This window comes from Pseudoalteromonas sp. APC 3250 (assembly GCF_030407915.1).
Lineage (GTDB): Bacteria > Pseudomonadota > Gammaproteobacteria > Enterobacterales > Alteromonadaceae > Pseudoalteromonas > Pseudoalteromonas tetraodonis.
Window position 1 is genome coordinate 57,672 of sequence record NZ_JASDCM010000013.1, and the last position, 55,654, is coordinate 113,325.

A 55,654-nucleotide genomic window follows, 5' to 3' on the forward strand; every position below is an offset into this window, starting at 1 on the left:
GTACGCGACTATCGATTTGTGCTTGCAGGTTACTATTAATGGTTTGCACCTCTTGGGTACGCGCTTCAATACGGTTTTCTAAGTCCATATTGATTTCTTCGAGCGCATTTTGCGTACTAATATGATTGGTAATATCAGAAAAGCTTGTTACAAACCCCCCATCAGGCAATGGGTTGCCTATCATTTCGTAAACTTGGCCATTACGACGATGGCGAATAAAGTGATGTGAACTGCCATTTTTTAAATGCTGAACACGCTTATCAACATGGCGCTCGATTTCACCGGGGCCGCATTCACCGCGCTCTGCGTTATAACGGATTATTTCTTCAATTGGCTGGCCAACTTGTAAAAAACCTTCAGGGTAATTAAACATTTCGCTGTAGCGCTTATTCCAAGCAACGAGGTTGAGATCTTTATCTACCACAGAGAGTCCGTGGCTTAAGTTTTCTAGTGAAGTAAATAATAAGTTTTGATTAAACTGCAGTGCCTGTGTGGTTTCATCAAAAAAGTTTACTACTTCTTCAAACGCCATGCGTTTCCCAGATGATACTGTATGAATAAGTGCTTGCGCAGAGGAAGCACCCAATACACCAGTTAGTGCGCGTTCGCAGTAGGCAATAAAATCAGCGCGAGGGTGTGCGTTGTTGTCGTTTAAATCATGATGAAGTGCGTAATGCGATAAAATTTGTTGGCTACGCTGAATGCCTAAAAAGGTTTGCAGTAAAATTTTAAAGTCGTATACCGTGGCTTTTACGTTTTTATTTAAGCGACGAGATAAAATGGCCTGATCTTTGGGATTAACAAATGCTGCCGCTTGAATTTTATCAATTAAGCGCTCTTCAGCTCCCAAGGAAAAGCTAATATAACAGCCAATATTAGCAAACAACGCAATTAAGGTGCCTCTAGTTATAAGCGTTTGCTGTAGCTCACTGTCTAGTGGGTTAGGGGCTTCTAAAATAGGTAGCATCAAAAATAGCACCCAACAAATGACTCCTGCGAGTAGCCCGGCATAAACACCATAAGCATGGCCTTTTCGCCAATATAACCCACCCACAATAGCAGGCAATAATTGCGACACCAATGAGAAAGCCACTAACCCCATACTGGCCAGCGCACTGCCACTACCAAACCATTGCTGATAGAAGTAGGCTAAAATAAGCACCCCAGCAATGGTAAAGCGGCGCACCAATAAAATGCGGGATTTATAGCTGCTGGTGATTAAATTACGTTTAAATTTACGACGCAACATTAAGGGTAGCACCACGTCGTTGGAGATCATGGTGCTTAGCGTAAGCGTTGCAACAACAATCATGGCTGTGGCAGCAGAAAGCCCACCTATAAACACAAAGGTGGTTAAAAAAGCGTTATCGTGCAGCATAGGCAGTGCCAGTACAAAGCTGTCAGGTGATAAACTACGACCAATTTCTGGATGAATAGCAGCGGTGGCTATAGGTAAAATCATTGCAGCGGTCAATAACAAGTACAATGGAAAAGCCCAGCGAGCAGTAAATAAATGGCGCTTATCTTGGTTATCAACCACGGTGACATGAAATTGCCGTGGCAAACAAATAATAGCGGCCGCCGCCATCAGCGACTGACCTACAAAGTTAAAGCTAAAAAAGTCAAACTGCGCCCAATGCAGCCAAATTGACTCGGCGACTTGGCCAGAACTTTCTGCGGGTAAATTAAATAAGCTATATATTGCAAGCCCTGCTACAGCAGCCAGAGCAAACAGCTTTATTAGCGACTCAAACGCAACAGCGAGCATTAAACCTGAACGGTATTCGGTTACATCAACTTTGCGCGTACCAAAAAATATAGCAAATAGCGCCATCATTAACGTGGCCGATAGCGCTAAAATATCCCCTGATATCTGATTGCTGTTTTGTAGGAGTAAAAAGCTAGAGCTGAGTGCTTTTAATTGCAATGCAATGTACGGAATGGTGGCCAATAAGGCGATTATTGTCACCATAATGGCGGTGGTTTGACGCTTACCATAGCGGGCTGAAATAAAGTCGGCAATAGTGGTGATATTTTGTTTTTTACTCACCAGTACCAGTTTACGTAAAAAGCCTTGACCGAAAAAAAACAATAAAGCGGGGCCTAACAATATAGGTAAAAAACTCCAGCTGCTGGTCGCTGCTGTGCCTACTGAGCCGTAGTAAGTCCATGAAGTGCAATAAATACCTAGTGCAAATGAATACACAAACGGGTGATGACTAATACGCTTGGCAAGTGGCGTGGTTTTATCCCCCCAATTAGCCAGCCAAAACAGCACGCCTATGTAGCCAAAGGCAACAATGAGTAGTACAGCCGTCATGTTTATTTAACCTTGTAGAATATTTTTATAATTTGCCATAACTATACCCAAACTATTTCAAGATGCGAGCGTCAGTTGGCGTTTGAGGTAGTTTGGGTTTTTACAATACTTGGTTGCGGGTTAAATAGGGGGGTATACATTTTATTTATATTATCTATAAATAAAATAAAGCATTGATTTTTAATGATTTATTTTAAATTGGTTATTTAGTTAGACTAATGTCTTATTCCCACGCTTGACTCAAAAATTGGCGTAAACACCTCGCAAATAAATTAATTAACTTACTGAAATTAAAGTAGTTCACTTGTTGTTTACTAATTAAGCGCCTACAGTTTACGAAAACGTTAACATGTTGTTACGACTATTGTCGCAATTCAATATTTGAGTAGCGTTGCTAAATTGATTAACGAATATAAAAAACCACCCATCGTAATCTTGCGATGTTTAAAGGGGAAAATAAAAATGGCTTTTAAAAATGAAGAACAAGCAAAAGCTTATTGGGCAGAAAACATTTCATTACTGTTTAAGTTATTAGCGGTATGGTTTGTGGTCTCTTTTGGCTTTGGCATATTACTTGTAGATGTACTAAATGAAGTACGTTTTTTTGGGTTTAAACTTGGCTTCTGGTTCGCCCAGCAAGGCGCGATTTATACCTTTGTAGCTTTGATTTTTGTGTACGTTTTCAAAATGAATACGTTAGATAAAAAATATGGCGTAGACGAATAGGAGCTAAGCAATGGATGTTCAAATACTCACTTTTATAATCGTCGGTTTAAGCTTTGCGCTTTATATCGGCATTGCAATCTGGGCTCGTGCAGGGTCAACAAATGAATTCTATGTTGCCGGTGGTGGTGTACCTCCACTAGCCAATGGTATGGCAACTGCTGCGGATTGGATGAGTGCTGCGTCATTTATTTCAATGGCTGGTATTATTTCGTTTGCTGGCTATGACGGTAGTGTTTACTTAATGGGGTGGACGGGTGGTTATGTACTACTGGCCATGTGTTTAGCGCCTTATTTACGTAAATTCGGTAAGTTTACTGTGCCAGACTTTATCGGGGATCGTTACTACTCACGTACTGCGCGTTTAGTGGCTATTTTATGTGCCATCTTTATTTGTTTTACTTACATTGCGGGTCAAATGCGTGGTGTGGGTGTGGTGTTCTCGCGTTTCTTAGAAGTTGAAATTGAAACCGGCGTTTACATCGGCATGATAATTGTTTTCTTTTATGCTGTACTTGGTGGCATGAAAGGCATTACTTACACGCAAGTTGCGCAGTACTGTGTACTGGTATTTGCTTATTTAGTACCGGCTATTTTCATCTCGATGATGGCAACCGGTCACTTTTTTCCACAAACAGGGTTTGGTGCCACGCTAAGTGATGGTTCAGGCATGTATGTATTGGATAAATTAGATGGTTTAAGTACTGAGTTGGGCTTTGGGCAATACACTGAAGGCTCGAAGAGCATGATTGATGTATTTGCAATCACAGGTGCTCTTATGGTGGGTACTGCTGGTTTACCACATGTAATTGTTCGTTTTTTCACTGTACCTCGCGTAAAGGACACACGTATTTCAGCGGCGTGGACACTGGTATTTATTGCTATTGTTTACACAACAGCACCCGCAGTAGCTTCGTTTGCCCGTGTAAACATGATTGACACCATTAATGGTAAAGACGGTAGCGGCACAGCGTATGCAGATGCGCCTGCATGGATCAAAAACTGGGAACGTACGGGCCTAATCACCTTTAATGATAAAAATGGTGACGGCAAAATGTTTTACACATCAGGTAAAATCACTGACCCTAATAGCGCGAACGAAGTAAACGTTGACCGCGATATTATGGTACTAGCGAACCCTGAAATTGCCGACTTACCAGCATGGGTTATTGCACTCGTTGCTGCTGGTGGTATTGCCGCGGCACTATCGACTACAGCGGGCTTACTATTGGTTATTTCAACCTCAGTATCGCACGATTTACTTAAACGGACACTCAAACCGGATATAACCGACAAGCAAGAATTACTTGCAGCGAGGTTGGCAGCGATGATTGCTATTGTAATATCCGCTTACTTTGGGATTAACCCGCCAGGATTTGTGGCCTCGGTTGTTGCCTTTGCCTTCGGCTTAGCGGCGGCGAGCTTCTTCCCTGCAATTATTATGGGTATTTTCTCTAAATCAATGAATAAACATGGTGCAATTGCAGGCATGGTAACGGGTATCACCTTTACTGCTGCATACATCATCTACTTCAAGTTTGTGAGTCCAGAGCTTAATAGCCCAGAAAATTGGTTCTTAGGTATTTCACCTGAAGGGATTGGTTTAGTAGGCATGATCATTAACTTTGCAGTAGCTGCAGGTGTTATGAAAATGACTCAACCGACACCAGTTGAAATTCAAGAAATGGTTGAAGGTATTCGTAATCCTAAAGGGTCTAGTGAAGCGCATGCTCACTAATCCATATATCTAATGATATAACGCATCAAAGCCCGACTTAAGTCGGGCTTTTTATTTGTTTAAATAATGACTACATTAAATAACTATATTTCAGGTTAAGTCGCTTTTTTATTGAGGATGATTTATGAGTAGTGAGCAACAGGAAGTCGCGCAGTTTATTAACAAGCAAGCACCATTTTCAATGTTACAGGACAGCGCCTGCAGTTATTTTGTTAACCATCTCGATAGTATTTATTTGACCCGAGAAAACCAAACGCAATGGCTTAACAGTGAACAGCCTAAATTATTTTTAATTCGTTCCGGGTTATACGATTTAGTCGATGCCAAAGGCGATACGGTAACGCGTTTAACTCAAGGTGATTACTTTGGTTATCCCTCGTTACTGACGGGAGATTCAATACAAAACAGTTTAGAAGTACAAAAAGAGGGCATTGTCTATATGCTCGACCAAACGGATTTTGATTACTTACGTCGAGAATATAAAGCATTCGAGCAATACTTTGTTCGTGCTCATGCTAATCGATTGCTGTCATCACATTATAAAAGCAATAACGACAGCTGGTCTGAGCGTAAAATATCAGAGATCATGACTCGCAAAGCGATTACGCTGCCTCCCGATGCCAGCATCCGTCATAGTGCTAAAAAAATGCAAGAGCATGGGATTTCATCAATGATGATCACCGAAAATTCGCATCTTGTTGGGGTAGTTACAGATCGGGATTTACGTAACCGAGTGCTTGCTGATGAAGTGGATCCCGCGCAAGCTATCAATAGTATTATGACCAATAAGCCTAAGTTTATATTTGAAAATAACCGCGTATTTTCAGCGCTGCACTTAATGCTTAAGCATAATATTCATCATTTACCTGTGCTTGACGAAAACCACAAACCGCTAGGAATGATCACCAGTACAGACTTACTACGCCAACAAAAAAGCGACCCAGTGCAGCTAATTGGTCGTATTTACAAGGCCCATAATGTGGCTGATTTAAAACGTTACGCGAAAGAAATTCCTGAGTTATTAAAAGGGTTTTCAAATAATATTGATGATATTTCGCTGATCGGAAAGTTACTCAGTGGTTTAACCGATGCGTTGACCTCGCGGCTAATTTTTTTATTTCAACAACACCATGGCGCCGCGCCAACCAGTTTTAGTTTTATTTGTTTTGGCTCTCAAGCGCGCGAAGAGCAAACACTGCATTCAGATCAAGATAATGGCTTGTTATTACCTGATGGTCTAAACGATGAACAGCACGCATATTTTAAACAGATGGGCGAATTTGTTTGTGAAAACTTAGTTGAGTGCGGCATTCGTCGTTGTCCTGGTAACATAATGGCCAGCAGTGATGCGTGTCGAATGAGTGTTAGTGATTGGCGGGCGAAGTTTTTAAAGTGGATCACCAGCCCCACACCCCAGGCAATGCTCAACTGTAAAATATTTTTTGATCTGCGTTTTATTGAAGGATCCACCACACTTTATAGCCAGTTTTGTGAAGAGTTAACTCATATTTCTCGCAACGATCTTTTTTATGCGGCAATGGCCAGCGATGTGAATACCAACAGCGCGCCGATTGGTTTATTTAATAACTTTAAAACTGAAAAAACCGATCAGCATCACAAATACATCGATCTTAAAAAGCGCGGGGTGGTGATCATTAACGATCTGGCAAGGCTGTATGCATTAAAAGTAGGCATCCGCCGTGCTAACACCCAAGAGCGATTAGACGCCTTATTAAAGTATTCATTGCTAAGCAAAGAAGATATTTATAATTTAAAAGATTGTTGGCGATTTTTAACTCAACTTCGGCTGCGCACGCAAATAAATGAAGAAGGGTTACCTAGTAATTGCATTAACCCAGACAAACTCAATTCGTTAGAACGTCATCAGCTTAAAGAAGCGTTTTACCTAGTAAAACAAGCGCAGCAAGGCGCGGCGTTTAAATTTGCGCGTGGGAGTTTGTAACAATAATGGTTAAGCTGCTTATTACGCGATACTTAAAGCGTCGTCATTTGCTTGCGCAAAGTACTTTAAAGCAACGTTATTTAGTGATTGATTTGGAATTAACAGGGCTTGATCCTAAACAACATGAAATTGTCTCGGTTGCTTGGGTACTGATTGAGAATCAATGTATCAAAAACAGTCAATCGCAGCATATCGTTAATAAAGAGGTTAAAAGTCTAGAGCAAAGCCCTGTTTTTCACGGCATTAGTACTGACTCGGTGGCACAAGGGCAAAGCCTACAGAGTATTTTAATGTCTTTAAGTGCTCACTTTAGTGACTGCATTTTAGTATTTCATAATGCCATGCTCGATTGGGGTTTTTTAAAGTTAGCACTAAAAAATGCAGGGATCACCCAGCGCCCCAAGTTGATTATCGATACCTTACAAATAGAAAAAAAGCGTCTGCTAAAACATAGCTCAGATATAAAATTAGACGATTTAACTCTTAATGAATGTCGTAAACGCTACGACTTACCAAGCTATCATTGTCATCACGCCCTTACCGATGCACAAGCTACTGCTGAGTTGTTATTAGCCCAATGCCATCAAATAAGCGCCGGTAAGGAGCTCAAAGTAGGCGAGTTGACGTAGGTTGGGCAGAGCGAAGCGAAACCCAACCTAACTATAAAGAATGCATAAATACTTGGTTAATGAGGCAGTTTACTTTTGTTTTTATTTGTATAATTATGGGAACGTGTGATTTATTATGAATTCAAGGAACGAATATGAAACTTATCATCGCTATTTTTATTACTTTATTCCCTCTTATTACTTTTGCTAATTCAAGCGTGCCAGCTAATCGTCACATTGCAGTGCAGGGGTCAGCTGAGGTATTTGTTGAGCCTGATATGGCTCAAATTATATTTGAAGTAAAAAGCACTGAAGATACATTCCTTGAGGCTAAACGTGAGCTTGATGGCCGGATTAGCTTGTTACTTGAACAATCAGACAAATACGGTTTTGGCCAAGACGATGTTTATATATCTGGTTTAAAAAGCAAGGTATACACTATGATTGGTACAGAATCTGGGACTGTTTCAGGCGATAAGTATTTAGCCCTGAAAACAGTTAAAGTCACATTAAAAGATATTAAAAAAGTCGATGAATTTATTAATTTTGCTCAAAGCTTAAAAATAGACAATATCGAAAAAATTAATGGTTTATCCTCTAAAGTTAATCAGTTAGAGGCAGAGGCAACACAATTAGCAATCGATAACGCAAAAGCGAAGGGAAATAAGCTCGCTCAAGCTTTTGGCGCTGAACTTGGCAACGTTTACAGTATCAGTGCAAATTCCGGCAGCTCAGATTACGATTATGACGCGGGCGGTGTTAAGCACATTATTTTATCTAGCCACAGAAATAGTATGGTTGCTAGTAATAACGAGAATCCATTTATGCAGCAGCAATATTTAGGCGCAACAATAAGCGTTAAAGCATCAATAAAGGTGGTGTTTGATTTAAAACTAAAATAGCAAACAGTGCAAATACCCACTAGCAGGGCTAAAAGTAAAAGTGCAGTGTGTGTTGATTATGACGTTAATTTAAAGTTTCTAATGCTTGGCTCTTATAATCACAGGCAAGGTCGATTACAATACCGCCATCTAAAAGGCGACGCTGCCTTTCTCTGTACGTAACTAGAGTGGATTTTATATTTCATGGCAATCAAACTTGCAATTAATGGTTTTGGTCGTATTGGTCGAAATATTGTCCGTGCACTATACGAATCAGGCTTAAGCGACGAGATCAAAATTGTTGCAATTAACGAACTAGCCGACCCTGAAGCTATTGCCCATTTATTAAAATACGACACCTCTCATGGTCGTTTTGCTTTTCCAGTTAAACTAGGTGAAGACACTATCAGCGTTGCTGATGACACCATTGCGTTATTTTGTGAACAAAATCCAGTTGAATTACCGTGGCAAACGTTAGATGTTGACGTGGTGCTTGAATGTACGGGGGTTTACCACTCACGTGAGCATGCACAGTTACATTTGACTGCGGGTGCAAAAAAGGTGCTGTTTTCACATCCTGCGGATAATGATGTTGATGCCACTATTGTTTACGGTATTAATGACGATGAGCTTAAAAGCGAGCATACTATTGTCTCTAATGGCTCGTGTACCACCAACTGCGTTGTTCCTGTTATTAAAGTACTCGATGATGCCTTTGGCATTGAATCAGGTGCTATTACGACCATTCATGCGTCAATGAACGATCAGCAAGTGATTGATGCGTATCATCATGATTTACGCCGTACGCGTGCCGCCAGCCAGTCTATTATTCCTGTAGATACAAAATTAGCCCGTGGTATAGACCGTATTTTACCTAAATTTAAAGGTCGCTTTGAGGCCATTGCGGTCCGTGTACCGACCATTAATGTGACGGCGATGGATTTAAGTGTCACGGTTAATGCAGATGTAGATTTAAGTGCGGTTAATAATGCCCTTAAAGCACAAGCTAAAGACCGCCTTGAAGGTATTTTAAGTTACACCGAAGAGCCGTTGGTATCGGTTGATTTTAACCATGACCCACATTCTTGTATCATAGATGGCACACAGACACGTGTTAGTCATAAACGACTGATAAAGTTATTAGTTTGGTGTGATAACGAGTGGGGGTTTGCGAATCGCATGCTCGATACCGCGCGTGCTATGATGGCATTTAAGTAATATTTAAAACGTATTTTTCAGGTTCAGTATCGTTAACTAAGGAGATGTTCATGTCGGTCATTAAAATGGCAGATTTAGATTTAAACGGCAAACGCGTATTAATTCGTGAAGATTTAAATGTACCCGTTAAAGCAGGAAAAGTGACGTCAGATGCACGTATTCGTGCTGCGTTACCTACTATCAAACTAGCGTTAGAGAAAGGCGCGAAAGTGATGGTTATGTCACACCTTGGCCGTCCTACGGAAGGGCAATACGAAGAAGAGTTTTCATTGGCTCCGGTTGTCGATTACTTAAATGATGCACTTGAGCAAACAGTTCGCCTAGAAAAAGATTACCTAAACGGCGTTGATGTTGCAGATAACGAAGTCGTTGTTTTTGAAAACGTGCGTTTTAATAAAGGCGAGAAAAAAGACGACGAAACCTTATCAAAGCAACTCGCTGCATTATGTGACGTGTACGTAATGGATGCTTTTGGTACTGCGCATCGCGCACAAGCATCAACGCATGGTGTAGGTTTATTTGCTGATGTAGCGTGTGCCGGTCCATTATTATCGGCTGAACTTGAAGCGCTAGGCAAAGCACTTGATAACCCAGCACGCCCGCTCGTGGCGATTGTGGGTGGCTCTAAAGTGTCAACTAAGTTAACTGTACTTGATTCGTTATCTAAAATTGTTGACCAGCTTGTTACGGGTGGCGGTATTGCTAATACCTTTATTGCAGCTGCAGGTTACCCTGTAGGTAAGTCACTTTTTGAGGCTGACTTAATGGACGAAGCTAATCGCTTATGTGCAGCAGCAAAAGCTAACAATGGTGAAATTCCAGTACCGACTGATGTCGTCGTGGGTAATGAATTCTCAGAATCAGCTGTAGCAACACTTAAAGATGTAAGCGAAGTTACCAGCGACGATATGATTTTTGATATTGGCCCTGATACAGCAAACAAACTTGCAAAAATTATTGCTAATGCGGGCACCGTTGTATGGAATGGCCCAGTCGGTGTTTTTGAATTTGATCAGTTCGGTAATGGTACACGTGCTATTGCCCAAGCAATTGCTGATTCAAAAGCGTTTTCAATTGCAGGCGGTGGTGACACTTTAGCAGCAATTGACAAGTACGGCATTAGTGACAAAGTTTCGTATATTTCTACCGGTGGTGGTGCTTTCTTAGAGTTTTTAGAAGGTAAAAAACTGCCAGCAGTAGTGATGTTAGAATCACGTGCTAAGTAATACGTAAAGTATTAGCTAGCCGTTAGGCAGATGTGGAGTGTCCGCATCTGCTACACTTAACTGATAAATACCTCTCACTTTTATTTATTAGTTATTTAATTCGAATTTTAGGCATTGAGCTTTAAGGTTCGAGGTGCAGTTATTGCACCAAACTAACAAATCCGTTCAAACTAGATAGTTTAATGACTATCGATAAATTGGAGAATACCCAATGGCTTTAATCAGTATGCGACAACTTCTGGATCATGCCGCTGAGCATGGTTACGGTGTACCCGCGTTTAATGTAAATAACCAAGAGCAAATGCGCGCAATTATGGAAGCGGCTGATAAAACAAACAGCCCTGTTATTGTGCAAGGTTCTGCGGGCGCACGTGCGTATGCCGGTGCACCTTTTATTCGTCATATGATTTTAGCGGCAGTTGAAGAATGGCCACATATCCCCGTGGTTATGCATCAGGATCACGGTACATCACCGGGTGTATGTCAGCGTTCAATTCAGTTAGGTTTTTCATCAGTAATGATGGATGGCTCGTTAATGAGCGATGGTAAAACTCCGTCAAGCTACGATTACAACGTTGATGTAACACGTAAAACAGTTGAAATGGCACACGCATGTGGTGTTTCAGTTGAGGGTGAGCTAGGTGTATTAGGTTCACTTGAAACCGGTGAAGCGGGTGAAGAAGACGGCGTTGGCGCTGAGGGTAAACTTACCACAGAGCAAATGCTAACGAATCCAGAAGAAGCAGCTGATTTTGTAAATAAAACCCATGTTGATGCGCTGGCTATTGCCTGTGGTACATCACACGGTGCCTACAAATTTACGCGTCCACCAACCGACGACATTTTAGCAATTGATCGTATTAAAGAAATTCATGCGCGTATTCCAAACACGCACTTAGTAATGCATGGCTCGTCTTCTGTACCACAAGAGTGGTTAGAAGTGATTAACCAATACGGTGGCGAAATTCCTGAAACATACGGTGTGCCAGTTGAGCAAATTGTTGAAGGTATTAAATACGGTGTGCGTAAGGTAAACATTGATACTGACTTACGTTTAGCGTCTACCGGTGCAATCCGTCGTCATTTAGCAATGAACCCGTCTAACTTCGACCCACGTAAGTTTTTAGCCGCTGCAACACAAGCGATGACTGATATTTGTATCGCCCGTTACGAAGCGTTTGGTACTGCGGGTCAAGCAAGTAAAATTAAGCCAATTTCATTGGATGAAATGCACCTTAAATACTTAAGCGGTGAGTTAAACCCAAAAATAAAATAATGAGCCAATAACGGCGATACTCTCGCACTCATTATAAAAAGCCAGTTGCTTACGCACTGGCTTTTTTGATCTGTAAGAGATCAGTATTTTACTTACCGATAAATCTGGGATCACTCGATTACTAACTAACCTTATCTGGGATCATTACTTTACTAAGTGAAGGGCTTAAAGTGACGCATTTTGTACTTTTAAGTGTCGAACATCATAATTAATGGATAAAAATCACACAGTAAATCATTGGTTTAGCTTTGTTAGTGGGTAAAATAGTGATCCGAAAAGGGATCTGCTTGATAAAACTCTGATCCTTGTATTTAAGATCTTAATAAACCTGATCTAAATAGGTGCCGACTTTTATTATTAAGCCTAAAAATAGCTGCTAGTTAGTAATTTGATGATCCCAAGTTAATATCATAAATAATGCCTTTAATAACGACTCACTTTACTGCAAACCACTTTTTTATTTACTGCTCAAGATGATAAAAATATGACATATTCAATTTTTTGTTACTATTTTGTGTTTTTTTTAGTCTCATTTTAATTTAGACGTTACACTTTAATAAAAATGTCATACTTAGTCATAATAATGAAACCTACTCAATAGCCTAAGAGATAAATTGGAATGTCACGTAAAGTATTAGTCGTTGATGACGAAGCACCTATCAGGGAAATGTTGGTTTTTGTTTTAGAACAAAATGGCTTTCAAGCCATTGAGGCAGAAGATTATGATTCTGCAATAGCCGCAATGGTTGAACCTTATCCAGATATGGTGTTACTCGATTGGATGCTACCTGGTGGTAGTGGAATTCAAATTGCTAAAAAATTCAAACAAAATGAACACACACGCCAAATCCCTATCATTATGCTGACTGCTCGCGGTGAAGAAGAAGACAAAATACGCGGTTTAGAAGTGGGCGCTGATGATTACGTTACTAAGCCGTTTTCACCTAAAGAGTTAATGGCGCGTATTAAAGCGGTTATTCGCCGAGTAGCACCTACCTCTTTAGAAGAAGCAATTGAAGTGCATGGCCTGCGCTTGGACCCTATTTCGCATCGTGTTACCTCAGGGGGCAGTGAGCTTGATATGGGGCCAACCGAATTTAGACTGTTACACTTTTTTATGACCCATCCAGAGCGTGTTTACAGCCGTGAGCAACTGCTTGATCATGTATGGGGAACGAATGTGTATGTTGAAGACAGAACCGTAGATGTTCATATTCGTCGCTTGCGTAAAGCGATTGCTACGCTTGGACATGACCGCTTAGTACAAACGGTACGCGGAGCTGGTTATCGCTTTTCGAGTAAACTATAGTGTGCTTACAATTAAGCTTACTTAGTTAAGTAGCAATCTATTAACCTAGTTCAGTCAACTTGTCTGCTAGCGTTTATAAGGTAAAGAGCGTGTATGTATCGAGTTATTAACAAGCAGGCGCTAACAAAGCGGCTGTTTGTCTATTTTATACCTTTACTTTTAATTGGGGTGCTTATTGGTGCCCCATTTTTGATGTTGTTTTTGGGCGCTTTTTCGCTACTTATGTGGCATTACCATCAACTTTATCGGTTAAGTGATTGGCTGCATAACCAGCGCAGTTTTAACCCACCAGAAGGTGAAGGGTCGTGGGAGCAAGTATTTGAAGGCATCTATCAGCTGCAACATCGTAATCGTAAAAAGCGTAACGAACTGGCAGAGCTGATACGCCGTTTTCGTGACGGTGCTGAGGCGGTGCCTGATGCTGTTGTTGTATTGCAAAACGATTTATCAATTGTGTGGTGTAATCAACTTGCACTCAAAGTGTTAGGGTTACAATGGCCGGTTGATCATGGTCAGCGTTTAGATAACCTCATTCGCGATCCTAAATTTGCTAAATATATGCGCCGTAAAGAGTTTAGTGATGCACTGGAGCTTGAAAGTGGCCACAGTGTTGAGCAAGTTCTTGAATTTAGGGTGATGCCTTATGCTAACACTCAGTTATTGGTGGTAGTACGCGATGTCACCCGTTTAAAGCAGCTTGAGCAGATGCGTAAAGACTTTGTTGCTAATGTGTCTCATGAGCTCAGAACCCCTTTAACGGTTGTTACCGGCTACCTTGAAATGCTCGACAGTGATTCGCTCCCTCCGCCTGCAATGTGGAATAAAGCACAAACTACCATGCTAGAGCAATGTAAACGCATGGATAGTTTAGTGAATCAGTTACTTTCTTTATCACGTATTGAAGGCGCAAAACGCCACAGTAATGATAAGGCAGTAAAGGTACCGCAATTGCTAAAACTGATTGAAACTGAGGCACAGTCTATAAATCAAGATAAAGGCCATCAACTTATTTTTAATATTGATGCGTCACTTGATATTACCGGTGCTGAGGATGAGCTCAGAAGTGCGTTTTCAAACTTAGTATTTAATGCCATTCATTATACTAAGCCAGGTGGTAAAATTGAGGTGTGTTGGCAGCGCAACAATGAACAGGCATGTTTTAGTGTTACCGATAATGGTGATGGTATTGCACCAGAGCATATAAATCGCTTAACTGAGCGTTTTTATCGGGTCGATAAAGCCAGAAGCCGCACCACAGGTGGCTCAGGATTAGGCTTAGCAATTACTAAACATGTACTTACTCGCCATGGTAGCCAATTAAAAATTAACAGTGAACTGGGTAAAGGCTCCTGTTTTTCTTTTGCGTTTTCAAGCGATAGGCTGATCTCTATTTCGCCATTAGTGACGAGTAATACTGCTAGTCATAAAAGTGTCATTTAAGAGTCACACCATTGTCATGTACTCACTTTAGAGTGAACCGCAGTTAGGAAATGGGACGAACAAACTGGAGAACCCCAAAATGAAATTTAAAAACTTAGTTGCCGCAATGGGTGTGGCTGTTACAACATTTGTATCTGCGCAAGCAGTAGCATTAGAAGACGGTATGCCTGAGTATCAAAAAATTAGCGGTGTATCAGGTAACTTTTCATCGGTAGGGTCTGATACGTTAGCCAACATGATGACCTTTTGGGCTGAAGAATATAAGCGTATTTACCCAAATGTAAATATTCAAATTCAAGCAGCAGGTTCGTCTACTGCGCCACCAGCATTAACAGAAGGTACGGCAAATTTAGGTCCAATGAGCCGTGCTATGAAGTCGAAAGAAATTGAAGCATTTGAAAAGCGCTATGGCTATAAGCCAACACAAGTACGTGTAGCAATTGATGCATTGGCGGTATTTGTTCATAAAGATAACCCAATTGAAGGGCTGCGTATTGACCAAATCGATGCTATTTTCTCATCAACACGTAAATGTGGCGCACCAGAGCAAGTAAACCGCTGGAGTGATGTTGGTCTAGAAGGTGATTGGGCTGCAAAAGACGTGCAATTATATGGACGTAACTCAGTATCAGGGACTTACGGTTACTTTAAAAAGAAAGCCTTATGTAAAGGCGATTTTCGTAATAACGTGAACGAGCAACCGGGTTCAGCTTCTGTTGTACAGTCAATTTCAGCATCACTAAATGCCATTGGTTATTCTGGCATTGGTTATAAAACATCGGGTGTGCGTACTGTTCCGTTATCTAAAAAAGGTACTAACTTTGTTGATGCCACGCTTGAAAACGTAGCTCAAGGTAAATACCCACTTTCACGTTTCTTATATGTTTATGTAAATAAACACCCAAATAAGCCACTTGGCCCAGTTGAAGCTGAGTTTTTAAAGATGGTACTTTCGCAAGAAGGTCAAAAAATTGTAGAAAAAGATGGTTATGTGCCACTTTCTGCAAAGCTAGTTGAAGTTGAGTTGAAAAAGTTAGGCTTAAAATAAACCGCTAATAATTAAAAAACCGCTCAAATGAGCGGTTTTTTTTGGTTTACAATTTATGCCGATTGATATTAGTCAGCTTTACTTAAGTTTTCAGCTTGTACTTTGCATTGATTATACGCTTCGATGCATTTAGATGAGCAAACCTGTGACTTTAGGCTGTCGGTGGTTGTTTGTTGTTCACAGCTGGTTTCGCATTGATAACTTTGCTGAGCGCATTGGTTAAGTGCTGGATTACCTGCTTGGCTTTGGCACCCTGCCAATGCTGCAAAAGAAAAAGCCACTAGAGTGGTTTTAATAAAAGTTTTCATACTTATCCTTAAAGTGAGGCTACACCAGTATTAAACTTCAACCTGTATATTGTCGATTAATCTAACACTTCCTAAAAAGGCGGCAGCTAAAATAACAAATCGTGTATCTTCGAGTGTAGCAGCTTTTAATGTATCTCGTTGAGCTATCGAAAAATAATCTGGTTTTAGCCCTGCGCTTTCTAAAGTCGCTTTAGCATCAGCTTCAAGAGTAGCAAACGCTTTATTTCCGCTTTTAAGTTGCTGCGCACAGTGATTTAAAGTGTTGAATAAAATCGTAGCGGTTTGCTTTTCATCACTTGATAAATACCCATTGCGTGAGCTCATGGCAAGGCCGCTAACTTCACGCATCGTTGGCACACCAATAATTTCTACTGGTATCGACAAATCACGGGCCATTGTTTTAACAACTTGCAGCTGCTGAAAGTCTTTTTCACCAAAGCAGGCGTAATCAGGTTGCACTAAGTTAAATAGTTTAGTGACAACTGTTGCTACACCTTTAAAATGACCAGGACGTGAGCCGCCACAATAGCCCATCGAAATACCTGGTACATCAACAAAACTTTGCACCCCTAAGCCATTTGGGTAAATAGCCTCTACACTGGGGATAAACAAAATATCCGTTTCAAGATCGGCTAAACCTTGTTTATCGGCATCTAAGGTACGCGGATACTTGTCTAGATCTTCGTTAGCACCAAATTGCATCGGGTTAACAAAAATACTAACAACGACTTTGTCGGCCAGTGTTTTTGCTTTTTCTACCAACGAAAAGTGACCGCGGTGCAGGTTACCCATAGTAGGTACTAGTGCAACACTTAAACCCGCTTGGCGCCAAGCTCTTATTTGACTGCGTAATGATTTAATTTCAGTGATTGACTGCATTATTTAAACTCGTGTTCAGCGCTTGGAAAAACGCCGCTTTTAACATCGTTACAATACTTTTTAACAGCGGCAGGCATGTTGCCTGTTTCGAGTAAAAAGTTTTTTGAAAATTTAGGAATGTAGCCTGCAGAAATACCGACTAAATCGTGCATAACCAAAATTTGGCCATCGGTTACATTGCCCGCACCAATCCCTATAGTCGGAATGCTTAATGAGTCAGTAATACGTTTTGCTAAGGCACTTGGAATACACTCAAGCACGAGTAGTTGAGCACCCGCTGCCTCTAATGCTTTTGCATCGGCAATAATTTTTTGCGCTTGTGCTTCTTCACGGCCTTGAATTTTAAAACCACCAAATACGTGCACAGATTGCGGCGTAAGCCCTAAATGCCCACACACCGGAATACCTTGCTGAGTAAGTGATTTAATGCTGTCATGCAGCCATTCGCCACCTTCAAGCTTGACCATATTAGCACCTGCGCGCATGAGCTCTGCGGCATTTTTACACGCATCATTTGGATTTGCGTAGGTCATAAACGGTAGGTCAGCAATAACAAATAGGTCACGGCTTCCAGCGCGAACACAGCGAGTATGGTACGCAATTTCTTGGTTTGTCACAGCGAGTGTGTCATCGCCACCTTGTAATACCATACCCAAAGAATCACCGACTAAAACAACTTCAACGCCATTCTCATGAAATAACTTAGCAAAACTGGCATCATAAGCTGTTAACGCAGTGATTTTATTACTTTCAGCCTTCATTTTATTCAAAGTTGAAACGGTTATTTTAGACATAATATTCTCGCAGACATAAGCCTTAGTTAATTACAGCGGTAATTGTTGTAAGTCGTTAAGCGGTAGGCTATTTGCTATCTGTTTGATAGATGCGCCGCTTGGTAAAATAAGTTCGGGTGCAATTTCTTGCAGCGGGTAAACAACAAATTCTCTCTCGTTTAACCCGTAATGAGGCACCGTTAAACGTTTAGTATTTATAACCTGCTCACCAAATAATAAAATATCAATATCCAGTGTGCGTGCGCCCCAGCGCTCAGCCTTTCTGACTCGACCATGCTCCAGCTCTATGGCTTGCGTTAAATCAAGTAACTGCTCTGGCTGTAGCGAGGTATTGATACAGGCAACCGCGTTCACATAATCGGGTTGATCTTGTGGCCCCATAGGCTTGCTCGCATAATAATGTGAGCAAGCGATAAACTCACTGTTAGGCAAGTTTTTAAGTGCAACAACAGCATCATCAAGTTGTTTTTTAGGTGTATTAAGGTTGGCACCTAAGCCTAAATAGACACGTTGCATTATTTACTCAGCTGGTTTTTTAGTGGTGCGCCGACGAGGACGCTTACGTGGTTTTGGTCCACCTTGATGACCTAGCTCTCGCACCATTTCTTTTTGGCCATTAATATCTTGACTCAAGTACTGTGTCCACCACTGTGCAAGCTCTGCATGCTCAGTTTCACCGGCATCAACACGCAGTAGTAAAAAGTCATAAGCGGCTTTAAAACGAGGCTGTTGTGTTAAGCGATAGGCACGTTGGCCTGCACGTTTGTCTAAACGTTGTTGAATATGCCAAATATCACGGGCGCCTAACGTAAAGCGTTTTGGTACTGCAATATGCTGAGCGTTCTCACTAAGTACTTTATTAATTGCTTGGGCAAAGGCATCGTATTCAGAGAGTTGTTCTTGACGTCGAATTTTTTCAGTACGTTCAACCAATGGAAACCACAGTAACGCTGCAAATACAAACGCAGGGGTGACTTTTTTCTCTGCATTAATGCGAATGTCAGTGTTTGCAAACATTTGCTTGATGAAGGTTTCTTCAAGCCCGCCTGGGTTTTTATCTAAAATGCGGTCAAGTTCTGGGAACAACGATTTAAATAACCCGTATTTGCGCAGCATTAAAAAGTTTTGTTGTGCTTTGCCGTTTAAAAACAGCTTGAGTATTTCTTCAAACAAACGTGCCGGTGGAATGTTATCAAGCAAGCTAGCTAAAGCGGTTATTGGCTTTTCGCTTGCAGGTGCTATTTGCATATCGAGTTTAGTAGCAAAGCGCACTGCACGAAGCATACGCACGGGGTCTTCACGATAGCGTGTTTCAGGATCGCCAATTAACTCAATTTGTTTTGCCTTTATGGCCGCTAAACCATTGGCGTAATCATAAATACAAAAATCATTGATTGAGTAATATAAGGCATTGATTGAAAAATCACGACGCTCGGCATCTTCTTCAATGCTGCCAAATACGTTGTCGCGAAGTAGTTGCCCATGTTCGCTTGATTGGCTAATTTGATTTTTGTCTTCTTGTGCTTCGTGATGGCCGCGCATGGTGGCCACTTCAATAATCTCACGACCAAAAACAATGTGCGCTAAACGAAAGCGGCGGCCAATTAAACGGCAGTTACGAAACAGTTTTTTAACTTGCTCAGGGGTTGCATTGGTTACAACATCAAAATCTTTGGGTTGTTGACCTAACAATACATCGCGAATGCAACCACCAACTAAGTAGGCATCATAGCCACCATCTTTTAGGCGATAGAGTACTTTGATTGCATTTGGGCTAAATTGTTTGCGAGAAATACCATGCTCACCTCGAGGGATCACCAACGGTTCACTGCTGATTGCGACATCTTCGGCACTGGCATTCGGGCCGATAATTTGTCGACAAAATTGAAAAAGCTTGGAAATAATAGTCTGTCTCCTAGAGAAGCGGTTGATTGACTCGCCATTGCAATCAAAATGACAACAAGTACCTTCTCATAGAGCTGTACTTACTGTTTTATGTAATTAGCATATATTTAGGCGGCTATCATATACCAGCAAGGTGGAAAAATTAAGTTGCAGTGCTGAAATTAAGCCATTTTTAACGATTTTATTTGAATTTGTTATACCCAATCCGCGAAAGAGCGTTAAATCTGTATTTCACGCGTAGTGGGAACGCGGCTTAAGTTAAAATGTGCCACGCCCCAAGCAAGTAATTGCTCTGTGGTTAAATCCATAAGTTGGTCGTGGGTTGGCAAACCTAAAAAGTTAAATACCGCTATCAAAGTCGGTTTGGGATTTTGTTTGCAAATAGCGGGGGCGTAATTTTGTTTAGAGAGTTTAAATCCGGGTTTTGCTACCGCTAAAGGTAAATGAGCAAATTCTGGAATAGGGTTATTAAGTTGCTTAAACAGACTTATTTGACGGGCGGTAGGTTCAAGTAGATCAGCGCCTCGTACAATTCGATTGATCCCTTGCTCAATGTCATCAATAACCACCACCAGTTGATAGGCAAATAAACCGTCGCTACGTTTTATAATGTAATCTTCATGGGCCAGAGCAGGGTCAACGTCAATACGCCCCTGAATAAGGTCGTTATAAGTCACGGTTGCATGGCATTGAGTTAAGCGAAGGGCATGACCCTGTTCACTGAGTTGGCTATGTTTACATTGCCCTTGATAAATTCCACCTAGCGCTTTTATTTGCTTACGAGAGCATTGGCAGGCATAAATAAGGTGTTGTTTTGACAGTGAGTTTACTGCATCTTGATAAATAGTAAGACGCTGTGTTTGATACACAACGTTTTCATCCCAATTAAGGCAGTAGGCGTCTAAGGTATTTAGGATATCGGTGGCTGCGCCTTTAACAACGCGAGTGGTGTCTATATCCTCAATGCGTACTAACCATTTCCCTTGGTTAACTTTTGCATCTAGGTAGCTACCTACAGCCGCCACAAGTGAGCCAAAATGTAACGGCCCCGAAGGAGACGGTGCAAATCGGCCGCGATAGTCAGATACTTGCGCGGTAACGGCTGTAGAAGACATGGCTATAACTTAATTAGCCGCGTCCAGCTTGTTTTTCTTTAATTTCGGCAAGTGTTTTACAGTCTACGCATAAATCAGCAGTAGGACGTGCTTCTAAACGACGAATGCCAATTTCAATGCCACAAGACTCACAAAAACCAAACTCGTCTTCTTTAATTAAGTTGATTGTTTTTTCAATTTTCTTAATTAATTTGCGTTCGCGGTCACGAGTACGAAGCTCTAATGAGAACTCTTCTTCTTGTGCTGCGCGGTCAACGGGATCAGGAAAGTTAGCTGCTTCGTCTTGCATATGTGACTTAGTACGATCAACTTCGTTCCGTAAATCATTACGCCAAGTTTCTAAAATTGTTTTAAAATGAGCACGTTGTGCTTCATTCATGTACTCTTCACCCGGTTTTTCTTGGTATGGTTCTAAACCGGCTTGAGCCAATAAACCATGTCTTTTTTGGTCTGGCATAACTCTCTCCTAAATCCTTAATTTAATGCCTCAGCATTAGCCGGCGGTATAAATAACAGAAACTCATACCCTAGGCAAATTTATTTTTAAATAATCGAATTAGCTTCAACCATGTTTACCCATATAAAAGTAGCAAAAGCAGCGTTTATACTTTTTTATTACAGTATCGGTTTATAAACTGGCGTTGTTATGTGGGCAAAAATAATAAAAACAACTTATCTTTTACTTTTCGGTTAAGTATTTTTTAGGCGTAATACAATACCAGCGTTTAAAAGCACGCTGAAAAGCGCTTTGTTCAGAAAAGCCCAGCGCAGTGGCAATGTTTAACGAACTGAGTCCTTGTTTTAGTAATATAAGGGCTTGTTGTTTGCATATTTCGTCAATAATTTTGCTGTAGCTGGTATGTTGTTGTTTTAAGTAACGCTGTAGGCTGCGAGTTGATAGCGCTAATGCCTGAGCAGCTTGCTGAACACTTAAACGCTCTGGCAGGTGTTGTGTTATTAGCGCTTTGAGCTGACTAATATACTGAGCTTCGTGGTTGTAGTTAATAGCCTGTGCGGCTAATAAAGTTTCTAGCTCGTTATTAGCGCCTTTTAGTGGGCAGTGTAGTAATTGGCTATCAAAGATCATGCTATTTGTTGTGCTATTAAACTCAATAGGACAGTTAAATACACTTTGATACCGTTTAACTTCATTGATGGGCGGTTGTGGGCGCATTAATTTTATTTGGCTGAGCATCAACGGGGCTTGCCATTCACAACATTGTTGAGCAAAAGCAAGCCAGCTACTAAAAAGCTCATCTGCTATGAAGTGTGTGACTGGTGTTTTGGGGTGCCATTCTAGGCTGCTGTGTTGTGGGTGATGATGTAGGCTAATAGTGCCAATGTTTCTAACTAAGGTATGCAGCTTTAAAGCATGTTGTAATGCGCTTAATAAAGAGTCACTCACTAAAGCAATATGCCCAAGTAATCCCCAGTTTTGCGCATTAAGCGCTTGACCAAACTCTAATCCTACTGTGTTCCTATTTAAGTGTTTTGCGCCAATGGCCATGAGCTGTTCGTAATCAGCAAGCGGGTATTTATAGCGACTGTTATTAAGTTGCTGCCCTCCTTGAGTAATATTATTAAGTAAGTGTTCTTTATTCAGACCTTGAGAAGCTAAGTAACTAGTTAAAGAACGAATAATTTGGCTACTTACAAAATACATAAAATATCCTTTTCTAGACGGTTAAAGTTTAAGCTGCCCTAACTGGCGCGCAAAGTCAATTTTGTGCGTTTGAGGTCAAGATTTTAATAAGTATTTACGGCATGGTTGTAAAGTTAAACAATAATAATGACAAGGAACACCACAATGAAGCCCCATTTACTCTCACTTTGTATCGCCAGTAGCCTACTTTTAATTGGTTGTAGCGAAGACAATGACAATAACGTTGCACCACCAATTGTCGTGGTGCCTGATCCCGTTCCAGAGACGAACGCGCCAATAATTGCATTTGATGACGATAATAAACTTGATGCGAATATCCGTTGGACTACCTTCGGTGTGCCGCATATCACTGCTGATAACTTAGAGAGCTTAGCGTTTGGTAGTGGTTATGCTTATGCTAAAGATCATGCGTGTCTATTGATGGATCAAATTATTAAAGTGCGCGGTGAACGCTCGAAATACTATGGTCCAGATAAAGTACCAGGCAGTGGCGACTCAACGCATTTAATTTCTGACTTTGGTTATAAAGCCTTGGGTGTGAATGAATATGCTCAAGCCAATTATGATCAATTAGAAGAGAACAGCCGAGCGCACTTTGAAGGGTTTGTGCAAGGCTTTAATAAATACGTTACTGATACGGGGGTTGATAATTTAGCGCCGGAGTGTGCCTCTGCACCTTGGGTTACCAGTTTAACAGCACAAGATATGTTGGCGTACTCTATGGCTACAGTGCAGCTAGCCAGCTCGGCTAACTTTTTAGAGCTCGCTTTTTTAGCAAACCCGGGTGATGCGAATGAGTATCTGCCAATGCCTACGTCAGAGCAGCCAAGTGCTGTGTCTTCAATGGTAGGCAATATTAATCAGCGAGCAAAGCAATTTAAGCTAGAGAAAAAATTTGATCACTTAGGGTCAAATGGTTGGGGGCTTGGTAAAGATATGATGGCCAATGGTAAAGGTGGTCTATTAGCAAATCCTCATTTTCCTCACGAGGGCAATTTACGCTTTTGGCAATCACACCTAACCATTCCCAACGCTATGAATGTAATGGGGGGCAGTTTGCAAGGGATGCCAGGAGTGATCAATATTGGTTTTAATGAGCACATAGCTTGGACCCATACTTTTTCTACAGCACGTCATTTTTTAATTTATCAGCTAGCACTAAATGAAAATGATCGCATGGGTTACAGCGTTGAAGGTGATAATTATGAAATTACTTCAAAAACAATTAACGTTGAGGTAACTGTGGCACCAGGGACCACAATTACACTTAGCAAACCGTTTTACTATAGCCACCATGGTTTAATGATTGAAACACCTGCCGCAAATGGTTTAGGGTGGAACGACAGCCAAGCATTTACCATCAAAGATGCCAATGAGTTTAATATGGATGTGGTTGCTCAGTGGTCAGCTATTAATCAAGCAACCAGCTTAGAAGAGATGAAGGCCTCGTTTGCTAAATACGATGGCGTTTCATTTAATAACACCATGGCCAGCGATAAAGAAGGTAATGTCTTTTTTGTTGATGACAGCACCGTTTTGAAACTGGGTGATACCGCAAATATGGCAATTCGTTTGCAACCTGAATTGGTTGCACTTAGAGAGTCGACGGGCTTTGATTTAGTACCTGGTAACTTAAAGTTATTTGAGCCGCAAGGCGTTGTGCCTTTTGAACAAGCTCCCCAACTAAGTCGCACTGACTACGTACAAAACTCAAATGACAGCTATTGGGTTACTAATCTTGAACAACCTCTTGTGGGCTTTGCTGCGCAATATGGCGATGTTCATCAGCCATTATCATTGCGTACCCGTATGGGTTTGAAGCTCATAAAAGAGGGAGGCGGTGAAGACAGTAAGTTTGATTTGGCTGAACTTGAAAATGCGCTAGTAGGCAATCGTATCTATTTAGGTGAATTAGTATTTGATGATTTAGTTGCCCAGTGTAAAGCGCGTGGCGCAACACCGGTTACCCTAACTAATGGAACAAGTATTGACCTAACAGCTGCCTGCGCCGTGTTAGAGGGCTGGAATGGCGCTATGAACCTTGATACACAAGGCGCTGCGTTAATCAGAGAGTTTGCTCACTTATTTAATGGTGATGAATACTTATATGATAATTTTGATGTGACCAACCCTGCAAATACGCCAAATACCTTACTTGCCGATGGCTCTGCGTTAACGGCTTTAGCGCATGCAGTGCTTAATTTACAAAGCAATGGCGTGGCATTAAACAGTACTTTAGGTGAGCTGCAATTTGTTGAAAAAACGCTAGCAGGCGGCATTGCTTCAGGCGAGAAACTTCCTTGGAGTGGGCCAATGAGTGTGGAAGGAGGCTTTAATGTGTATCGTTTTGATCGCAGTAGCAGTCGTTCATTTTCTACGGTGATCCCATATATCGATCATCAAACATTGGATGATGCGATAACAGGTAAACCGTTAGCGTCAAATTTAACAGCCAGTGGTTACCCTGTTAATTACGGATCGAGCTGGATGTTTGTGATGAACTTTACCGATGATGGTCCTGTGGCAAAAGGATTACTGACTATGTCGCAGAGTTCAGATTCAAGCTCAGAACATTTTGATGATCAATCGCGTTTTTACTCAAATACGCCAGTATTAAGACCCATCTTATTTAAAGATGCAGATATTAATCTAAATTTAATTAATGAAATGGATTTATCAATGAGTAAAGAGTAAGCACACTTTGAGCGCCAGTACGAATGCTGGCGCTCTATTTACCTAGTCAATAAACGGCACTTTTTCAATTAAAGTAACTTCACTCGCTGAAATGTGTGCTTTATAAGCTAATACTTCTACGCCTTGCTCAATGGCCTCGCTAAGCAATTCTGCATAGGTTGGGTCAATATGCACCGCAGCACTGACTTGTGTGATGCCTTGGTGCAGCACTGCAAATAGTAATACCGCTCGATGCCCTTGTTTTACCATGTCGATTAATTCACGAATATGCTTTTGCCCACGAACAGTTTGGGCGTCAGGGAAGTAGCCTTGACCACTTTGTGGACGATCTTCGCTCAGCAGCGTGACTGATTTAACTTCAACATAGCAATTGGCTTTGCTGCTGTGGGTAAGTAAAAAGTCGATGCGGCTGTTTTCACTGCCATACTTCACTTCACTTTGTATGTGTTGATAGCCTGTAAGCTCATCAATAACCTCATTATTAAGTGCTTCTTCGACCACTTTATTGGCGATAGCGGTATTTACACAAATAAGCTGTGATACATTATTTTGCGTCAGCTCTAATGACTGCGGGTACTTTCGCTTGGTATTACTGCTGGTGGAATAAAAGGCAGTAAAACCGACATCGGCACAGCCCGTCATCTTACCCGTATTAGCACAGTGAGCGGTAAAAGTAGTGCCATCACTGAGCTCTAAATCAGCTAAAAAGCGTTTGTAACGCTTTAATAAAGTGGCAGATTGTAATGGCGGGGTGTACTTCATTTATGACTTCCTTATGTAACCTGAGCACTGGATAATAAGTTTATTTCAAGTAGTTGTTTTAGCGCTAACTGCGTTGAGTTCATTTTTTCTAGAGATAATAAACTTAAATATTTTTATAGCTCAATATGTTAGCAAACTTATTAACCCGAGTTTAGGGTAAGTAAAATTGAGGTTTACAGGCCGGTTGAGGTTATTCACCTCAAGCAGTTGGGAACTTAAGCGCTCTATAGTAAACTCAACCGCACATTTAAGTGCAAGGATATTCTAACATGAGTGAAAAATTTGTTGTTCAATTAAGCGAGCAGTTGGCACCAGGGCATTGGGGCGAAAGTGCGTCATTATCTTTTAACGAACACGGCGCAACGGTTCATTTATCTGAGCAAGAAACATTAAAAAATGTGCAAAAAGCGGGTCGTACAATTGCAAATCAAGGCATTAAAAATGTTGTTCTTGAAGGTGATGTATGGTGCACAGAGAGCCAATGGGCTTTTTACCAAGGCTTTGTATCACCAAAAGTACTAAACGGTGTTGAGTTTGTTGATAACGCACAATCTGATCTTAAAGAACTCGCTGATTTAAAAGCATCGGCAACGTGGGCGCGCGAAATGATCAATGGTACCGCCGATGACATTTACCCAGAAAGCTTAGCTGAAAAAGCCGCTGAATTTATTCAATCACTTGCACCAGAGCATGTTAGCTATCAAATCATAAAAGGCGATGCGCTATTAGAACAGCAGTGGATTGGTATTCATGCCGTTGGTCGTGGTAGTGAGCGTCCGCCAGTATTACTTGAGCTTGATTACAACCCAACTGGCGATGAGAACGCACCGGTAAGCGCAGCACTTGTTGGTAAAGGTATTACGTTTGACTCAGGTGGTTACTCAATTAAACCAAGCGAAGGTATGTTGGGTATGAAGTGCGACATGGGTGGTGCAGCAACGGTAACCGCAGGTTTGGCACTGGCAATTAGCCGTGGCGTAGAAAAGCGTATTAAGTTGTTTTTATGTTGTGCAGAGAACTTAATTTCGGGTAATGCATACAAACTAGGTGACATTCTTACTTACAAAAATGGCATAACCGTTGAAATTGTAAATACCGATGCTGAAGGGCGTTTAGTATTGGCTGATGGCTTAATGGCCGCAGGCGAGACAGGCGCTCCACTTATTATTGATGCGGCAACCCTTACTGGTGCCGCCCTTGTTGCAGTTGGTCAAGAGTACAACGCATTGTTTGCCCTTGATAAAGAGCTAGTGCGTGAAGTGGAAGACTTTGCGTCACAAGAAATGGAAGCCGCATGGCCATTACCACTTGAAAAGTGGCATCAACAAAACTGCCCATCGCCGTATGCGGATACAGCAAATAGCCGCGCCCAAAAAGGCGGTGGTTTCGGTGGTGCATCTAACGCCGCTGGTTTCTTATCTCGCTTTGTGCCAAACGATGGCAAAGGCTGGGTACACATCGATTTAGCCGCTGCATTTAATATGGGTGGTAGCACAACTCAATGGGCTTCAGGTGCAACTACACAAGGTATGCGCACCGTAGCACGTACACTACTTGAAAAGGCATAATCTACTGAGATTACGCATTAGTTAAAAAATAGGTACCTTAGGGTGCCTATTTTTTTATCCGCCAAACAAGCAATTTTGTTTTATTTACGGTAAAATCCTTCGCCATTACGTGTTTGGGCATCTATTTTTATTTAAACCTCGCTCAAATATTATACATACCACTGGGATCCTTACTATGTCAGAAAAGTGCTATATCACGGCTCAACAATTACTTGAAGATTCATTCCGCGTAGCGGCACAAGTGTATAAAGATGGCTTTCGTCCAGATTTTATTATTGGTATATGGCGCGGTGGTGCTCCAATTGGGATTGCGGTTCAGGAATATTATGATTACAAAGGCATAGAAACGGATCATATTGCGGTTCGTACCTCGTCTTATTACGGTATTGGTAAGCAATCAAAAGAAATCAAAGTACATGGTTTACACTACATAGTTGAAAACGCAAATGCAGGTGACTCTTTACTGATTGTTGACGATGTTTTTGACTCAGGTCGTAGTATTGTAGCGTTAAAAGAGAAGCTCTCTGAGCTAATGCGTTTAAACTTACCACGTGATATTCGTATTGCCTGCCCATACTACAAGCCAAAAAATTCAAAAGTTGATACAGTGCCTGATTACTACATTCATGAATCTGAAGAATGGTTAGTATTCCCGCATGAATTATCAGGTTTAACGCCGGATGAAATTATTGAAGGTAAATCTGATTTAGCTAAAATCCACGATATTTTACTTGAAAAGTAAACGTGATTTTGCTCAATAAAAAGGCCTTAATGGCCTTTTTTATTGTCTTTAAAGCTGTGCAAAGCTATCTACATAGTCACTTAATTTAGGAATATCGACAGCTTGTAGTCCTTGTGTGCTTCTTTGCACTAAGTTTTTCTCTACTAACTCACTCACTACACGCCTGTATGCACGCTCAGTGGTTGCAAAGCGCTCAGCTTCTGCATTTACCGTAGGGTAAGCACGTAATAAAGTGGGATTGTTATTCTCTGCACGTAATAAGCAGTCTTTGGCAATATTGTAGCTCAACGGCAGTAACAGCTTATCTAAATTAATTTTTTGATTTTCTTGAAACTTAGCCGCAATCGTTTGCGCCGTATATAAGCTTAGCTCGGGTTTATCGAGCAATAATGCGCGCCAATGTTTTAATTCAATCAAGTTATACGTGACATCACTAAAGCAGGTTACCGTGTAAATGCAGGGGTTATTATTAAGTGCTTCAATTTCGCCAATTAGGGTATTGTTACAGTCGAGTTGGCCAAGTAGCAGGCGCCTGCCATTACCTACATCGTAACTAAACGATACAGTTCCACTTCGCACTAATACCAACTTAGTTAACGGCTGGTCTTGCTGTATTAATATTTCTTTTTTTGATTGCTGAAAACTACTGCCGGCAAACGTCAGCAGTTGATCAACAAGGTAACTGGAAAAATGGTATTGAAACATCGATCATGCTCTTCGGACAATTGTCCTATTTATTACACCTTAATGACGATAGCATTAAGATTAAGAATTTATGCTAACTTGCCCACGCCGTTAAGATAATTAATAGCGTTAAATGACCTTCATTCTTCCGTGTAATGATTAAAAATTGTGGTATTAACCAGTATATTTTAAGGTTTTATTGGTAAGTTAGCTTTTTTATTTTAACTACTGCGTAGCGTAGCTTAATAATGTACTAAAATTTAACGCGTAATACTAACCTAAAGCCTAGGAGAGAACAATTGAGTTGGGAATATTTAGGTTATTTAGCATCCGTCTTATTAGTCATATCATTAACCATGACTGATGTAACCAAACTACGTTGGTTTAATTTATTGGGCTGTATTGCGTTTACTTTTTACGGTGCGGCTATAGGCTCAGTGCCGGTGGCTTTTACCAACGGCTTGTTGGCTTTGGTCAATATTTATCACATTATTAAGCTATATCGTCAGTCAAAAGTTGATACAAAAAAGGGTTAACGCAAGTTAACCCTTTTTGTTTTTAATTACTCAGCTTTTGCGGCATCTTTTTCGTAGCGTAACGTACCCGCAATCCACGTTTGCAGCACCTGAGTTTTGTATAGCTGCTCAATGGGGACTTTAAAGTAGTCTTGATCAACCAGTATAAAGTCAGCCCATTTACCTTGTTCTAAACTCCCTAGCTTAAACTCTTGATGCGCTGCATACGCGCCGCCAAGGGTAAACGCACGTAATGCATCTTCTCTGCTTAACACTTCACTGGCGCGCCAACCATTTTCAGGCAATTGATTATGATCCATACGTGTAATGGCAGAATATAAGCCATCAAACGGGTTCGCCAGCTCGACAGGGTAATCAGAACCCGCTGCAATAGTCGACCCCTGCTCTAAGAATGTTTGCCAAGCGTATGCGCCTTGGAGTTGTTTATCGGTTAAACGCTGCTCTGCCATATGCATGTCAGATGTAGCATGCACAGGTTGCATTGATGGAATTATTTTCAGGGTTTTAAAGCGCGGTATATCCTCCGGCGAGACGATTTGTGCATGCTCCATGCGATTACGCAGTAGTATACCACCGGTTTGCTTAAATACATTTTGATAGGCATCGAGCACAATTTTATTTGCTCTATCGCCAATGGCGTGGGTATTTGCACTAAACCCGCTTTTAAAAGTGAGTGTAAATAATTGTTCTAGCTTTTGTTGGGTTTCAAGCATTAGGCCAAAGTGGTTTGCTCTGTCTGCGTATTCTTCAATAAGCGCGGCACCGCGTGACCCTAAGGCACCGTCAGCGTAAATTTTTACACTGCGAATAGATAAAAAATCTTGAGCATCTTGATACCGACCCGCTTTAAGCATCATGTTTAAATCTGGGCTTGCTGCACTTAACATCGCTACAATTCTAAGCGGTAATGTACCTAACTCAGCGCGCTGTTTATAAACTTGCCACGTGGTTTTATCAATACCTGCATCGTGGGTTGAGGTAATGCCTAAGCTTAATAAATGTTTACCTGCGGCATCTAATGCATTGCTAACCGATTGCGCAGATGTTGCAGGCATATGTTGAGTAACCAAGGTTTCTGCTTTATCTATAAAAATACCGGTTGGTTTGCCAAACTCGTCTTTTATAATTTCTCCACCTGCTGGGGCTGGTGTGTCAGCATTAATATTGGCAAGTTCTAGTGCTTTTGAATTAACCCAAATAGCATGGCTATCTACTCGCGATAAAATAACAGGACGGTCGCTGACGACTTTGTCTAAATCAGCAGCGGTAGGGAAACGCGTGTCGGACCATAGCTCTTGGTTCCAGCCCCGACCAATAATCCAACCTTCTTTGCCTTTGGCAAATTCGTTGAGCTTAGCGGTTATTTCATCTACCGATTTTGCGCCGCGCACATCCAGCTGTGACAAGTTTTCACCCAGGCCAATTACGTGTCCGTGGGCATCAATGAGCCCTGGTAATAAGGTTTTTCCATTGGCGTCAATTAGGGTTGCGCCCGGGAAGCTATTTTTTAAGCTGTCAGGACCTGTTTTTACAACTTTGCCATCTTTTATGACTAAGGTTGTAAATGTATTTACTTCGCCGTGGCGCATTTTTCCTTTGTATAAAGGGGTGTAGCCATTGGCATTATATATTACTTTCGTTTGTGCAATTGCCACACTAGATAAGGCGCAGAGGCTTGCTAGTAATACCGGTTTAATTAATTTATTGAGTCGCATAAGAGGTATGTTGTTATTATTTGTACTATCACAGTAGCAAACTCAAATTTAGAATACCAATAGCATAATTTATTAATAGTCGAATAAGCCCAGCTTTTAGCTAGAGCAAGCAAATTCAGGGTAGGATAGGTTGCGTGTTAACAGGAAAGAATTTGTTTAATCTTCTCAAATAAAGCCTAATTAACTAGGCTTTATTTGAGGGAGCTATTTATTTACTGGCGTACAAACTATATTCGCTTAATGACAATTGTGCGTCTTTATCACGGTCGTAACTGCCAAAGCGTGACCATAAAGCAGGATCACTGGCAGTTTCCGAACGAGTTAAAAAGCCATCTTGATTACGGTCAAGTTTTTCAAATTCTGAGGCAATATAGCTATTTGTCGCAAAGCTCATGCAGCTAACAACAGTAAGCGTTAGTAAAATAATATGGCGGATAGGTTTCATCTAAATACTCAGTACAAATTGGTGGTTAGATAGTTTTTAAACTCAGTTAAAGAAATTCTGTTGTCTTGATTTTCATCCCAATTTGAAAATGAGTTTAATAGCTGAGGCTGAGCAGCAAGCTCGCTATGGGTTAAATACCCGTCGTTGTTGGTGTCTAGATGTTCAAAGCGTTGCTTTACATCAAGTGCAAATGCACTATGGCTAACAAATAGTAAAGCACCAATAAGGAGAAGCTGTATTTTCATGGTTGGCGTTCCAAGGCATATTTTAATTGCTGGCAGTAATGAAATAAAGCACTTGCCATAATTTAAATCCCAACATTAAATCCGTTTACACACTCCCTCAGGGATTATGGCAAGTGCTTTTAAATCTATACTAATAGATTAAACTTGAATCTAAACTTAAGGTTTAAAGTTTTGGAATTCTTTTTTAGAAATCATCTCGTTATTATCTTTGTCTAAATCGGCAAACTGCTTAAGTAATTGTTTATCTTGCTTTGCCTCAACAAGCGATATTTGGTCATCCATATTTTTATCTAAATGCATAAAACGTACATTTAATGGCGATGCCAGTGCGGTGGCACTAATAGCTAAAAATAGGAGCGAAAAAGCACCAATTAGTTGTTTCATGAATGTACTCCTTTATTTTATAAACAGTTTAAATTCGTTTAGAGATATGAGCCCGTTTTCATCGGTGTCTATCTGTGCAAAGTTCTCATGTAATAAAGCATCTTCACCTGCTTCAGCTTCACTTAATGTGCCATTACTGTCTTTATCCAGGCTGTAAAATGCTGTGTTCACATCAAGCGCAAATAAATGGCTACTTGTGAAACATAACGCTATTAAGGCAGTAGATTTTAAATAACCTTTAGTCATTCCTTGGCCTTTAAAAATTAATATTTATAAGCGTATTACAATTATAGTGCCATCTTTAATTTTTATTAAAAATCAATGGTTTAATTTTTTAACTTGTTTTTAATGAGTAATATTTACCGACGGTTGTGTGTTTTATGCAACATTTTCTTAGTTAGAATTTTTTACTATTTTTAAATCAAGTGTTTAACTTGTCGCAATTGTGCGACATTGCAACGATTTTGCTCTCAAAAATGTATTTGGTTCAGCGAGTGTATAAGTTGAGCGCTTAATAATAGAGCGCTTAAAAGTAGTAAAGGATTAGTGTATGCCTGCAATCATGGCTGAAAAATATAAAGCATTGATAAATTGGCGCCCCAATTTAATTGGCCAATTTGTAATGAGCATGCTGTTGTCGCTGTTGCCCTTATCTATAGTGGTTATTGTGTTTTTAAATGTATTAAATAAGCAATTAGCGGTCACTCAGCAAATTGTGAGTAATAATTACCAAGTAACTAAGTCGTTTAATCTGCTTAAGCAAGAGCTTAATAGTTTAGAAAGAGCAACTAGGCAAAACTGGGTATTAAAGAGCGACTCACTCGATAAGCTAATCGTAGATAAATGGCAATCATCATTGCAAAACATCAATGAGCTAAAACAGCTTTCAAATAACCAAGCAAATACACACCAATGGCAACGGCTAACGGATACTTTGCAAACGGCGCATACTCAACTTGTGGTTGAAGCGCGTCAACAAGCTGAGTTATTTGTGCCAATCAGCGAAATATTAGCGGAGCTAACATTGTGGTTGCGTGAGGAAAATGAAGCCAAAATCACTCAAAACCAAATTAAGCTCACAAATTTACAAGCTTCCTTTATAAACTGGTTGATTGCACTTACGCCTTTAACGCTGCTTGTTGGCGGCGGTTTTTTGTGGCGCATAAGCGGGCGCTTAAAAAGCTTAACCTCAGTGATTGATAAATTAGGCCAAGGAGATTGGCAGCAAAAAATATCGGTGCAGGGATCAGCTGAACTCATAGAGTTAGGTAATAAGTTGCAGTGGGTGCAAGCGCAGCTGCATATGTTAGAACAACAAAAAGATACATTTTTACGCCACGTTACTCACGAATTAAAAACCCCTTTGGCTTCTATGGTTGAGGGCACTGAATTACTAGCCGATGAAATCGTTGGCCCCATCAATAACGAGCAAAAAGCGGTACTTGGGCTGATCAGTCAATCGATGGTGAGGCTACGTACTATGATAGACAGTTTATTGAGTTATAACGCCATTCGCACCAGTAAAGACAACGTCAGTGAAGTGGAATTTAATCAGCTAATAAAAAAGGTAAATAACCACTTTGAGCACCGCTTAAATGCGCGAGAACAATCGCTTATTTGGCACAATAGTTTACCTAATATTTCTCTTAGTTTGCCACGGGAGTTAATTGAAATGATTTTAATTCAGTTAATTTCCAATGGCTTAAAGTTTTCTCAGCCAAGCCAAGTCGTTACTATTAGCTTGAGTCTAGAAAGTAACGGCCTAAATATACAGGTAGCAGATGAGGGCTGTGGCATTAAAGAGCATGAAAGAGAACATGTTTTTGGGGCGTTTTATCAAGGTAAACATACCAAAGAGATTAGCTTACAAGGCAGTGGTTTAGGCCTTACTATAGTCAAAGAGTCAGTTGAACAGTTACATGGACAACTAAAAATTGAGCATAATGAGCCGCAAGGCTGTCGATTTAACATTGTCATTCCCTATAAAAATAAAGGAGTTAAATAATATGTCTGCGCGTTTAATGGCTATTGTATGGCTAACCAGCAGTCTTGTTTTTTTATCTGGGTGTGAAATAACAAACACTCAAACACAGGGTGAATCAGCATTAAATGTACCCTCTCAGCCAGATAGCAAAACGAATCAGCCAAATCCCAAACCTCGGCCAAAATCAGAGCCAATATATCCCTCTGCAGCGCTAGTTATTGCTTGGCATGCCAATCAGTGCGGTGGTTTTAAATTAGCGCCTAGCAATGAAGCCTACTTAGGGGAGCAAGCACTGAAAGCGTTTTTTAGTAAAGCATGTTTAAAGCTTAGTAGTGACCCCAATACTGTGATGAGTCAATTACTTAAGCTGGATCAGGCATACTATTGGCCCGATGATATAAAGCACTATTTATGGCTGCAAAAACAGCAGGTATTAATGCAAATAGATGCAAAAAAACAACAGCAAGCATTGAACGTCAAAATGCAAAAAACCTTGTCGTCATTAGCCGCAATTGAACAGCAACTTTTATTACGTGAAGAAACCAAGGAGCAGTAACTATGTCAGTCACACTTCCATCAAGTGCTAAAGTGTTACTCGTTGATGATGATGCCAGCTTGCTGCAATTGCTGGCGATTCGAATTCAATCAAAGGGTTATGAAGTAACGATCTGTGATAGTGGTATGAACGCATTACAACTACTTAAAAACCAAGTGTTTGATGCGGTGATCACCGATTTAAGAATGGATGAAATGGACGGCATGGCGCTTCACCGACAGTTGCAAAACCGCTACCCTGCGTTGCCTGTTATTATGATGACGGCTCATGGATCTATCCCTGAAGCGGTAGAGGCCACCAAGCAAGGTATTTTTGCCTTTATCACAAAACCCGTTGATAAAGATGAGCTGTTTGACAGCCTAGCTAAAGCCATTGAGATACATGGGGTTAATAATGATGAAGTCGCCCCGCAAAGTAATATTGTCACCCGCAGTGGCGCTATGCTGCATTTGCTGGAGCAGGTGAAACTATTAGGGCCTACACAAGTTAACGTGCTTATTTCTGGTGCCAGCGGTACCGGTAAAGAGTTGCTTGCGCAGGCGATTCATCAGCATAGCCATGTTAGTGATGGTCCATTTGTGGCAATAAACTGTGGGGCCGTGCCTGGTGAGCTATTAGAATCAGAGCTATTTGGTCACAAAAAAGGGGCATTTACAGGAGCTGTAAAAGATCATCAAGGCCTATTTCAGCAAGCGCAAGGCGGTACCTTATTTTTAGACGAAATTGGTGATATGCCGCTTAATTTACAAGTTAAGTTGTTGCGTGTGCTACAAGAAAAAACCATTCGCCCAGTGGGCTTTCAAGAAGAAATTCCTATTAATGTGCGAATTGTTTCTGCAACCCACAAAAACCTGCCTGAAGCGATTAGTAATCAACAGTTTAGAGAAGATTTATACTACCGGTTAAACGTCGTAAACTTAAAGTTGCCCCCGCTGTGTGAACGCCGTGAAGATATTAGCTTATTAGCCAACTTTTTTAGTGCCAACATCGCAAAGCGTATGGAGCAAAAAGAAAAGCGCTTTGCAAACGATGCCATGCATGCCCTAGTAAGGTATGATTGGCCAGGTAATATACGTCAATTACAAAATGTAGTGGAGCAGGTGGTTGCGTTGACTCCTAGTGAGGTTATATCTGAACATTTAGTGCTTAGTGCGCTAAACAGTAATGAAAGTAACGTTGAGCCATTATCACTTAATGAAGCTAAAAAAGAATTTGAACGAGACTATGTAATTAATACCCTGAAAATGGCAGGGGGCAATGTGGCAGAAGGCGCCAAACTTGCCAAGCGTAATCGTTCTGATTTTTATAAGTTGATTAAAAAGCATGAGATTGACGTAGATAGTTTAATTTAATTTGGTTTTTAAAAGGAAGTGAGCATGCAGTTATTCATGGTGTATTTAGGTGGACGCATTCAAGGTTGTCACATAGAAATGCACGACGTACGTTTTGTGGTAGGCCAAAATATTGAGCAAACCTATACCAAACTAAAAAGCCAATGGGTGGGTGATAAAAACAGTGTACACATGGATAGCTACATGGCGGTTAATCATATTGATGGTTATAAAATCGAGGTGGTTGATAGTTATGTAGAGCAAAATAAGCAACTTTATTTTGTTAACTTAGGTGCTTACAGAAGCGACTCAATGGCAGAGCAACACGACTTTGCTTTGTATGTTGCCAGTAGTAGTGAAGAAGCAAAACAACGCGCTAAAAATGACTTATTAGCAGGGCTGAGTCATCTTCATAAAGATGATTTATATGATGTTGATGACTGCTTTGCGATTGATTTACTCGATAGTCAGCTTAATATTAAGCTAACCCCAAGCGGCCAAGCACAACCAATTAAACCGGACTGGTTTGGTTATCATGTATTATAGTTGCTAAGCATTTGTTTGGATATTGTGTGAAAAAGTATGCGTTTATACTTTTGCTAGTTGGCCTAAGTGGCTGTAAGTCACTGTCGGGTTTACCGCCCGTTGTTGATTTAAATAAACTGGTAAAGCAAGTAAAAAACGACCCGACCAATGTGGTTGCAATTCACAAGCAAGCTCAAAAAACACAGCGCTCTATTAAAGCGCAGGTTGGTAACGTAAAGCAGCTTTTAGCCGCATTAGAAAGCGTTGTTGGGCGCAAGTGGGGTAAGCAAAATACGCAACAGCCTAGTGCAAAAAAATACGTCAAATACAGTAATGATTACCAAGCTCGTGCCATTATTGATTTTGAGCAAGGCACTGTAAAAGTAGAAACCATCGCGTTAAAAAATACAATAAGCTTGTTACAGCAGGCCATTGTTATGACCCTACTGACCTCCAGCGACCCCGATAAAACCGATATTTTTACCAGCGAAGCCCCCATATTAGAAGGCGAACCGTTTTTATATCAACAAGTACTCGACCAAGATAAGTTACCAATAAAATACTCTTGGCGGGCGAATCGGTTTGCGCGTTATTTAGTAAATAATAACTTACAAAAAAGGCGTCAGTATGGACATGTTATTTCGTCAGTTAGTTTTGATTTAGTCGAGCAAAATGCTCATTTGAGAAAGCAAAAGTACAGTGATTATGTGCTGGCGGCTGCAAATAAATATCAAATATCGGCAGCACTTATTTATGCCATTATTGAAACCGAAAGTAGCTTTAATCCACATGCGGTGAGCTCATCAAACGCATATGGATTAATGCAAGTGATCCCCGCAACTGCCGGGCGGGATGTGTATCAAAAAATTAAAAAAGTACCCGGGCAGCCAACCAAAGCAGTGTTGTTTAATCCAAAACATAATATTGATATTGGCAGCGCGTATCTAAGTATTTTAAAAAATAATTACTTACATAAAATTAATACTGATAAAAGTAAGCACTTTGCCATGATCTCGTCTTATAACGGTGGGGCGGGTAATGTATTGCGTATATTTAATAAAAATAGAAGTGTGGCGTTTTCACAAATAAATCAGCTTACTTCAAGCCAGTTTTATAACATTCTCACCACTAAGCACTCTCGAGCGGAATCAAGACGCTACCTATATAAAGTCACTAAAGCAGAAAAAAACTATCAGTAACTTATTTACTCATCACTTTCTTGTTGCTCACTTTTAGCGGCCATTTTAAAGGCCACTATCACTAAGCCAAACATAGCAAATGGAATAGCGGCTAATAGGTATTCTACCAGATGACTGTCTTGAAAATTAGCTTGCAGCAAAAAATGCCCCGCAACACACATAATAATAACGATCAAAAGGATGGGCAGTAACCTAAGTTCTTTTTTTGCTGAGTGTTTTTTCATTAGTTAAGATGAGTTGAGGTATAAAAAATAATGCACTATTGTAATGAGCTTACTAAAGCTTGGCAAACAACACTGATTTTTAAATTGCGATTAGGTATGATTAACATCAAAGAAAACCTTAAAAGTAGTGGTTGGGGATAAAGTGCAACAAAGCTTAAAGCAAGTTTACCTAGTTGGCGGAGCAGTACGAGATAAACTGCTAAACATACAATCAAAAGATAACGATTACGTTGTTATTGGTGAAACGCCAGAGGTTATGGAAGCGCTTGGGTTTTTACCCATTGGCAGCGACTTTCCCGTTTACTTGCACCCAAAAACCAAAGAAGAATATGCACTAGGGCGCACTGAGCGTAAAAGTGGTAAAGGTTATACCGGCTTTGTAGTGGATGCGAGCCCCAATGTTACGCTTGAAGAAGACTTAGCACGCCGAGATTTAACCATTAACTCTATGGCGCTAGACGAAAACGGCACTGTTATTGACCCGTTTAATGGTCAAGATGATTTAAAAAATAAAATACTGCGCCACACCACCCAAGCATTTGTAGAAGACCCGGTTCGGGTATTACGTATTGCCCGTTTTTTAGCCCGTTATGGTAGTGAATGGTCTATTCATCCAAGTACTACTGCATTAATGCATGAGCTTAAAAATAAAGGCGAGCTGGAACATTTAGTGCCAGAGCGCGTGTGGTTAGAAACTGAAAAAGCGCTTGGTGAAAAACACCCAGAGCTTTATTTTCAAGCATTAGATGGCTTAGGTATTTTTCCTGAAATTGAACAGATGAAAAACACCCCACAGCCGGCAAATCATCACCCAGAGGGCGATGTGTTTGTACATACTATGTTAGTACTTAGACGAGCAGCCGATTTAAACTTTAACCTAGAAACCCGGTTTGCTGCTTTAACTCATGATTTTGGTAAAGCACTAAGCTATAAAAAACGCGGTAATTTACGCGGCCATGAACGTGAAGGGGTTGCGGTGGTTGAGGCCTTTTGTGAACGGCTAAAAGTACCTAATCGCTTTCGTGATATAGGCGTGCTTACCAGTGATAACCATACGCTTTGCCACACGCTTGAACAATTAAGGCCGCAAACCATTCATAAATTAATCGTCACTAATTTAAATGCACTAGTGCACCCAGAGCGTTTTATTGCCTTTACTCAAGCCTGTCAGTGTGATGCACAAGGACGAGGCGAAACGCTGGTAGATAAGCCTTATCCACAAGCCGCTAAATTACGTGCTATTCACAACGAACTACAAAAAATGGATAAAAAACAAATTGTGCAACATGCACTTAAAGGCGGTAAAAAAGGCCCCGAAATAGGTGAAACGGTCAAACAGGCAGAAATAGACTGTATTAAAGCGTTTTTACAGCTTAATGGCTAACTTGTAAGGTTAGTGTAGTTAAGCACTACGTGCTAAAGCCTCAGCTTGCATGGCTTGTTTATTACTTACCTTGGGCTTTTTAGTCGCGCCCTGTTGAGCATGGTTATTGGTTGCATTAGGACGATATAAATCGAGAATAAACTCTATTTCTTCGGGTTCTAGTAACTCTTTCATTTTGACTCCTCCTAGGAGAGTAGACTAAGGCTGAGCGAATGAATTAAAAGTGAATCGTTACACTTGAGTGTGAATTAAATTGTAACTGCAAAGCTTTAAAATAAAGCAGTTTATAATTAAACCGCTTTTTGTTTAATTATTTAAAGGCAGGTTCACGGTAAACACCACACCGTTGCCTTGCTCATTATTGTGTGCTGTTACTGTACCGTTATGGTAATCACACACCAGCCTGACAATATAAAGTCCTAAACCTAAATGCGGTTGTTGCTGCATTTGCTGGCTGCGCACCGATACCATAGAGTCAAAAATATGTTCAGTAAGTCCCTCAGGCAATAAAGTACCTGTATTACTTACCGTTAATGTTGCTTTGTTTTCGCTTTGCTTCAGGCTGACTTCAATCGCGGTGTTGGCTTCACTAAATTCCAAGGCATTATTTATTAGCTTATCGAGCAGTTGCGCTATAAATTCAGGGGCACCTTGCATTGGCAGTGTGCATTGGCAAATGTTGAGTGTAAATAACTGGTTAGGATAAGTAAGTTGGTAGCCCTGCATACAGCCACTAATTACTTTTTGTAAATCAAACGGCTCTGGCTCATTACTTTGAATGCTTTGCTCAAGGCGGGTTGCTTCACTCATAGTGGTAATTATTTTACCTAAACGCTCAACTCCTTCACTGGCACGCTCAAGGTATTTTTGACTCAGTTCACTTTGCTGCAAGCTTTGTAAGTTCTCAAGTGATGAACGTACAACCGCAACCGGTGTGCGCAGCTCGTGAGATAAGCGCGACGACATATTTTCTAAATAATCGGTATAGCCACCAAGTCGGCTCACTATATTTGAAAAGCTACGCGATAAATCGCCAATTTCGTCATTGGCATCGCTGTAATTTATATGACCTGTTACTCGTCCTTGCGCATCAATGGCTTGCTCTGCTGTATCGCGTAGTCGCCTAATACGACTTGATATACGTGAGGCAAAAAAGAACAAAGTGACTGTGCCAATTAACATGACCGCTAAAATCACATTAAACAGTTTTTCCAGCGATTTATTACGCAGTGTGCGCACGCCATTAGTGGTTTCTTCGGCTATAACTGCACCGATAACTTTATCCTCGATCCAAATAGGATACGCAGCCGATAATATTACCGCTTTGTTATCGGGAGTGAGTCGCCAAGACGAGGCCGGTTGGCCTTTGAGTGCTTTGGCTAAATGAGCGCCTTGCATTGAAGCTACATCGTGTAAGGTATCTATAAATTCATCTTCAGGACGGGTTAAAATTTTATAATACAAAGGATGTAAATAGGCTTGTTCAAAGCGCTGCCACGCAGTTTTTGGCGCTTGATTTTTTAGCCCATCGGCCCATACGCCATCGGCATTTTGAATACTGCCCGATTGCGCTAATACACGGTGATGATTATCGACCACCCATATGCGACTGCCGCTGTGTCCCATGCCTTTTAATATACGGTTTATTTCAGGGGAGGGCACCAGTACCGAACCTAAATCATTCGGGTTATTTAAGTTCGATGTAGACATTATACTAGGGGTTTGGTTTGGTTGTTTACTATCAACATCGGCAATGGCAAATCCCAGTTTATTGCCAAGCATACTCAAAGGAAAGCGCAGCTCAAGGTTGTAACCAGTGTCAGTTTGTTTAAAGAAACCCTGAATTTTAGTAAAAGGCATTTTACTGTTGGCATCAAATGCGTTGACCCAGCCATCTTGGCGCGGAGCAATAATATAAGTATTAAATTGTCCATCAGGGTTTTTTAGGCCAATTTTTATGTAATCGTTATTGGTAATGCTGAGGCTGTTTTTAGCACGGTAAATTACAGTGTTATCTGTGACTTTAAATACAGCATATAAGTAATTATCAAACTTACCTACCATATGGCTAAATGATAAGTTGCTCAGTTGATGGTTATCATTGGCTGTTTGTAAGTAGCGTTTGTCATAAAGCCAAAATAGCGATTGATAAGCGTCCCAGTCGTTGAGTTTGCCATCGAGCTGAATCGGGCTTTTTAAATTATAAGCATAGAGATCGCGACCTTTTACCACCTGATCTAAAAAGTTGGTTTGTTCGTCAAATAAAGCGGGGCGTTCATGCAGGGCCGTGGCCAGTGCACGTGTAGTGCCTACCAACGTTTTTTCTTGGCCTTGGCGTAAAAACTTTTCCATTTCCCATACATATTCGTAGCCAAGCCATGGCAACAAAAACAAAAAGCACGAAAGTAGGATAAATTTACTGCGTAGGCCAAATCTCAGCATGTGGGTTGCTCCCACCTGTAACCCATGCCATACACGGTATCAATGCAGTCAAACTGGCTATCGAGTGCTATAAACTTTTTACGAATGCGTTTTACATGAGAGGTAATGGTACTGTCGTCTACATAAATTTTAGCATCGCTCATTAACTCATTACGGCTTTTAACGTGTCCTGGTCGCTGAGCGAGTGAATGCAGCATCCAAAACTCAGTTACGGTTAAATCAACTAACTGGTGTTGCCAAAGCACCTGCATGCGTTGCGTATCGAGCGTTAGTTGACCGCGAATTATTAATGCGTTGGCATCAGCGGGTTGCTCTAATGCTTCCATGCGGCGAAATAGCGCACCAATACGCGCGGCTAAATGCGCTAAGCTAATATCTTTGGTTAAGTAGTCGTCGGCGCCCATGCGCAGGCCGCATACGGTGTCTATTTCGCTGTCGCGAGCGGTTAAAAAAATAATTGGTAAGGTTTTAGACAGTGAACGCAGTGTCTGGCACAGTAAAAAGCCGCCATCTATTTCATGGCCTAAACCAATATCAACAATGGCTAAATCGGGAAGCGCTTCTTTAAAGGCCGCTTCTGCTTGAGGGCGGTTTTCATAACCACTCACCTGATAGCCTTGAGCGCTCAGCATTTCTATGTAGTTTTCGCGGATTGCGGTTTCATCTTCAATGATGGCTATTTTCTTCATTTTTATTAATTACTCATATTGACTTAGGCGCACTATAGCGAAGTTTTTGCGCTAAGTACGGTTAAAAACACAATTGCCATTTTTTTGCCACAATTGCTCAGCAGTTTGCCATTTTTGATCCCCTTTGTTGCCACTTCATGCTGTTTTAATACAACTATTGAAATTACAGATACAACGCAAGTGCCAACCAATAGCTTGCCAACCATTATTAATAGTAAGGAATAGACCATGAAGAAAACATTAATCGCACTCACACTTGTTAGCACTTTTTGCGCTCCTGCTTTTGCCGCGGATACTCCATCGAAAGAAGCAAAAAAGGAAACCATAGTCGGCCTAAGCACAGGTGCCATTATCGGTGGCGTTGTTGGTGGGCCTATTGGCGCGTTTGTAGGTGCATTTGCTGGTGGCTTAATTGGCGATGCCAAGGTGGCTGAGCAAACCATTGCTGAGCAGCAACAAGCTTTAACTGTAATGGCAGAGAAAACCAACGACTACCAGCACGTACTTAATCATAACAGCCACCTAGAGGCGCAACTTGAACTACTGGCGCAGCAAAATGAGCAACTAACGCAATCACAGCTTAATAATTTATTGGCAATGACGGTGCAATTTAAAACAGGCTCTAGCGATATTGCTCCTCATTTTGCCAAGCAGCTTGATCAATTAGTTGCGTTATTAAAAAGCCAACCGCAACTCGCGCTTGATTTAAGTGGCTTTGCCGATCAGCGTGGTGAAGAGCAAGCAAACTTATTACTTTCAAAAGCCAGAGTAAACGCCGTACAAAGTTACTTAATTAAACAGGGAGTAAGCCATACACGTTTGAGCACACAAGCGTTTGGCGAGCAACAAAGCATAGCAAACAGTAACACCCTTGAAGATAACTTTTTTGACAGACGCGTTACTCTCACTACTCGTGCGTTAAATCAGTCAAGTAATCAAACCGCAAGCAATTAACAACGTGCGTTCGAGGGAGTGATTTATGTTGAGTAAACCCACCAAAGTGCTTACCAAGGTAAGCCTTTTTATTTTTATTATTATCGTGCTTTTAGCCAGCTTTAAAAGCCATGCGCAGTCGCCAAAACTATCCTTGTTTGATAGCCAAGGAGTGGCGGTTAACCCTGGGGTGATTTTAAAAAGCGATGCAAAAATGACCCTAACAGGACTAATTAATCATGTTGTAGTAACGCAGCACTACATAAATGAAAATCCTTTTGCAGTAAATGCACGTTATGTTTTTCCTTTACCCGATGAAAGTGCCGTGCAAGCAATGACCATGCGTATTGGTGAGCGAGTGATTCACGGTAAAATAGCAAAAAAACACCAAGCAGAAAAACAGTACCAAGCTGCCAAAAAAGCAGGCAAACAAGCTTCATTGCTGCGACAGCAGCGTGCAAATATGTTTATTACAAATGTGGCAAATGTAGGGCCAGGAGAAGAAATAGTTATAACGCTTGAATATCAAGAGATTATTGATTACCAGCATGGAACCTTTGCGATTCATTTTCCAACCACAATAACGCCACGGTATCATGCAACAACAGGGAAACTGAACGAAGAGCAAGATAAGCGTACGGTAAAAAGTGATCATACATCTTCGTTTACTCCACAAGGATGGTTAAGCCCTATTTATACAAAGCAAACCAATGAGGCGGCTAATGCCAGCGATTTAAGCTTAACAATTAACATGGATATAGGCTTAGAATTGGTTGATATAAACGCTAAGTACCATCAGGTAAATATTGAAAACTCTGCGTTTGGGCAATACAGCATTGTGCTAAAACCACAGCAAGCAATAAATAAAGACTTTGTACTGGAGTTTAAGCCACTACAAAAAGCGCAAGCTCAAGCCGCACTTTTTACTCAGCAAGCAAAAAATGGTGAGCAGTTTGCGTTAGCGATGTTGATGCCGCCAAGCGATCAGTTTACCCAGTCTGAGCGTTTGCCGCGTGAAATGGTGTTTGTGGTTGATACCTCGGGCTCTATGCATGGGCAGTCTATGGAGCAAGCTAAAAAAGCACTGTTTTACGCACTCTCGTTACTTGATAGTGATGATAGCTTTAATATTATTGGCTTTAATAATCAGGTTACTGCCATGAGTGATACCCCTTTAGTTGCTAGTGACTTTAATTTACGCCGTGCAAGGCGCTTTATTTATAACTTGCAAGCCGACGGTGGTACTGAAATACAAGGTGCGCTTGATGCCGTACTTAATGGTGCGCAGTTTGAGGGTTTTGTACGCCAAGTGGTGTTTTTAACCGATGGTAGCGTGAGTAACGAAGATGAGTTATTTAAAAGTATTGCGCGCACTTTAGGTGACAGCCGCTTATTTACCGTCGGCATTGGTAGCGCACCTAATCGCTTTTTTATGCGCCGCGCTGCTGATATAGGTAAGGGGTCTTATACCTTTATTGGTAGCACCTTTGATGTGCAGCCAAAAATGCAGCAGTTGTTTGATAAACTCGCTCACCCGGCGATGACTAATTTAGCGTTAACAAATACAAATGGAGACAGCTTAGATTTTTGGCCCTCCCCATTACCGGATCTGTATTTTGCTGAGCCTATTATGGTGGCTATTAAATTAGATAATACCGATACAATTACTTTTACGGGGCAAACAACGCATGGTGAGTTTAAGGTTAAGCTTAATTCGCAAGCAAGCTCAAAAGCCACAGGAATTGATAAGCTCTGGGCACGTCAAAAAATAAAGTCATTATTGCTATACAACCAACAAAGTGTTGTAAAACAGCAAGTGCAGCAACTTGCGCTTGAGCATCAATTACTTAGCCCATTTACTGCGTTTATTGCCATAGAAGAGAGCACCATTAAAGAAGTTGCTAAACAAACTACACAAGTGGCTAATTCAATGCCGCAAGGAATGAGTATGCGCTTGCCGCAAACTGACGGGCAAAGCAAAATGCATATTGTGTTTGGAGCTTTAATGCTACTAGGTGGCCTGTTGTTAGTAAGGCGCTGTAAATGAAAAAGTGGTTGAGCATAGGTTTACTAGCCTTAGGACTGAGCCTATTCGGCCATGGTGCATATATGCAGGCAAAGGCATGGCTTGCACAAGTGTTAATAGAGCAAGCATGGCAAACAGCCCTTAAATCACCCAATAAAAAAATTAAGCCGTGGTTTTATGCTGATAGTTACCCAGTGGCACAAATAATATGGCCAAAGCATAATAAACGACTAACCGTGCTCGATGGTGCAAGTGGTAGAAATTTAGCGTTTGCGCCCAGCCATTTTTTAGCTGCGGGGGAATTAGGTGGGGCTGATGTTGGTAATTCGCAAGGAGCACTTATTGCTGGCCACAACGATACCCACTTTGCGTTTTTAAAAAACGCTAAAGTGGGGGAGCAATTTTCTCTGCAATTACAAAATGGCAAAGTGCAGCATTATTCAGTGACACATGTTGAGGTGATTAATCAGTACAACACCGATTTTTTGCATCAAGCAGGGCTGTATTTACTGACCTGTTACCCTTTTGATTCGCTGGCCTCGGGTACCGATTTAAGGTGGCTAGTGTCGGCTGAAATATCCTCACCCGAGGTAGCGTTAGGAATATCGACCACTAGTTCTTGATGGCGTTGGCTTATCATTACGCCTATAAACACCACAAATATGCTGAACCACTGGCCAAGTGTCAGTACTTCGTTAAGAATAATGGCTGACAAAATTAAAGTGAAAATTGGAATTAAATTAGAGTAAGCCGCTGCGGTTAACACCGACACTTTACTAATCGCGTAGTTGTACATGCCGTACCCACCCAAAGTGACACAAGAGCCTAAGTACAAAATGCTCATTAGTGCGGTTAAATCGTGTTGGTTTTCGCTGGGTAGGTCAATAAATAATAAAAACGGAGCAAAAAACAAACTACCACTCACACCTTGCAGAGCAATCAATGTGAGTGGGGAGTAGCGGTTAGCTAAATGCTTTATACACACGGTGTAAAATGCAGCGCACACCATGGCCATTAATTCTAAAAAATTCCCTAATAACGGGTTTGGTGCTTGGCTTGAACTCGGTGAGAGCAAGGTCAATAAAATACTGCCGCCAATACACAGCGTAAAACCCACCACAATAGCTTTACTAATGTATTCTTTGAGCATAAAAAAGGCTAATAACGCCACAATAATAGGTAAGCAAGACACAATAACCCCAGCCTGAGATGCAGAGGTGTACTCCATTGCGTGGCCTTCAAATAAAAAGTACAAACAAGGCTCTGCCAGCGACATACCTAATAAATACTTCCAATCGCCTTTTAAATATTCAAAACGAATTACGTAACGCCATAAACATAACGAAATCAGTAAAGTGGTGAGCATACGTAAAAATATCACCAAGGCCGGATCATAAATCGCAATCGCGTATTTAAGTGCAATAAAGGAGCTACCCCACAAAAAGGTGGCAATAATTAAACATAAACTGGCAGGCATAAGGTGTAATTTAATCGGTTGAATATAGTGCGATCCTAGCACGCAGAGGGGGTGCTTGAATATTTTTTACTTGTTCAAAAATACCGAACTGGTATAAATAAATTCATCATTTATTGCGCTAAGTAAAAAACATGCAAAGGGATCAGGTAGTAGTTGTAAAGCTAGGTACAAGCGTACTCACTGGCGGTACCGATAAGTTAGACAAAGCACATATGGTGGAACTTGTTCGCCAATGCTGTGAGCTAAAAAAGCAAGGTCACCAGGTTATTTTAGTTTCTAGTGGTGCGGTTGCCGCAGGTCGCGAACAGTTATTAAAACCCTGTGGGCGCACATTAATAGACAAACAAATGTTGGCCGCCATTGGACAGGGGCAGCTCATTCATATTTGGCAAAGTTTATTTGCGTTGTATGGTGTTAACGTGGGGCAAATGCTACTAACGCGCGCCGATGTTGACGACAGAGAGCGTTATTTAAATGCCCGCGATACTCTCAATGCCTTATTAAATTATGATGTTGTGCCGATCATCAATGAAAACGACGCGGTTGCTACCAGTGAAATAAAAGTAGGTGACAACGATAACTTATCGGCATTAGTGGCTATTTTGGCCAATGCCGATAAATTACTATTGCTGACCGATCAACAAGGGTTATTTACCAGCGATCCGCGCACTGACATTAACGCCACCTTGATTGATGAAGTTACCCATATTAATGATGAGTTACGCCAACTTGCGGGTGGCAGCGGTACAAACCTAGGCACAGGGGGTATGGCAACCAAACTACAGGCAGCCGATATTGCCAGAAGAGCTGGGGTTGAGGTGATTATTGCCAAAGGCGCGGATGAAAATGTAATTTTAAAATGCATGAGCGAGCAACTGCCAGGCACCCGTTTTTTAAAACTTACCGCCCCTAAAGATGGTCGAAAAAAATGGTTATTGGCAGGGCCTAAAAGTAGTGGCCAAATTTTAATTGATGCCGGTGCGGTGCATGCATTGCAATCTAAGGGGGCTAGTTTACTTGCTAAAGGTATTACGCGTGCAATAGGTGAATTTGAACGTGGAGATTTAATTAACTTAATTGATGTAAACCAGCAAATTATTGCACGGGGGTTAACGCGCTTTAGTCATCTTGAAATCGATAAAATAAAAGGCGCACATTCTAATCAAATCAGCCATTTACTTGATTACGATAGCGGCGTGGAAGTGCTACACAGAGATGATATGGTGGTGTTGTAATTAAGCACTTTTTTAACGATATAGCGCAACGTATAATCCGCTTATAGTGTTGCGCTTTTTTGTGTTAAAATCTTGCACCTTAAATTTGTTGTAAAGAGTATTGAAGATGAAATTAGTTCGCTGGGTTTTAGGTTGTATCATCTTATTTTTTAATTTTGTTTTTACGCCGCGTAGCAAAAAACGTGATCCGCAAGAGCAAACTAAGCTTGATCAGCAAACCGCACAATTTAAGCTCTATCAATTCAAAGCATGCCCTTTTTGTGTAAAAGTGCGCCGTTCAATTAAGCGTGAAGGCTTAAAAATTGAAACACGCGATGCAAAAAATGATGAGCAATACCGCCAAGAGCTATTAGAGCAAGGCGGAAAAGTTAAAGTACCTTGTTTACGTATTGAGCAAGATGGCCAAGTTAAATGGCTTTATGAATCAAACGATATTATTGCTTACTTAAACAAAGTAGCCGCTTAAAATATTTATTGGTATTTCATACCATCTCACTTATTAAAAGAGACATTACCATGACAATTCGTACCCGTGTTGCTCCGTCACCAACTGGTGACCCGCATCTTGGCACCGCTTACATTGCCTTATTTAACTACTGTTTTGCTAAACAGCAAGGCGGTGAATTTGTACTTCGTATTGAAGATACTGACCAAGTTCGCAGCACACCAGAATCTGAACAAGCCATCATGGATAGCTTACGCTGGTTAGGCCTTGAGTGGGATCATGGTCCTGATGTAGGTGGTGAGTTTGGTCCATACCGTCAATCTGAGCGCAGTGATTTATATAAAAAATACGCTCATCAGTTAGTTGAAGACGGCAAAGCATTCTACTGTTTCGCAACCAGCGAAGAACTGGACCAAATGCGTGAAGAGCAAATGGCCGAAGGTCTGCGTCCTAAATACGATGGTCGTGGCTTAAACCATACAGAAGATGAAATTAAAGCAAACCTAGCTGCTGGTAAACCGTACGTTATACGTATGAAAATCCCAAGCGAAGGTACCTTTAAGTTTAACGATTACCTACGCGACGAAATTGAGATCCCGTGGGAAAACGTAGACATGCAAGTGCTATTAAAAGCAGATGGTTTTCCAACGTACTTTTTAGCTAACGTGGTGGATGATCACCATATGCAAATTAGCCATATTTTCCGTGGTGAAGAGTGGATAAACTCAGCGCCTAAGCTATTAAAACTGTATGAAGATTTTGGTTGGGAAGCACCCGTACTAGGTCACTTACCATTACTGCGTAATCCAGATAAATCAAAATTGTCCAAGCGTAAAAACCCAACGTCTATTAATTACTATAAAGAAATGGGTTACCTACCAGAAGCGGTACTTAACTACTTAGGCCGCATGGGTTGGTCAATGCCTGATGAGCGTGAAAAGTTCACCCTTAATGAAATGATTGAACATTTTGACATGAAGCGTGTATCGCTTGGTGGCCCAGTATTCGACGTAGACAAGTTAAGCTGGTTAAACGGTATGTGGATCCGCGAAAACTTAACTGATGCAGAGCTAATGCAGCGTTTTGTTGACTGGAAATTTAATGGCGACATGCTTGCTAAAGTATTACCAGAAGCTAAAACGCGTATAAATACGCTCTCTGACATGGTTGATTTAGCAGGGCACTTTGTAGGCGGTATCCCGACTTACGATCCTGCGCTATTAACAGCCGGTAAAGCTGACGAAGATGTTATTCGCCAAGCATTACAATTTTTTGTATGGCAGCTAGAAGGCTTACGTAGCTTTGAAAAACCAGCTATTTTTGCAATTGCAAAAGAAGTAGCCACCTTCCACGAGCTTAAAATTAAAGACTTCTTAGAGCCAATATTTGTTGCAATCACAGGTAAAACATCGTCTACCTCTGTACTTGATGCAATGGAAATTTTAGGGTCTGACCTATCGCGTGCACGTTTACGTGTCGCGCTTGCCCATTTAGGTATTTCTAAAAAGCAGGCTAAAAAGATAGAACGCGCATACCGCGATTACCCAAGTACGTAATCCCGTATACAGATTCAAAAGCCGCTTAATTTAAGCGGCTTTTTTGTGCCTGTAATTCTAAGATGGAGTTGCCAGCATAGGGTAAGTAAATAAGAAAAAGTGAAACACATTAACGAGCCAATGACATAAAATGGCCCATTCTAATCGGCTTGTTTTATAGTAAATATAGCCATAACCAAAACCTGCAACAGCCGCCACAAGCATATAATGAGTACCCGCTGAAAAGTGTGCCAGTGAAAATACACAAGTACTGATAGCCGGTGCGAGCAGTGCAAACCTGCTCGGGGTTATTAGTTTTGAAAGCTTAGTTTGTATCACTCCCCTAAATAATGCCTCTTCTGCAACGCAGGTAAAAAGTAGATTGATAGCTATAAATAACAACCAAAATTCAGGTACTTTTGGCGCAAATTCAACAAGGTTTAACGTTAAAGCAGTTATGAGCGCTGCTAAAATAGTGATAATTATGATTAAAGCAGGGTAGCCGAAAGTTACTGGCTTTGCCGTTTTATTTTTTGCAAAAAAATAAGCGGCCAGCATTAAACCCGCTAATGCTTTATCAAAATTAGCATACAAGGTAAATGCAATTGCGTTACTGGTGATTTGTTCATTAACAACAATTGGCAGGTTATTAAAACCCGCAAACCAATGTAAGGCCAACCCGAGTGAGGCTGTTATAAATAAAGACGTTAGAACATTACGTTTTAACGCTGAGGTTGCCAATAGCGTAAAGTGAAACAATCCCACATAAACAGCTATAACAGCAACCGCGTTTAAATTTATATATTCTTGATAATAGGCGCTAATAATACTTAGCAGCAATAAGTATCGCCATAATGGTTGGCGAAATACAGTGAGTTTACACTGCGGGAAAACACATAAAATAGCGGCAGCTAAAAAGTAAAAAGTCATTGGCAAATACTGCTTGTTGTTTGATAGGGGAAATGAGAGAAAACGAATCACATAGCGTTATAGTCTCAATTAGATAATTTTGAGCTATTAATAATTATAGGCTTGTCCGGTACAAATAACGGCTAAATCACAATTGTAGCGGGATACTGATTGGCACTGCTCTAGTGTAAATGCATTGCCACCTAAATAAAGCACATCGTTTTTAAGGGATTCTATAGCTTGTGATTTCAAACGGTTATAGCTAATTGAGGATGTTCGCGTATCATCTGATACATCGCAGCTTTCGCCTTTTATTCCACCAAGAGGGCTTGCACCTCTATCGAGAGCGTCCTGAACACTGTAAAACTGCTCTAGACCACGTTTTTTAGTGTGGCTTGAAACGTGTTCTGATAAAACCTCGTCGTCGATATTGGTTGTGTAAGTAATGTTATTACAGCCAGTTAATAATGAAACCGCGCATATTAATAAACAAAAATACTTCATTAGTTAATCCCTTAAACTCGTATTTGCCTAATTTACTTAGTTAATTAGCGAGTTGCAAATTATCATTTTTCGCCTTTATTAAACAGATTCGACCTCTCAAGATTTTTTTTCTGGTAGTATAGCTAGGTTATAAGCAGTTTAAGCAGTGAACACACTATGTTAAGTCCTTACTATCAGCAGCATGCTGATTATGTTTCAATTTCTCGTGAGCAAGGTTGTCGCTTTGCTAAATGTGTAGCCGACGACTACAACCCGCTTCATGATAAAGACGCTAAAAAGTTTTGCGCACCAGGAGACTTACTTTTTTCTCTAGTGTTAGACCGCTATGGCATTAGTGAGCGAATGGAGTTTACCTTTGCCGGTATGGTTGATGAAAATACCAAGCTAAATTTTCCAAAACAACCTGGAGAAGAGTTTGATGTAAACCATGGCGAAAAAGTAATTTTAAAGGTTAAACGCGACGGTAAAACCAGTAAATGCCCAACACTTACAAACAGTTTAATAAAAAATTATGTTGAGTTCTCAGGTGCTGCGTTCCCGCATGTAATTATTCCTTTAATGGGCAAGCAAGAGGTAATGATAAATCCTGCGCGGCCTATGATTATTTATGAATCAATGATCATTAACCTTAATAACATTGATATTAAATCACCAACCCTTGAGTTTGCAGAGCCAAGCTTTGAATACGCTGGTAAACGCGGCAAAATAACCTTGCGCTTTAATTTACTCGAAAACGGCGAAAAGGTGGGTTTTGGCGAAAAACACATGGTGGTATCGGGTATTCGTGAATACTGTCAAAGCACCGTAGATGATTTAATTGCATTTTATAATGAACGTAAAGCCACATTAAAACCAGCTTAAAGACTTCATTTTATATAGGCGCTATTTAGCGCCTTTTTTATTACTAAAGCTCAGGTATAATAGCGTTCTTTGTTATTTTAAAGCCAAGCTTATGTCTGCCACATCGTTCTCATCACTAGCCCTAGACCCGTTACTATTAACGGCAATAGAGCAAAATAATTACACTACGCCTACCGCCATTCAGCACAAAACGATACCGCCAATTTTAGCGGGCAAAGACGTGATGGGCAGCGCTCAAACTGGCACCGGTAAAACAGCCGCTTTTGTTTTGCCGCTATTACATAAGCTTTTAAATACCACTAAAAAAGACGAACCAGGCATTGCTCGTGTGGTTATTTTAACGCCCACCCGTGAACTTGCTCAGCAAGTATTTGCAAGCTTTGAAAAATACGCACAAGGTACAGATATAAAAGGTGCACTTGCCTATGGTGGCGCAAGCATTGGCCCTCAAATCAAAGCACTTAAAACAGCGCAAGTAATAGTGGCAACGCCAGGGCGCTTACTTGATCACATAGTGAAGGGCAGTGTGGTGCTTTCAAGCGTGGACTCTTTAGTATTTGATGAAGCAGACCGTATGCTTGATATGGGTTTTATTGACGAAATTAGACGAATACTGCGTCATATCCCAGGCGATCGTCAAACCTTACTGTTTTCCGCCACCTTTGATGACAGTGTATTTGAGCTGAGTAAAAAATTGCTCAAAGATCCTGAGCTTATTGAAGTTGATAAGCGCAACTCTGCTGCTGTAGAGGTTGAACAAGTTATTTACGCAGTAGATGAAGACAGAAAGCGCGAGCTGGTATCGCACATGATTGGCATGAAAAACTGGCGACAAGTGCTTATATTCACCCGCACTAAACAAATGGCTGATAAACTTGCCAAAGAAATGTGTAAAGATGGTTTAAAAACCGAATCTATTCATGGTGATAAATCACAGGGTGCTCGCGATCGCGCATTACAAAACTTTAAAGAGGGCAGTACACGTGTTTTAGTAGCCACCGATGTAGCTGCGCGCGGTTTAGATATACCGGCACTTAAATATGTAATTAACTTTGAATTACCATACATAGCTGAAGATTATGTACACCGTATTGGCCGTACAGGACGAGCTGGCGAGCAAGGGCTTGCTATGTCGCTAGTGAGTTTAGATGAGCAATGGCTGCTTGAAGAAATTGAAGTACTGCTTGATACCCGCTTAACACCACAATGGCTTGAAGGCTATGAACCTGATTTAAATAAGCCACCAAAAGATAACCGCAAAAACACTAACAAAGCGCGTAAAGATCGCGATAAAAAACGTATTACAGGGCAAAGAGCGCCGAATAGAAGACGCAAATAAAAGCTTAGGACTTCACCTAACAGGCAGCTAAGAGCGATAAGCGGTCATTGATATTGGCCAAATATCGTCGTTAATTGATTTGTTAAACTGTTCTTTGCGCATAAATTCATGAAAATGAGCGATGCGCGCATATTGTTCTATTTAACTTTTCTTTAAAGTTTTAGAAAACTTAGTGATAGTAATACCTTAGGTTATTTGTTAAAACTATATATAGTAGACAAATGAGCGTGGAGTCGGCAGAAATATGCGCGATGAGCGCACTATTAAATTGTTAGGTTTCTTGTGAAATTATTCACCCGTTCAAAAGTTCTCTTTTCTCTCTCTGGGTTAAGTTTTATATGGTTTTTAATCGTCTTCCAAAGTGAACTTTCAAACCCTGACGTCGTGTGCAGTGCAGACTTGGTTACTAAAAAAGAGTCTGTTTGCTTAATAAATAGAATGGATTCTGAACGCTTCAGAGTCACCGTAAGTTACGGTGGCTCACGCAAAACAAGTCAAGAAAAGGTAACTATCAAGTTTCTTCCAACGGAGGGCAGTACAGAAAACTGGTCATTAGTCTTAAACCCTAGATCAGCAAGCTACTCTGGGCAAACAAAACGGTATTATGGGACGCTAAACTATGGCACATTCAACAATGAGTTCCTTAAACGAGAAGCATTGACAATTCGCGCCAGCGAAAATGTTTCTTTGTTTAAAAAGTTCGAGGTCAGGGTATTAAGAAACCCAAATGGAGCAAAAGTCTATTTGTGGGCAATAGTCACTCTAATACTTCTTTTTTTGTCTATTTGGTTTAGGACCTCAATCTTTGTAGAAGGTATCGGCAGACCATTACCATATTTACTCTTTTTTTTCGTATCATTAGTATTGCTCGCGTGGGAACTGTGAAAAACCTAACAAAACACTAAAGGCGCTCGCGATGCTCGCTGGGACGCTAACACATGGGCTGCGTCACTTCGTTCCTAATTTTAGCCCATGTGTTACCGCCCCTTAGTGGGATGTTAGTTGTACATGGAGTGCCGATGTATTCTTCGATAAAGAAAGTTCTATTTAATATTGGTGGTTATTCCTTTTGGATACTATTAGTCCTCTGGGCTGGTTTGTCACTTATCCTTAAAGGCTGTGAATCTGCTTGTTACCATGAAGTAGTAAAATCTGTACCTTCCCCTAATGGGAAGCAAATAGCAGAAATATCTATTGGAGATTGTGGCGGAGCCACAACAGACTTTTTTGGTGGGGTTAACATTAAAAGCGATAACCCTAAGTTAACCGCTGAAAACGTATTTACCTTTGATGGTCGACCAGAAGAGACTGGGCTTGAGGTGCGCTGGGTTAGCGATACAGAATTAATAATTAGTATTTCTGACCTTTATAAAGCTCGATACATTAATCCGAATGGCAGACAATCTGCTGATTTAAAAGTAAAGTACGAGTATCGTGAATAACTCAACTAACAAGCAAAGCCAGCCGACGCGTACCGCGCAGCTGCTTTGAGCGTTACCAATGACCGCCCATGGCACTCAGCCGATAGTCGGTATAGAGTGGTTTAACTTACAGTATAAAGCAGTTATATATCGCTAACGTGGTAAATTAGATTGTTTCTGGTAAATTCATTATTTTTGTCGGATGGCGTGGCTCCGCCACTTATCCGACCTACGTCAAAATGTAGGTTGGTTAAGCCGAAGGCGCCACCCAACAGGCTTTCAAATTCACTTTTTATCCGCTCATGGCACAAATGCGACTGTCAGATTTGATAAAGTCCTACAGTTTAAACCTCACAGATCAAGTTAGTACTTATTAAAATAAACGAAGCTAACTACTTGAACTGGCTTATTCTATGTAGCTTATTATTGTTGCCCGAACCCCGAAC

At 40.9% G+C, this 55,654-nt stretch carries 53 protein-coding genes (1 of these 53 running past the window's edge); 30 read left to right on the forward strand and 23 right to left on the reverse strand.

The window, feature by feature from the left end; translation table 11 throughout:
- Positions 1–2,320, reverse strand: partial view of a PAS-domain containing protein gene (locus QL986_RS13445; protein WP_036956595.1) — the 5' portion only. It extends 1,121 nt beyond the left edge of the window; only the first 2,320 of its 3,441 coding nucleotides appear in the window; it begins with the start codon at positions 2,318–2,320; the stop codon falls past the left edge of the window.
- Between the two features lie 462 nt (positions 2,321–2,782).
- Here QL986_RS13445 and QL986_RS13450 point away from each other — a divergent pair, with 462 nt between their 5' ends.
- The 11 genes from QL986_RS13450 to QL986_RS13500 all read left to right on the forward strand — a co-directional run bounded on the left by QL986_RS13450 (position 2,783) and on the right by QL986_RS13500 (position 15,750).
- Positions 2,783–3,046 (forward strand): DUF4212 domain-containing protein, encoded by a 264-nt coding sequence (locus QL986_RS13450; RefSeq protein WP_008464847.1) that lies wholly within the window; start codon positions 2,783–2,785, stop codon positions 3,044–3,046.
- Positions 3,047–3,056: 10 nt separating this feature from the next.
- On the forward strand, positions 3,057–4,781 hold the full coding sequence (locus QL986_RS13455) for a sodium:solute symporter family protein (protein WP_013465754.1): 1,725 nt from the start codon (positions 3,057–3,059) through the stop codon (positions 4,779–4,781).
- Between the two features lie 124 nt (positions 4,782–4,905).
- Positions 4,906–6,744 (forward strand): DUF294 nucleotidyltransferase-like domain-containing protein, encoded by a 1,839-nt coding sequence (locus tag QL986_RS13460; RefSeq protein WP_036956594.1) that lies wholly within the window; start codon positions 4,906–4,908, stop codon positions 6,742–6,744.
- A gap of 5 nt (positions 6,745–6,749) precedes the next feature.
- Positions 6,750–7,373, forward strand: coding sequence for a 3'-5' exonuclease (locus QL986_RS13465; RefSeq protein WP_290191640.1), 624 nt, complete (start codon positions 6,750–6,752; stop codon positions 7,371–7,373).
- Between the two features lie 134 nt (positions 7,374–7,507).
- Entirely contained in the window at positions 7,508–8,254 is a 747-nt protein-coding gene (locus QL986_RS13470; protein WP_036956592.1) for an SIMPL domain-containing protein, read from the forward strand.
- A 183-nt stretch (positions 8,255–8,437) separates the two neighbouring features.
- Complete coding sequence (gene epd, locus QL986_RS13475; RefSeq protein WP_016900482.1) at positions 8,438–9,451, forward strand: erythrose-4-phosphate dehydrogenase; 1,014 nt, start codon at positions 8,438–8,440, stop codon at positions 9,449–9,451.
- 50 nt (positions 9,452–9,501) lie between these two features.
- Complete coding sequence (locus tag QL986_RS13480) at positions 9,502–10,677, forward strand: phosphoglycerate kinase (protein WP_016900480.1); 1,176 nt, start codon at positions 9,502–9,504, stop codon at positions 10,675–10,677.
- 211 nt (positions 10,678–10,888) lie between these two features.
- Positions 10,889–11,953 (forward strand): class II fructose-bisphosphate aldolase, encoded by a 1,065-nt coding sequence (fba, locus tag QL986_RS13485; RefSeq protein WP_008111197.1) that lies wholly within the window; start codon positions 10,889–10,891, stop codon positions 11,951–11,953.
- 619 nt (positions 11,954–12,572) lie between these two features.
- Entirely contained in the window at positions 12,573–13,262 is a 690-nt protein-coding gene (gene phoB / locus QL986_RS13490; protein WP_013465747.1) for a phosphate regulon transcriptional regulator PhoB, read from the forward strand.
- A 93-nt stretch (positions 13,263–13,355) separates the two neighbouring features.
- Entirely contained in the window at positions 13,356–14,702 is a 1,347-nt protein-coding gene (gene phoR / locus QL986_RS13495; protein ID WP_016900478.1) for a phosphate regulon sensor histidine kinase PhoR, read from the forward strand.
- 79 nt (positions 14,703–14,781) lie between these two features.
- Complete coding sequence (locus tag QL986_RS13500; RefSeq protein WP_013465745.1) at positions 14,782–15,750, forward strand: phosphate ABC transporter substrate-binding protein PstS family protein; 969 nt, start codon at positions 14,782–14,784, stop codon at positions 15,748–15,750.
- A 68-nt stretch (positions 15,751–15,818) separates the two neighbouring features.
- On the opposite strand, the gene QL986_RS13505 is transcribed toward QL986_RS13500, so the two are convergent.
- From QL986_RS13505 to QL986_RS13540, 8 genes are all read right to left on the reverse strand, one after another.
- Positions 15,819–16,058, reverse strand: coding sequence for a hypothetical protein (locus QL986_RS13505; RefSeq protein ID WP_013465744.1), 240 nt, complete (start codon positions 16,056–16,058; stop codon positions 15,819–15,821).
- A 30-nt stretch (positions 16,059–16,088) separates the two neighbouring features.
- The gene (gene panC / locus QL986_RS13510; protein WP_013465743.1) at positions 16,089–16,937 is read right to left on the reverse strand and encodes a pantoate--beta-alanine ligase; all 849 of its coding nucleotides are present in this window, start codon (positions 16,935–16,937) and stop codon (positions 16,089–16,091) included.
- Positions 16,937–17,731: a 3-methyl-2-oxobutanoate hydroxymethyltransferase gene (panB, locus tag QL986_RS13515; protein WP_058155187.1), complete on the reverse strand. Its 795-nt coding sequence runs from the start codon at positions 17,729–17,731 to the stop codon at positions 16,937–16,939. Before panB ends, panC begins: the two co-directional genes overlap by 1 nt.
- 30 nt (positions 17,732–17,761) lie before the next feature.
- Positions 17,762–18,247 (reverse strand): 2-amino-4-hydroxy-6-hydroxymethyldihydropteridine diphosphokinase, encoded by a 486-nt coding sequence (gene folK, locus QL986_RS13520; RefSeq protein ID WP_290191641.1) that lies wholly within the window; start codon positions 18,245–18,247, stop codon positions 17,762–17,764.
- A 3-nt stretch (positions 18,248–18,250) separates the two neighbouring features.
- Positions 18,251–19,549, reverse strand: coding sequence for a polynucleotide adenylyltransferase PcnB (gene pcnB / locus QL986_RS13525; RefSeq protein ID WP_290191648.1), 1,299 nt, complete (start codon positions 19,547–19,549; stop codon positions 18,251–18,253).
- Positions 19,550–19,854: 305 nt separating this feature from the next.
- Positions 19,855–20,751, reverse strand: a complete 897-nt coding sequence (gluQRS, locus tag QL986_RS13530) for a tRNA glutamyl-Q(34) synthetase GluQRS (RefSeq protein WP_013465739.1) — start codon at positions 20,749–20,751, stop codon at positions 19,855–19,857.
- A gap of 13 nt (positions 20,752–20,764) precedes the next feature.
- Positions 20,765–21,208 carry an RNA polymerase-binding protein DksA gene (gene dksA, locus QL986_RS13535; protein WP_013465738.1) on the reverse strand — a complete coding sequence of 148 codons (444 nt, stop codon included), beginning with the start codon at positions 21,206–21,208 and terminating at the stop codon, positions 20,765–20,767.
- Positions 21,209–21,430: 222 nt separating this feature from the next.
- Positions 21,431–22,414, reverse strand: a complete 984-nt coding sequence (locus tag QL986_RS13540; RefSeq protein ID WP_290191642.1) for an AraC family transcriptional regulator — start codon at positions 22,412–22,414, stop codon at positions 21,431–21,433.
- 144 nt (positions 22,415–22,558) lie between these two features.
- Here QL986_RS13540 and QL986_RS13545 point away from each other — a divergent pair, with 144 nt between their 5' ends.
- Entirely contained in the window at positions 22,559–25,108 is a 2,550-nt protein-coding gene (locus tag QL986_RS13545; RefSeq protein ID WP_290191643.1) for a penicillin acylase family protein, read from the forward strand.
- A gap of 42 nt (positions 25,109–25,150) precedes the next feature.
- Here the strand turns inward: QL986_RS13545 and sfsA are convergent, their stop codons facing one another.
- Positions 25,151–25,870 carry a DNA/RNA nuclease SfsA gene (sfsA, locus tag QL986_RS13550; protein ID WP_013465735.1) on the reverse strand — a complete coding sequence of 240 codons (720 nt, stop codon included), beginning with the start codon at positions 25,868–25,870 and terminating at the stop codon, positions 25,151–25,153.
- Positions 25,871–26,139: 269 nt separating this feature from the next.
- Here sfsA and pepB point away from each other — a divergent pair, with 269 nt between their 5' ends.
- Both pepB and QL986_RS13560 read left to right on the forward strand, forming a co-directional pair.
- On the forward strand, positions 26,140–27,438 hold the full coding sequence (gene pepB / locus QL986_RS13555) for an aminopeptidase PepB (protein WP_290191644.1): 1,299 nt from the start codon (positions 26,140–26,142) through the stop codon (positions 27,436–27,438).
- Positions 27,439–27,613: 175 nt separating this feature from the next.
- Complete coding sequence (locus QL986_RS13560) at positions 27,614–28,180, forward strand: phosphoribosyltransferase family protein (protein WP_008111161.1); 567 nt, start codon at positions 27,614–27,616, stop codon at positions 28,178–28,180.
- A gap of 48 nt (positions 28,181–28,228) precedes the next feature.
- Here QL986_RS13560 and QL986_RS13565 read toward each other — a convergent pair whose 3' ends face one another.
- A complete protein-coding gene (locus QL986_RS13565; protein ID WP_013465733.1) occupies positions 28,229–28,885 on the reverse strand; it encodes a cyclic nucleotide-binding domain-containing protein in 657 nt (218 codons plus the stop codon).
- Between the two features lie 278 nt (positions 28,886–29,163).
- Between QL986_RS13565 and QL986_RS13570 the strand changes: the two genes are divergently transcribed.
- Positions 29,164–29,400, forward strand: coding sequence for a YgjV family protein (locus QL986_RS13570; RefSeq protein ID WP_024602364.1), 237 nt, complete (start codon positions 29,164–29,166; stop codon positions 29,398–29,400).
- 26 nt (positions 29,401–29,426) lie between these two features.
- Here QL986_RS13570 and QL986_RS13575 read toward each other — a convergent pair whose 3' ends face one another.
- From QL986_RS13575 to QL986_RS13595, 5 genes are all read right to left on the reverse strand, one after another.
- Positions 29,427–31,115 (reverse strand): amidohydrolase, encoded by a 1,689-nt coding sequence (locus tag QL986_RS13575; protein ID WP_128583340.1) that lies wholly within the window; start codon positions 31,113–31,115, stop codon positions 29,427–29,429.
- Positions 31,116–31,323: 208 nt separating this feature from the next.
- Positions 31,324–31,560 carry a calcium-binding protein gene (locus QL986_RS13580; protein ID WP_016900453.1) on the reverse strand — a complete coding sequence of 79 codons (237 nt, stop codon included), beginning with the start codon at positions 31,558–31,560 and terminating at the stop codon, positions 31,324–31,326.
- An 8-nt stretch (positions 31,561–31,568) separates the two neighbouring features.
- A complete protein-coding gene (locus QL986_RS13585) occupies positions 31,569–31,805 on the reverse strand; it encodes an EF-hand domain-containing protein (RefSeq protein ID WP_036956583.1) in 237 nt (78 codons plus the stop codon).
- A 156-nt stretch (positions 31,806–31,961) separates the two neighbouring features.
- Positions 31,962–32,189 carry a hypothetical protein gene (locus QL986_RS13590; protein ID WP_024602367.1) on the reverse strand — a complete coding sequence of 76 codons (228 nt, stop codon included), beginning with the start codon at positions 32,187–32,189 and terminating at the stop codon, positions 31,962–31,964.
- 12 nt (positions 32,190–32,201) lie between these two features.
- Positions 32,202–32,435 (reverse strand): EF-hand domain-containing protein, encoded by a 234-nt coding sequence (locus tag QL986_RS13595; RefSeq protein ID WP_290191645.1) that lies wholly within the window; start codon positions 32,433–32,435, stop codon positions 32,202–32,204.
- A 304-nt stretch (positions 32,436–32,739) separates the two neighbouring features.
- On the opposite strand from QL986_RS13595, the gene QL986_RS13600 reads away from it, so the two are divergent.
- The 5 genes from QL986_RS13600 to QL986_RS13620 are packed head-to-tail and all read left to right on the forward strand — an operon-like array spanning position 32,740 to position 37,784.
- Complete coding sequence (locus QL986_RS13600; RefSeq protein ID WP_290191646.1) at positions 32,740–34,194, forward strand: HAMP domain-containing sensor histidine kinase; 1,455 nt, start codon at positions 32,740–32,742, stop codon at positions 34,192–34,194.
- 1 nt (position 34,195) lies between these two features.
- The gene (locus tag QL986_RS13605; RefSeq protein ID WP_128583342.1) at positions 34,196–34,729 is read left to right on the forward strand and encodes a hypothetical protein; all 534 of its coding nucleotides are present in this window, start codon (positions 34,196–34,198) and stop codon (positions 34,727–34,729) included.
- A gap of 2 nt (positions 34,730–34,731) precedes the next feature.
- Positions 34,732–36,081 (forward strand): sigma 54-interacting transcriptional regulator, encoded by a 1,350-nt coding sequence (locus tag QL986_RS13610; protein ID WP_128583343.1) that lies wholly within the window; start codon positions 34,732–34,734, stop codon positions 36,079–36,081.
- Positions 36,082–36,105: 24 nt separating this feature from the next.
- The gene (locus QL986_RS13615; protein ID WP_024602371.1) at positions 36,106–36,606 is read left to right on the forward strand and encodes a DUF1543 domain-containing protein; all 501 of its coding nucleotides are present in this window, start codon (positions 36,106–36,108) and stop codon (positions 36,604–36,606) included.
- Between the two features lie 26 nt (positions 36,607–36,632).
- Positions 36,633–37,784 (forward strand): murein transglycosylase domain-containing protein, encoded by a 1,152-nt coding sequence (locus QL986_RS13620; protein WP_138764527.1) that lies wholly within the window; start codon positions 36,633–36,635, stop codon positions 37,782–37,784.
- A gap of 5 nt (positions 37,785–37,789) precedes the next feature.
- Here QL986_RS13620 and QL986_RS13625 read toward each other — a convergent pair whose 3' ends face one another.
- Positions 37,790–38,008 carry a hypothetical protein gene (locus tag QL986_RS13625; RefSeq protein ID WP_024602373.1) on the reverse strand — a complete coding sequence of 73 codons (219 nt, stop codon included), beginning with the start codon at positions 38,006–38,008 and terminating at the stop codon, positions 37,790–37,792.
- Positions 38,009–38,150: 142 nt separating this feature from the next.
- Between QL986_RS13625 and QL986_RS13630 the strand changes: the two genes are divergently transcribed.
- Positions 38,151–39,392: a multifunctional CCA addition/repair protein gene (locus tag QL986_RS13630; RefSeq protein WP_128583360.1), complete on the forward strand. Its 1,242-nt coding sequence runs from the start codon at positions 38,151–38,153 to the stop codon at positions 39,390–39,392.
- 18 nt (positions 39,393–39,410) lie between these two features.
- Here QL986_RS13630 and QL986_RS13635 read toward each other — a convergent pair whose 3' ends face one another.
- From QL986_RS13635 to pdsR, 3 genes are all read right to left on the reverse strand, one after another.
- On the reverse strand, positions 39,411–39,566 hold the full coding sequence (locus tag QL986_RS13635; RefSeq protein ID WP_164907909.1) for a hypothetical protein: 156 nt from the start codon (positions 39,564–39,566) through the stop codon (positions 39,411–39,413).
- Positions 39,567–39,698: 132 nt separating this feature from the next.
- Entirely contained in the window at positions 39,699–41,834 is a 2,136-nt protein-coding gene (pdsS, locus tag QL986_RS13640; RefSeq protein WP_128583345.1) for a proteobacterial dedicated sortase system histidine kinase, read from the reverse strand.
- A complete protein-coding gene (gene pdsR, locus QL986_RS13645) occupies positions 41,828–42,523 on the reverse strand; it encodes a proteobacterial dedicated sortase system response regulator (protein ID WP_128583346.1) in 696 nt (231 codons plus the stop codon). Before pdsR ends, pdsS begins: the two co-directional genes overlap by 7 nt.
- 228 nt (positions 42,524–42,751) lie before the next feature.
- On the opposite strand from pdsR, the gene pdsO reads away from it, so the two are divergent.
- The 3 genes from pdsO to QL986_RS13660 are packed head-to-tail and all read left to right on the forward strand — an operon-like array spanning position 42,752 to position 46,105.
- Complete coding sequence (gene pdsO, locus QL986_RS13650) at positions 42,752–43,477, forward strand: sortase-associated OmpA-like protein PdsO (RefSeq protein ID WP_024602377.1); 726 nt, start codon at positions 42,752–42,754, stop codon at positions 43,475–43,477.
- A 25-nt stretch (positions 43,478–43,502) separates the two neighbouring features.
- Positions 43,503–45,503 carry a marine proteobacterial sortase target protein gene (locus QL986_RS13655; RefSeq protein ID WP_024602378.1) on the forward strand — a complete coding sequence of 667 codons (2,001 nt, stop codon included), beginning with the start codon at positions 43,503–43,505 and terminating at the stop codon, positions 45,501–45,503.
- Positions 45,500–46,105 carry a class GN sortase gene (locus QL986_RS13660; protein WP_024602379.1) on the forward strand — a complete coding sequence of 202 codons (606 nt, stop codon included), beginning with the start codon at positions 45,500–45,502 and terminating at the stop codon, positions 46,103–46,105. Before QL986_RS13655 ends, QL986_RS13660 begins: the two co-directional genes overlap by 4 nt.
- On the opposite strand, the gene QL986_RS13665 is transcribed toward QL986_RS13660, so the two are convergent.
- Positions 46,000–46,959, reverse strand: a complete 960-nt coding sequence (locus QL986_RS13665; RefSeq protein WP_024602380.1) for a DMT family transporter — start codon at positions 46,957–46,959, stop codon at positions 46,000–46,002. The genes QL986_RS13660 and QL986_RS13665 overlap by 106 nt on opposite strands.
- Before the next feature lie 131 nt (positions 46,960–47,090).
- On the opposite strand from QL986_RS13665, the gene proB reads away from it, so the two are divergent.
- From proB to gltX, 3 genes are all read left to right on the forward strand, one after another.
- Entirely contained in the window at positions 47,091–48,194 is a 1,104-nt protein-coding gene (proB, locus tag QL986_RS13670) for a glutamate 5-kinase (RefSeq protein WP_024602381.1), read from the forward strand.
- A gap of 106 nt (positions 48,195–48,300) precedes the next feature.
- The gene (locus QL986_RS13675; RefSeq protein ID WP_008111110.1) at positions 48,301–48,660 is read left to right on the forward strand and encodes a glutathione S-transferase N-terminal domain-containing protein; all 360 of its coding nucleotides are present in this window, start codon (positions 48,301–48,303) and stop codon (positions 48,658–48,660) included.
- Positions 48,661–48,710: 50 nt separating this feature from the next.
- Positions 48,711–50,195, forward strand: a complete 1,485-nt coding sequence (gene gltX / locus QL986_RS13680; protein WP_024602382.1) for a glutamate--tRNA ligase — start codon at positions 48,711–48,713, stop codon at positions 50,193–50,195.
- A 57-nt stretch (positions 50,196–50,252) separates the two neighbouring features.
- Here the strand turns inward: gltX and QL986_RS13685 are convergent, their stop codons facing one another.
- Positions 50,253–51,104 carry a CPBP family intramembrane glutamic endopeptidase gene (locus QL986_RS13685; RefSeq protein WP_024602383.1) on the reverse strand — a complete coding sequence of 284 codons (852 nt, stop codon included), beginning with the start codon at positions 51,102–51,104 and terminating at the stop codon, positions 50,253–50,255.
- An 87-nt stretch (positions 51,105–51,191) separates the two neighbouring features.
- The gene (locus QL986_RS13690; protein WP_024602384.1) at positions 51,192–51,587 is read right to left on the reverse strand and encodes a hypothetical protein; all 396 of its coding nucleotides are present in this window, start codon (positions 51,585–51,587) and stop codon (positions 51,192–51,194) included.
- A gap of 156 nt (positions 51,588–51,743) precedes the next feature.
- Between QL986_RS13690 and QL986_RS13695 the strand changes: the two genes are divergently transcribed.
- From QL986_RS13695 to QL986_RS13705, 3 genes are all read left to right on the forward strand, one after another.
- The gene (locus QL986_RS13695) at positions 51,744–52,448 is read left to right on the forward strand and encodes a DUF3581 domain-containing protein (RefSeq protein ID WP_024602385.1); all 705 of its coding nucleotides are present in this window, start codon (positions 51,744–51,746) and stop codon (positions 52,446–52,448) included.
- A 91-nt stretch (positions 52,449–52,539) separates the two neighbouring features.
- Positions 52,540–53,787: a DEAD/DEAH box helicase gene (locus QL986_RS13700; RefSeq protein WP_024602386.1), complete on the forward strand. Its 1,248-nt coding sequence runs from the start codon at positions 52,540–52,542 to the stop codon at positions 53,785–53,787.
- A gap of 1,019 nt (positions 53,788–54,806) precedes the next feature.
- On the forward strand, positions 54,807–55,229 hold the full coding sequence (locus QL986_RS13705) for a hypothetical protein (protein WP_290191647.1): 423 nt from the start codon (positions 54,807–54,809) through the stop codon (positions 55,227–55,229).
- Positions 55,230–55,654: the final 425 nt, after the last annotated feature.

Bases quoted from the DNA above. Each gene is read 5' to 3' on its own strand.
- QL986_RS13450 (WP_008464847.1), top strand. From the start codon at position 2,783: ATGGCTTTTAAAAATGAAGAACAAGCAAAAGCTTATTGGGCAGAAAAC.
- QL986_RS13455 (WP_013465754.1), top strand. From the start codon at position 3,057: ATGGATGTTCAAATACTCACTTTTATAATCGTCGGTTTAAGCTTTGCG.
- QL986_RS13460 (WP_036956594.1), top strand. From the start codon at position 4,906: ATGAGTAGTGAGCAACAGGAAGTCGCGCAGTTTATTAACAAGCAAGCA.
- QL986_RS13465 (WP_290191640.1), top strand. From the start codon at position 6,750: ATGGTTAAGCTGCTTATTACGCGATACTTAAAGCGTCGTCATTTGCTT.
- QL986_RS13470 (WP_036956592.1), top strand. From the start codon at position 7,508: ATGAAACTTATCATCGCTATTTTTATTACTTTATTCCCTCTTATTACT.
- epd (WP_016900482.1), top strand. From the start codon at position 8,438: ATGGCAATCAAACTTGCAATTAATGGTTTTGGTCGTATTGGTCGAAAT.
- QL986_RS13480 (WP_016900480.1), top strand. From the start codon at position 9,502: ATGTCGGTCATTAAAATGGCAGATTTAGATTTAAACGGCAAACGCGTA.
- fba (WP_008111197.1), top strand. From the start codon at position 10,889: ATGGCTTTAATCAGTATGCGACAACTTCTGGATCATGCCGCTGAGCAT.
- phoB (WP_013465747.1), top strand. From the start codon at position 12,573: ATGTCACGTAAAGTATTAGTCGTTGATGACGAAGCACCTATCAGGGAA.
- phoR (WP_016900478.1), top strand. From the start codon at position 13,356: ATGTATCGAGTTATTAACAAGCAGGCGCTAACAAAGCGGCTGTTTGTC.
- QL986_RS13500 (WP_013465745.1), top strand. From the start codon at position 14,782: ATGAAATTTAAAAACTTAGTTGCCGCAATGGGTGTGGCTGTTACAACA.
- QL986_RS13505 (WP_013465744.1), bottom strand. From the start codon at position 16,058: ATGAAAACTTTTATTAAAACCACTCTAGTGGCTTTTTCTTTTGCAGCA.
- panC (WP_013465743.1), bottom strand. From the start codon at position 16,937: ATGCAGTCAATCACTGAAATTAAATCATTACGCAGTCAAATAAGAGCT.
- panB (WP_058155187.1), bottom strand. From the start codon at position 17,731: ATGTCTAAAATAACCGTTTCAACTTTGAATAAAATGAAGGCTGAAAGT.
- folK (WP_290191641.1), bottom strand. From the start codon at position 18,247: ATGCAACGTGTCTATTTAGGCTTAGGTGCCAACCTTAATACACCTAAA.
- gluQRS (WP_013465739.1), bottom strand. From the start codon at position 20,751: ATGTCTTCTACAGCCGTTACCGCGCAAGTATCTGACTATCGCGGCCGA.
- dksA (WP_013465738.1), bottom strand. From the start codon at position 21,208: ATGCCAGACCAAAAAAGACATGGTTTATTGGCTCAAGCCGGTTTAGAA.
- QL986_RS13540 (WP_290191642.1), bottom strand. From the start codon at position 22,414: ATGTATTTTGTAAGTAGCCAAATTATTCGTTCTTTAACTAGTTACTTA.
- QL986_RS13545 (WP_290191643.1), top strand. From the start codon at position 22,559: ATGAAGCCCCATTTACTCTCACTTTGTATCGCCAGTAGCCTACTTTTA.
- sfsA (WP_013465735.1), bottom strand. From the start codon at position 25,870: ATGAAGTACACCCCGCCATTACAATCTGCCACTTTATTAAAGCGTTAC.
- pepB (WP_290191644.1), top strand. From the start codon at position 26,140: ATGAGTGAAAAATTTGTTGTTCAATTAAGCGAGCAGTTGGCACCAGGG.
- QL986_RS13560 (WP_008111161.1), top strand. From the start codon at position 27,614: ATGTCAGAAAAGTGCTATATCACGGCTCAACAATTACTTGAAGATTCA.
- QL986_RS13565 (WP_013465733.1), bottom strand. From the start codon at position 28,885: ATGTTTCAATACCATTTTTCCAGTTACCTTGTTGATCAACTGCTGACG.
- QL986_RS13575 (WP_128583340.1), bottom strand. From the start codon at position 31,115: ATGCGACTCAATAAATTAATTAAACCGGTATTACTAGCAAGCCTCTGC.
- QL986_RS13580 (WP_016900453.1), bottom strand. From the start codon at position 31,560: ATGAAACCTATCCGCCATATTATTTTACTAACGCTTACTGTTGTTAGC.
- QL986_RS13585 (WP_036956583.1), bottom strand. From the start codon at position 31,805: ATGAAAATACAGCTTCTCCTTATTGGTGCTTTACTATTTGTTAGCCAT.
- QL986_RS13590 (WP_024602367.1), bottom strand. From the start codon at position 32,189: ATGAAACAACTAATTGGTGCTTTTTCGCTCCTATTTTTAGCTATTAGT.
- QL986_RS13595 (WP_290191645.1), bottom strand. From the start codon at position 32,435: ATGACTAAAGGTTATTTAAAATCTACTGCCTTAATAGCGTTATGTTTC.
- QL986_RS13600 (WP_290191646.1), top strand. From the start codon at position 32,740: ATGCCTGCAATCATGGCTGAAAAATATAAAGCATTGATAAATTGGCGC.
- QL986_RS13605 (WP_128583342.1), top strand. From the start codon at position 34,196: ATGTCTGCGCGTTTAATGGCTATTGTATGGCTAACCAGCAGTCTTGTT.
- QL986_RS13610 (WP_128583343.1), top strand. From the start codon at position 34,732: ATGTCAGTCACACTTCCATCAAGTGCTAAAGTGTTACTCGTTGATGAT.
- QL986_RS13615 (WP_024602371.1), top strand. From the start codon at position 36,106: ATGCAGTTATTCATGGTGTATTTAGGTGGACGCATTCAAGGTTGTCAC.
- QL986_RS13625 (WP_024602373.1), bottom strand. From the start codon at position 38,008: ATGAAAAAACACTCAGCAAAAAAAGAACTTAGGTTACTGCCCATCCTT.
- QL986_RS13635 (WP_164907909.1), bottom strand. From the start codon at position 39,566: ATGAAAGAGTTACTAGAACCCGAAGAAATAGAGTTTATTCTCGATTTA.
- pdsS (WP_128583345.1), bottom strand. From the start codon at position 41,834: ATGCTGAGATTTGGCCTACGCAGTAAATTTATCCTACTTTCGTGCTTT.
- pdsR (WP_128583346.1), bottom strand. From the start codon at position 42,523: ATGAAGAAAATAGCCATCATTGAAGATGAAACCGCAATCCGCGAAAAC.
- pdsO (WP_024602377.1), top strand. From the start codon at position 42,752: ATGAAGAAAACATTAATCGCACTCACACTTGTTAGCACTTTTTGCGCT.
- QL986_RS13655 (WP_024602378.1), top strand. From the start codon at position 43,503: ATGTTGAGTAAACCCACCAAAGTGCTTACCAAGGTAAGCCTTTTTATT.
- QL986_RS13660 (WP_024602379.1), top strand. From the start codon at position 45,500: ATGAAAAAGTGGTTGAGCATAGGTTTACTAGCCTTAGGACTGAGCCTA.
- QL986_RS13665 (WP_024602380.1), bottom strand. From the start codon at position 46,959: ATGCCTGCCAGTTTATGTTTAATTATTGCCACCTTTTTGTGGGGTAGC.
- proB (WP_024602381.1), top strand. From the start codon at position 47,091: ATGCAAAGGGATCAGGTAGTAGTTGTAAAGCTAGGTACAAGCGTACTC.
- QL986_RS13675 (WP_008111110.1), top strand. From the start codon at position 48,301: ATGAAATTAGTTCGCTGGGTTTTAGGTTGTATCATCTTATTTTTTAAT.
- gltX (WP_024602382.1), top strand. From the start codon at position 48,711: ATGACAATTCGTACCCGTGTTGCTCCGTCACCAACTGGTGACCCGCAT.
- QL986_RS13685 (WP_024602383.1), bottom strand. From the start codon at position 51,104: ATGACTTTTTACTTTTTAGCTGCCGCTATTTTATGTGTTTTCCCGCAG.
- QL986_RS13690 (WP_024602384.1), bottom strand. From the start codon at position 51,587: ATGAAGTATTTTTGTTTATTAATATGCGCGGTTTCATTATTAACTGGC.
- QL986_RS13695 (WP_024602385.1), top strand. From the start codon at position 51,744: ATGTTAAGTCCTTACTATCAGCAGCATGCTGATTATGTTTCAATTTCT.
- QL986_RS13700 (WP_024602386.1), top strand. From the start codon at position 52,540: ATGTCTGCCACATCGTTCTCATCACTAGCCCTAGACCCGTTACTATTA.
- QL986_RS13705 (WP_290191647.1), top strand. From the start codon at position 54,807: ATGTATTCTTCGATAAAGAAAGTTCTATTTAATATTGGTGGTTATTCC.